Raw genomic sequence first — 44,729 nt, 5'->3', positions numbered from 1 at the left:
TCTTCTCATAAGGGCGGTTATCACTTGTTGCGATATCGTCGGTCTTTTTCCTTTTGGGAGACTTTTTGTTGTCGGATTGAGTTTTTTCCTGTAGGATTTTTTCTAGCAAGACACTAGCGGGCTCGTCATTTTCGTCTTGTGGAACGAGTTTTCCGTGAATGGCTAGGTCAAGAATTTTTTGACGGGTTTGCTTGATGTGGGTTTTAAGGAGTTCCTTATTCTTTTCAACGGTATCAATTTCGGCAAAGATTTCTTCAATTTTCGCAACAATGCGTTGTTGTTCCGCTAAAGGAGGAAGAGGAATTGGAGCCGTTAAAAATAAATCAAAATTAAGATTGTCGACCGTTGTCCCTGCTTTCTTATATTCATGCAACAGATGCTGTTCCATACCTTTGATAACAGAGTAAACAAATTCTACAACCCTATCATCTTTAAATACCAAAGCCTTCAAATCTTGATTTATAGTAGCACCTTTTTTCAAAATAGCAACTGGTAATGAATGTCTCAAGATTCCGCTTCGACCAACAATAATCATTGTTTTAGGGGGGTATAATTGCATAGAACTAGCCCCTAAATCACTTAAACAAATTTGCGTCGAATCAATATATTTTTGTTTTACATCCTTTGATGTAACCCAAAGAATATTTCCATTCCAGAATTCTTTTTGCGAAGTTGACGGGGTCTTTCCACTAGAAGCATTGCATAAATCTCCCAATCTCACACATTCCCAATTATCTGGGATTTCAAAGGGAGCTTCGCTTTTGTCGAGGGGTGTTATTTCTTTTTGTTGTGGATTGCTTCCCCTCTTTGAGGGGCGCAATGACGGAGATTCAGCAGCGATTTCTTTCAACAAGTCGGCGGCAGTGCCGTCGCTTTTGCGTTGGTCGGTAAGTTTTCCGCGGATAGCGAGATCAAGAATTTTCTGCCTCAAGAGTTTCGTGTTCATTCTTCGATTCCCTTGAGCATCCTGGAAAGATTTTCGGAATGCGTAGCAATTTCCTTAGCTTCCGTTTTGATATTCTCGAGAAGGTCTGCAAGCGTCACATCTTCGACATCGTCCTTATCCTTAATCCAGGTGATATCGAGGCTAGTCTTGTCACGAGCAAGGAGTTCCTTAACGCTGTATTTGCGCCAACGACCGTCGGGAGTTTCTTCACTCCAGGTTTCCTTACGCTTTTTAGCATTGTAACAAGAAACAAAATCATCAAGGTCGCTACGTTTCAAAGGCTTTGTTGCCTGCGTGTGCTTCACACCCGTTCGATAATCGTAGAACCAAGTTTCCTTAGTAGGAGAACCCTTTTCAAAGAACAATACGTTCGTTTTCACTCCATTCGCATAGAAAATACCCGTCGGGAGTCTAAGAATCGTATGCAGATTGAAATCGGTCAGTAACTTTTTACGGAGGACTTCACCAGCACCATCCGCAAAGAGGACGTTATCCGGCAGAACGACACCTGCACGTCCACCGTTCTTGAGCAAAAGCATTATATGCTGCAAAAAGTTCAACTGGTTGTTAGTCGTTGTTGCGTAAAAATCGGTGCGTTTGGTGCTAATATCGACACTTCCGGCCGGTCGCGTTCCAAAGGGCGGGTTTGCAAGAACCACATCCACAAGTTTTTCGGGTTCGTTCTCTAAAGAGTCTGCCTTGTGAATCGGTGTTGAATCGGTGCCGATTCCATGCAGATACATGTTCATTGACGCAAGCGTGACAACTAGAGATGTGTTGTCGTTTCCGGTCAGCAGTTCCGTATTCAATTTCTTGAGTTTTGCCTTTTCAGAACTCTGTGCAGCCATATAGTCGTGGGCAGCAAGTAAAAAACCGCCCGTTCCGCAAGCGGGGTCGCATACGGATTCGGTAATTTGCGGTTGGACGCAATCCACAATGGCCTGAATTAGTGGACGCGGGGTAAAATACTGCCCGGCACCACTCTTCTTGTCTTGTCCATTCTTTTCAAGAATACTTTCGTAAATAGCACCCTTTAGGTCGCCTTCCAATAGCCATTGTTCGTTGTCGACCATGGAAATGAGTTTGCTCAGATAAACAGGTGTGTTTACCTTATTTTGTGCATCTACGAAAATGGCTCCGATAAGACCTTGCTGTTTGCTCAATCTGTCCAAAATGGAATTGTATTTTTCGACAAGGTCCAATCCCTTCATTTGGACAGCTAGTAAATCTTTCCATTCGCAACCCTTAGGGAGGGCGCTTTCAACACCAATCATCTCGACTTTTTCGCTGTCCATTTTAAGGAACAGCAAATAAGTGAGTTGAGTGATATAATCCGTAAACCCCACACCGTTGGCGGCCAGCACATCGGCCATATTCCAAACTTTCTTGACTAGTGATTGTTCATTCTTGCCACTTTGCGTAGCGGGAGCAGTAGTTTTCTTGGGCATATTATGCTGCCTTTATCTGAAGTAGGAACTTGGAAAGGTATTCGAGTTCCGAGTCCGCTTTCTCACGGGTGTAAATCTGGATGGCCTGTATAGCCAGGTTTTGGTCAAAATCAAAAAGGTCCTTACGACTGGTGCAACCATTCTGGGCGATGTATTCCGCTACTTTACGAAGGATTTCAACTTGTGCGGGTGTAAAATTACGTGGAACATTACCCATCTGCTGTCCAAGATAAAGGCCGAAGCGCTTGGCTGCGGATCCTTGCATAGATTGCAAAGTATTGATGCGACCATAGGCGTAACGCACTAGTTGAATCAGGTTTGTGATTGACTCAATCTCGTTCTTGCCTTTCAGCGGAATCACGACCTTGTGATTTTCGGTTGCAGACACATGATAGAAATCCCACAGGAGTGGTACGCGGAACATCTTGTTTTCTGTAAGGAGCTTTAATTTTAAATCTTGCAGCATCGCGTTCGTGATACTTTTGGATTCGTCATGGTAAATAATGCGAAGTGCTTCGATTTCGTCACAGTGGTCATTTATGTATTTCTCAAAAGCAGAGGTGTACTTGAGTGCATCTTCTTCTTGGAATTCTGAATAAATAATGCGATCTTCACCTGGGTTCAGTATGGCTTGATAACCTGCATTGAGTTCGGCAAGTTTTTCGCGAGCGGAAAGATTGTCGATTAATGGAGAAACAATACGCTTGCGTTCTAGATTGGGATCGTTTATGTCAATATATTCGGGGAAGGCTCCCTTTTCAAAGGCATCGAAAATAGAAACCGAGAAGTCGTGTAGCGAAAACCCTGCAATTTCACGAAATTCTGTGTTATGCTCATCAACGGTCCGGTTATATATCGTTGCGCACTTTTCGGCAAGCCGTTCCAGATTTTCGTCGCTTACTTCGCCATGGGCAATATGCTCAATGAGTTCTCCCAATTTTAGAGGTTTGGGTTCTGTAGAGTCTTCCGTTGCTGTCGGGACTCTCTTTTCACTCTGCGTCACGCCAACTGCGTCAAGCAATACGAAATGTTCCTTAGTGTCGGCATTGGGAGTTACTGTGCGAAGTTTGTCATCGTTTATACTACGGCATCCGCGGCCGACCATTTGCGTATAAAGGGTTTCTGAGTGAATATCGCGCATAAATACGACGATTTCGAGCGGTTTTACGTCGGTACCGGTTGCCACAAGGGTTACGGTTACGGCAATTCTGAAATTCTTGTCGTTGTTAAACGCTTTTATGCGGTCGTCCGGCTTTTCTACGGAGCAGGTGATTTCCTGGACAAAACCATCAGGAACCTTTCCTTCGGGAAATTTTTCTGCGAAAACCCGTTCAATAGTTTCAATTATGTTCCGTGCGTGCTGGCGGTTCTTTGCAAAGAAAAGAGTCTTGGGAATATGGCGGAAATCGGGTTCACCATTTTCAGGAATACGATTTGGGAAGAGTCGTTCAAAAACGACATCACGAAATTCCGTTATCACTTTTTCTATTTGAGCTGGGTTTACCACACTGCGGTCGAGTTCCGTGTTTGTATATGCCGCAGAAAACGTTTGATTCTTCTTTTTCTTTTCGCCAGTTTTTCGTGTGACCTCGGTATACTTTTCGCCGGCGCCAATGACGCCGCCACCTTCGGTAACTTCGGTTTTGATACGGTATATGCGCGGAGGGACATTGACTCCATCCACATAGGACCGTTCCTTAGAATACCTATAAGTCGGCTTGTTCACATTGTTGAAAAACGCAAGGGCCTGCGGTGTGGGCGTTGCTGTAAGTCCTATGACTCGTGCTTTGTTGAAATATTCCAACACCTTGCGCCACCTTCCATAAATGGACCGGTGACATTCGTCCACGATGATGGTGTCAAAGAAATCCTTGGACAGTTTTAGGTCATCGCCCAATTCTACAGCAGGCTTTGTGTCCTCGTCGTCATTAAAGAAAGATTCTTCTTCCTGAGATTCGTCTAATTCATCATCATTGTCAGGCTCGCCTTTGAGAATTGAAAAGAGACGTTGGATAGTGCAGATGCAAACGCTAGCATCTGAAAGCTCGCGCATGTCATCTGCGTTATTAGCATCGAAATGACGAGGACGGAGAACAGAATAAATTTTGTTAAAGGGGTCTCCATTTTCAGTGAGACGGAAAGAACCAAATTCGCCTTCAGTCTGTTTTCCCAAATTAGTGCGGTCTACGAGATAGAGAATGCGATTTATCGGCATGTATGCCAATTCGCGGTAGCAAATCATACAGGCGGTGAAGGTCTTTCCTGCACCGGTAGCCATATCTAATAATGCCCGTCGTTCGCCATGCTTAAAGGAGACTTCTAAGGCGGTAATTGCTTCTCGCTGACAAAGACGCAATCCGTTCGGCCCTACAGTGGGGAGTGAGGGCAATGATGCAAATTCGCTATCAATTTTTATGCCGAATTCTCTTGCCAATTTTACCAATTGTTTTGGCGTGAGCATTTTCTTGATGGGTTCAAATTTGCCTGACTTGTCAAGCAGATTCTTGAACATCAGAACGTCTCCATTGCTCATGAAAAGAAATGGCAGTGGATTCGCCCAAGTTTGGTACCACGGAAGTGCACCTGCAGAATACTTTGCTGTTTGTTCTGCTACAACGTTGCCGAGCGAATTATCTTTCTTTTTTGCCTCAAGAACACCGATTGCTTTGCCATCCAGAAAAAGCAAGTAATCCGCTTCGTGGTTGCCTTTGGTCAAGGCTTCTTCTACGGCTAGGGCATTTTCTTGATTTGAAAATTGCGAACGAGTAATAACCGCCCAACCGGCTTCGGCGAGCTTTTCATCTATTAATACACGGGCCTGTTCTTCGGGTTTTAGGTCGGCCATATTTCTAAATGCTAAAATAGGATAATTTAAGGAGAAAAGGAAATAGTGAGATTAATTTGAGGCAAATTGAAGGCGAAATAAGGGATGTGGCGGATGGATTGATTCCCTTGAAGTGAAAAAATATACATTTGAAGTGACAATACAAGGATTCTGCATATGATATTTACATCGTCAGGTTCAGTTTACTCTAAGGTCCAATTCAAGACCGAGGAAGAGGTCGAGAAGGTTGTCGCCCGCAACTTCAAGCTTCTCTTTGGTGACTATTCCATCTTGCTGCCTAAAAACTTGATACGGACTTCTGGCGGCAAGGGGACTGTTCCCGATGGCATCATCGTGGATTTCAAGGGAAACCGATGGTTCATCTTGGAGGTGGAACGCGGCGACCACGAAACGTGGGGGCACATTGCTCCGCAAATCAGCAAGCAGCTTGTCGCGGTGATGAATCGTGAGACGAAGAACAAGATTACGGGACTTTGCATCGCCGAAATCGGAAAGCAGAAGGAGTTCTCGAAGCTTCTTGAATCCGACCTGAAAATCCAGCAAATTCATGTGCACGGTTTTGTCCAGAAGATTCTGGAAAAGGACCCGATTGTCTCTTTGCCGATAGACTATTCCCCGAGCGACCTTGAGGAATGGGCTTCGATGCAGAAGGTCGATGTGCAGATTCAGCATATCGAAAAATATATGAACGGCAAGGGCGAGGTTCTTTACGACTTCCCGGATTTGGAATTGACGCAGGAAAAGGAGTCCTTGAAGACGACGGACAAGAGCAACGCTTTCTACGAGATTGTGAAGGCGGGACTTTTGAACGTGGGCGACATCGTGCATTTCGATTATGGCCCGAAGGGCAAACCCAAGGCGCATTTCGAAGGAAAAATCTGTTCCGATGGAATCGAGGTGGACGGAATCGTTTCTTCGGCCAGCGTCTCTGCCTTGCGTTGCATTCAGCAAATCAGCCCGTCGCGTACAACGACGAACGGCTGGGTTACTTGGAAAACCGCAGACGGAAAGTTCCTCGAAGAAAAGTGGAACGCCCTGCTTAAAAAGAGTGACGACGCGGAACAACCATCGAGACCCAAAAAGCATAAAAAGAAATCTCGCAAGACATCGGCGGTGACGCATCCTGAAAATGGCGATAACGATATGTTGTATCACTTCGCGAAAGGCGGGGCGATTATCGCAAAAATCCGGCGTGTTGGCTCGCAGTTTGTTCTTCTTGCCGGCAGCAAACTTTCGCTGAAATATGACTTCCGTGGCTCGGGTTGGATGAACGTTAGAAAGAACGCTTCTGTTGGTGCTGATGGATCGCTCCGCGAGGACATCGAATGCGATTCCCCGTCAATGGCGGCTGCGTTCGTTGCCGGAGGTGCTAGAAACGGCCTAACCTTCTGGAAGAATAAAGATAGAAAGGAATTGAAAAGCCTCGGTAAATAGTTGCATTTTGTCACTTTGTGTCAAGTGGATGGAGTTATATTTAGGTAGAATAGGAATCCCATGGACTAGAGGAAAACAATGAAACTCTACACTGCACAAGAACTCTATAAACAGTTGTCCGAATCCGATGAATGCGTGTGGATTGAGGCCAAGGGCGAAAGTGATTCGGTTCAGTCGTTGATGGAGTCTGTCTGTTCGTTTAGCAACGAACCTGGGCTTGGCGGTGGGTATATTCTTTTAGGAATTGGTGAAGATACCAAGGCACTCGACAATCGTTTTTGGATTGAGGGTGTTGAAAATCCAGATAAGGCTCAGTTGGATATTTCTACGCGGTGCGCGAGTATGTTCAATTTGTCGGTGCGTCCGCGAATCGATGTGGAAAAGCTTGATGGCAAGAATGTGCTGAAAATTTTCGTGCCGGAACTCCCAAGTCAACAAAAACCTCTGTATTTCAAGAGCGTGGGTTTACCGCAAGGTGCATGGCGACGAATCGGGTCAAGCGACCAACGATGCACAGAAGAAGACTTGTATGCCTTTTATCAAGATAATACGAGCTTCGATTCTTCTGTTGTCAAGAATACAGGTTTTGATGATGTCGATTTGGATGCCGTCAAGTATTACCGCAGATGTCGCAAAGAGGTTAATCCCAAGGCGGAAGAACTCAACTATAGTGACAGGGAACTTTTGGAATCGTTGGAATGCTTGACGCAAGATGGTAACCTTACATTTGCGGGTGTAATGCTTTTTGGAACGAAGCGTGTTATTCGGCGGTTTTACCCGTTGATGCGGACGGACTATATTCGCGTACGCGGAAATGAGTGGGTTGAAAATGTCGATGAACGTTTTTCTGCGATTGAGTTCATGGGGCCGCTCATGCTCCAGATTGACAGGATGATTGATGCGGTCTTGTCGGATTTGCCTCAAAATTTTTCGTTGAAAGAAGGGCAGATACACGCGACGACAAAGCCCGATTTGCCGGAGCGGGTGATAAGAGAGGCTATAGTAAATGCCATTATGCATCGTTCGTATCGGCATAACCGTCCGACTCAAATTATTCGCTACAATAACCGCATTGAAATAATCAATTCAGGTTATTCCCTGAAGGCGCAAGAAGAAATTGGAACCGCTGGGAGCGATACGCGAAATCAGCTGATTGCCTCGATTCTCCACGAGACAAACCTTGCGGAATTCAAGGGAACGGGGATTCGTACCATGCGTCGTTTGATGACCGGGGCGGGACTTTCAATGCCCACGTTTGAGTCTGACAGAACAAAGGATACGTTCACTATTCGGCTGCTTTTGCACAAGTTCTTTGATGAAGGTGACGTGGCTTGGCTTAGCGGCTTTGGCGAAAATCTTACGCAGGGTCAGCGTTCTGCCTTGATTTTTGCCCGTGAAGTTGGTGCTGTTGATACGTTGACTTATATGCAGATTGTCGGTGAAAAACGGAAATTGGCTGATTCAAACCTTGATTTTCTTAAAAAAATGGGCGTTTTGAAGCAAAAGGGCAAAACGGTTGACTCGGTGTATTATGTGCTGAATTCGGATTTTGACGTGATCACCCCCCAAGTTACCCCCCAAGTTACCCCCCAAGTCACCCCCCAAGATGATATACAAACTAAATGCAATGAACTGGTCTTGTTCTGTAGAATCCCTCGGTCTAAAAAGGAGATGATGGCATTCTTGAAGTTGTCTGACCGAAAGAGTTTTGATAAATTGTACCTCAAGCCATTGCTTAACAAAAGAATACGTTATACTGTTCCGGATAAGCCGAATAGCCGGATCCAGAAATATGTGGCGATTGGTGAGAGTTAGATAAAACAGTCCCCAACGGAGCAAATAAAAACAGAACATATTCTTTGAAGACTTGATGCCGGGAATAACCATGCAACCCCTAAAACTTGAAGATCTCAACGCCCAGTTCGATAGCATCGTCCGCAGGTATCGCGACGGTGGGCTTATCGCTTACCGCGACGCGCACTATTTCATGAACGACATGCTGAATCTTTTCGAGCGAATCGAAAGGCTTCGCCTGCTTGTAAACAATGACGCTGCCAAGAAGGTCCTGGTCCATTTCACGAAAAAGCTCGGGAACCTGAACATTGACGACTCGAACGGCGAAATGTCGATTCTCCTGCCGGAATTAAAGAACCTTTGGATGGTTTTCCTGAATACGGCGTCGGCCGATGTCGTTACCGAATGCCGCAAGTGGATAGAAAACAACATCCTGAAAACGGAAATGTGGCTTGTGGAAGGCGAACTGTGGGACGTGTACAACGAGGCATTCAACAGTGTGGCCGACCTGAAGGCGAAACTCAAGTATTTCGACAAGATTATCGAAAGCGAAAAACAGAGTGACAGTATCCGCTCGTACCGCATTGGGGGCTGGGCCTGTTCACGCGCTACCGTAATGCGTAAGCTGAAAATGGACAATTCCGAAGTCAAGAAATATCTTGCCGACCACGCGACATTTACGGATTCCGCCTTTTTGCTGTTCGATATTTTGGTGGAAGAATCGAAATTCGAAGAAGCCGAGAATTGCCTAAAGCACTTGCTGGACGCCCATGAAAACTGGTCGGGGCTTGCTGAAAAGGTCCATGCAAAGTTGAAAGAAATGTACCGTGCGACTGGCCAAACAGAAAAGTTCGGCGACATGCTGAAAACGATGGTTGTTGCGCAATCCAGAATGGATTTTTACAAGGAGTACAAGGACTTTGTTCCAAAGCAACAGTGGAAAGTCGCTCTGGTTGAATTATTGAATTCGATTACCAAATGGGATTTTCGGATGGATGTCCTTGCGTACGAAAACATGACGGATGAACTCTATGCGTCTTTTTGCAGGGTGTTTTCGATTGGGCCGAGCTTTTTTTATTTCAAGCGTTACGGAAAGGCGCTTTGCCCCAAGTACAATGCAGAATTTGTCAAGATGTTCGTGGAATATCTGGATGGTGCGATGGAGCGTGCCAGCAATCGTAAGGAATACAGGAATGTTGTCCGCGACGCGGGCGAACTGCTCAAGTACGAAGGCGGCCTCCTGGAAGTCAACCGGCTGAAAATATCTTGGCTGTCGCGGTTCAAGAATCGCCCCGCCATGAGAGACGAACTGGAAAAAATTTAGTCTCGTTAGCTGTTCGGAATTTCCGAACAACTCAAATTGCGTGCTTGTCGCGTGGGTGACTTTTTCTCGCTCTCTGCATTTTTCTACATTATCCCCCGTAACAGTAAAGGATACGCTATATGAATATTCTCGTCGTTGGTAGCGGTGGTCGCGAACATGCCATCGCTCTTGCAATCAAGAAGTCGCCGCTGTGCGACACTCTCGTGTGCGCTCCGGGCAACCCGGGCATGGCTAACCTCGGCAAGTGTGTGCCGGTGGATGTGGCCGACCCGAAGGCTATTGCCGACCTCGCCGTGGCAGAGAAAATTGACCTCGCGGTCATCGGCCCCGAAATTCCGCTGGTCGCGGGCGTGGTGGATGAATTCCGCCGTCGCGGACTGCGCGCTTTCGGCCCGACTGCAGCTGCTGCCGCGCTCGAAGGCTCCAAGGCCTTCAGCAAGGATATCATGAAGAAGTATGGCGTGCCGACGGCAGCCTTCGAAACCTTCACCGATCTCGCCTCCGCCAAGAAGTTCCTTGCCGAACACCCGGCTCCGATCGTGGTGAAGGCGTCGGGCCTCGCTGCGGGCAAGGGCGCAATCGTCTGCATGACCGACAAGGAAGCGAACGACGCTGTCGAAGAAATGCTCGGCGACAAGGCGGTCTTCGGTGAATCCGGCAAGACGGTCGTGATCGAAGAATTCATGGACGGCGAAGAAGCCTCCATCTTCGTGGTTTGCGACGGCAAGGACTACGTGATTCTCTCTTCTGCACAGGACCACAAGCGCGTCTTTGACGACGACAAGGGCCCGAACACGGGCGGCATGGGCGCCTACAGCCCGGCTCCGGTGGTCACGGACGCTCTCCTCGACGAAGTGAAGAAGACGATTATCGAACCGACTCTCAAGGGCATGGCTGCCGAAGGCAAGCCCTACACGGGCGTGCTCTACGTGGGCATCATGGTGACTGCGAAGGGCCCGAAGGTCGTGGAATACAACTGCCGCCTCGGTGACCCCGAATGCCAGATTGTGCTCCCGCTCTATGACGGCGACGTGCTCGCCTTGTTCGACGCTGCCGAAAAGGGCGAACTCGCTAAGCTCGGTGCCCCGAAGGCTCCGAAGGGCAGCTCCGCTATCGTGGTGCTTGCAAGCGCGGGTTATCCGGGCTCTTACGAAAAGGGCAAGGTGGTGACGGGTATCGAAGAAGCCGAAAAGAACGGCGCCCAGGTGCTCCATGCCGGTACCAAGATGGTGGACGGCAAGCTGGTCACTAACGGTGGCCGCGTGTTCGGTGTGGTGGGCCATGGCGAAACGCTCCAGGCTGCTCTCGACATCGCTTACGAAGCCGCCGAAAAGGTTCAGTTCGAAGGCAAGTTCTACCGCAAGGACATCGGCAAGAAGGGCTTGGCCCGTCTCGCCAAGATGGCGAAATAAGAGGTAACAAAATGGATTTGAAAGAAAATGCAAAGGTCGGTATCGTTGCGGGTAGCAAGTCCGACCAGGAAACTGTAGATAAAATCACCGCCGTGCTCGACAGCTTCGGCATCGTGTGGGAATACAACATTCTCTCCGCACACCGCACCCCGAACGCCACCGCGAAGTATGCTCGCGAAGCCGCCGGGCGAGGCCTCCAGGTCCTCATCGGTGTTGCTGGCCTCGCTGCAGCCCTTCCGGGCGTGCTCGCAGGGCACACGATTCTTCCGGTCATTGGCCTGCCCTGCGCCGGCGGCCCGCTCAACGGCGTCGATGCCCTGCACTCTATCGTGCAGATGCCCCCGGGAATCCCGGTGGCCACGGTCGGCATCGGCAACGGCAAGAATGCCGGTTACCTCGCCGCCCACATCGTCGCCATCGCAGACCCTGCAGTTCGCGAAAAGCTCGTCGCCTACCGCAAGAGCCTCGGGGATATCGAAGGTTAGTCTGCGTGATGTTTAGGAGGAACGTCATGCCCTGTGCAAGGATTGTCGCACTTGCGATGTTCCTTGCCGTATTCTGTTTCTCCGGCGAACCGAACCTGCCGGAGGTCCAAGCCCCGTGGATGAAGGGCGAACGCTTGACCTTCAGTCTCGGTTGGGGCCCGATTACGGCCGGCACGGCGACCCTCGAGGTCAAGCCGCTCCTCGGAGGCAAGACGGAGTTTCTCTCGTTCGCGCAGGGCAACAGCACCATCACGCGCATCTACCCCGTGTACGACACGGTCTATACCCGCGTGCGCAACAAGGGACTCATGACAGAGGTCTTCCGCAAGAACCTCCACGAGGGCAAGTTCCACAACACTTCCGTCATTCGCTTTGACCGCAAGGGCGAGAAGGCGTGGCTCTCGGATACGGTGTTTACCGACATGAAGACTCGCAAGGTCAAGCGCTCCGCCGATACCGCGGTCGCTATCCAGGGTATGGAACACAGCATCATGTCGGCGTTCTACTACGTGCGGACGATCCCGCTTGCCGCCGGCGACACGACGCGTTTCTCTGCCGTGAGCGGCAAGAAGCGTTACGAACTGAAGGTGCTGGTCCACGGGCGCGAGTCGCTCAAGACATCCATCGGCACGGTGAACACGGTCAAGGTGGAACCCGTGCTCGACGGTGACGGCATCTTCAATTCCAATGGCCGCATCTTCATCTGGCTCACGGACGACGACCGCCGGATTCCGGTGCTCATGGAGTGCGAAATCGCCCTCGGGAGCATCAAGGCGAAGCTCATCAAGGCGGAATAGGGGCGTTTTTGGTCGATTTTCTGCAAGTTTAAGCAACTTTTACAAGGTTTGGCGTGAATAAAAACCGGATAATAAGTTATATTCCGAAAGAGATATATAAAGGGATTTTATATCCAGAGGCTTTGAATGTTTAAAAAAGTGCTTTTGACGCTGTGTCTGTCCAGCTTCCTTGCGTGGGCTGCGCAGGATGATGACGAATTTGACGATAGTGACTTCGAATCCGCTTCCGAGGCTCCGGCTGCCCGTGCTGCGACGTCTGATGACGATAGCGAGTTTGAAGAGGCCGATGGCGGAGGTTCCATTTCGTCTTCTCAACAGAAGGACCTTGAAGCCCGCAAGAAGTTCGAAGAAGAACAGCGCCTCGATGAATATGCAAACTCCGAACGCCGTCGTAACTGGCTCAAGGACCGTCTGATTTTCCAGATTGGTATGGGTTCCCGCTATCCGATCATGGGTGAAACCGGTATGGGCATGGGCTTCGGTATCGGTGCCGAATACATTACGCGTTGGGGTGTCGGCCTTTATGCCTCTGGCGGTATGCTCCCCAAGGGCGATGACAATGACTTCGAAGGTATCCAGCTGGAAGGTGGCTATGGTTACAAGGTGGGTATCAACTACTACCTGTTCCCGAAGAACCCGCTCCACTTGGGCGTGTCTGTGTCCTATGGCACGGTTTACTTCGACCACAACGTGGAACCGAACGAAGAGAACGTTCGTCCGCTTATCACGGTCAACGGTTATCAGTTCGACCTTCTCATCTCGTACATGACAAATGAGTGGTACTACCTGCAGTTCTCCGTGGGTATGTATTATGCGCCGGCTCTCGGCACGACGACTCCGGAAGAGAACCCGAGCCTTCGTTACCAGTCCGAGTTCAGCTCGAACGTCATTTCTTCCGTGGTTAACCCGGACGGCATGAGCAAGACTGGAATCGTGTTCGGTATTGCCATCGGCTACGCCCTCCCGGAATTCTTCCCGGACGATACCGAAAAGCGCCGTCGTCAGCGCGAAAAGGAACGCAACCGCTCCAAGTAATTGCGACTTGATTTTGATTATTTCGAAGGGCCTGCATTCGCGGCCCTTTTTTATTGCTAACTTTCTACTCACTATGGCTACAATCCCTACTCGTAAAGACAATCTCGTCATTGAAAACATCCGCCCCCAGATCGAAGGTGGGCGTTTTATGCTCAAGCGCGAACCGGGCGATACCGTCACGCTCACCGCGGACATCTTCCGCCACAGTCACGAAAAGTACGACGCCGCGATTTTCTACCGCCACGTGAGCAAAAAGAAGTGGGAGAAGGCTCCCATGCACTTCGTGGACAACGACCAGTGGGAAGGCTCCTTCACGGTCAACAACATCGGTTACTACGAATACAAGATTTGCGCGTGGACAATCGCCCCGAAGGACGTGCCGACCGAAAGCCCGGTGATGATGCTCCGCGTTGACCCGATCTACAGCCGCATTGGCACATGGTACGAGATGTGGCCCAAGAGCCAGGGCACCGACCCCAAGAAGAGCGCCACCTGGAAGGATTGCGAAAAGCAACTTGACTACATCGCCGACCTCGGGTTCGATACCGTTTACCTTGTTCCTATTCACCCGATTGGCGTCACGAACCGCAAGGGTGCGAACAACGCGCTGCACGCAAAGACCGACAAGAAGGGAAAGCCTCTCGAACCGGGATGCCCGTATGCCGTGGGTAACAAGAACGGCGGCCACTACGACGTGGACCCGGAACTCGGCAGCATGAAGGACTTTGAGCATTTTGCGAAGACCGCCCGCAGCAAGGGGCTGCGCCTCGCTCTCGACATCGCGCTCAACTGCAGCCCCGACCACCCGTACGTGAAGAGCCACCCGGAATGGTTCTACCACGAACCCGATGGCAGCATCAAGTTTGCGGAAAACCCGCCCAAGAAGTACGAGGACATCTACCCGTTCGACTACTACAACGACAACTACAAGGCGCTCTGGCAAGAAATCGAGAACATTATCTTGTTCTGGGCCGACAAGGGCGTCGAGATTTTCCGTATCGACAACCCGCACACCAAGCCGTTCCCGTTCTGGGAATGGCTCATCGCCGACGTGAAGGAAAAGCGCCCGGAACTCGTATTCCTCGCCGAGGCCTTTACCCGCCCGAAGATGATGCACCGCCTTGCAAAGTCGGGTTTCGACATGAGCTACACGTATTTCGCCTGGCGCTCTGCCAAGTGGGAATTCGAACAGTACCTGAAGGAACTCACGCAGAGCGACGCGAAGGAATACATGCGCGGAATCTTCTTCCCGACGACTCCGGATATTTTCCCGAAGTACCTCGCGTACAAGGGCCCGAACGCGTTCAAGCAGCGCTACTTCCTCGCGGGTACGCTTTCGAGCCTCACCGGCATGTACAACGGCTACGAGCTGTGCGAAAACATCCCCTCGCCGGTCAAGGAAGAACTTGCCGACAGCGAAAAGTACCAGTACAAGGTCCACAACTGGAAGGGCCCGGGCATCCAGGACTTTGTGCGCCGCGTGAACACCGCCCGCCAGGAACACGTTGCCCTGCAGGAATACGACAACCTGGACTTCCACTACTGCGCGAACGACCAGTTGATGGTCTATTCCAAGAAGACTGGCGACGACGTTATCTTGTGCGTATGCAACATGGACATGGACAACGCGCAGGAAGGCATGGTGGAACTCGACATGGCAAAGCTCGGGCTTTCGCAGGATTCGTTCTTCTTCTTGAAGGACCTGATTACCGACGAGAGCTTCGTATGGCGCGGCAACAGGAACTTCGTGCGTCTTGACCCCGCGAAGGCGCCCGGCCACCTGCTCGTGCTCAAGAAAATCTAGCTGGATTTTCGGAAACTAATTTATTAGGACTGCCCCGGCGGTCCCTTTTTTATTATATTGAAAGCATGATTGACATTTACGCACTTGCAAAGAATCCGCTGGTTTTCCAGAAACAGCGCACCATTACCTCGGCATACATCGACGTTTCGGGCAAGATGGGTATCGCGCAGACGGTGCTCATGGTGCAGGACAACTTCACCGAGAATTTTGGCGCCATCAAGCAGGACAACTTCTGTGTTCACGAGAAGGGCGCCTACTGGGTTATCTACAAGGCGAAATTCAAGTTCTTCCAGCGCCCGTTCTGGCGCGACAAGGTGGTTACCACCTCGTTCCCTGCCGACAATGCGCCTATCCGCACTTACGAGAATACGGCCATTACGACGTTGGAGGGCGAACCGATTATCCTCGCCGTGCAGGAGGCCTGCTGCCTTGATTTGCAGCGCCACCGCCCCGTGAAACTTTCTGCGGTCGACTTCCCGACGGAAGGCGCCCCGGAGCCGTTCATGGACAACAAGTTCACGAAGTTCCCGGTGGAACCCGCGGAATACGTGGAGGTATATCGCCAGAAGGTGCTGCCCCAGCATATCGACATGTCGCACCACATGAACAACATCGAGTACGTGAAACTTGCATTGAACGTGTTCTCTTCGGAAGACCTGGAACTCTGCATTCCCTCGATGCTCGAGGTGCACTTTATGGGCGAGACGCACGAGGGTCAGGAAGTGCGCATTTTCCGTGCCGACAAGATGGGCGCGACCTACATGAAGATCGAGGACGACGAAGGCCGCCAGGTCTTCGAGATGAAAATCAAGATGAAGTAATTGACTTGATGATATGAAAAAACTGCACGGCACAAACCATGCAGTTTTTTTGTTTTGTAGGAGCGACTCTAGAGCGAGAACGATTTTCCGAGCGATACCGCGAAGGAGGTGTTCGTGTTCGTGTAGACGGTGCCGTGGAATCCGCTCGGGTGGAAATACGAGATTCCGAGCGTCGAGTTCCATTCCTTCACCTTTTTCGCGAAGTTGATCCCGTATTCGATGGCGAGCGAGCCCGCGCTTTCGCCGAGACGCGGCCCGACCCACAGGGAGGCGGTGGGCCTCCAGCCGAATCGTTCGTCCATGTTTTCTACGAGATTTTGCTTTTCTAGGCGTTCACGTTTGCTTTCGTAGTCGCCGCCGCCCTGGTAGAACTGGAATCCGCCTGCGGTTCCGAGGAACAGGTGAGACCCGATGTTGAACTCGACGCCGCCGACAATGCGTTCCTGCAGGTTCCAGAATGTGTAGTCCTTGTCGCCATCCTTGGAAGCGAGCCAGACGTTGTAACCGTCATCGCTGCAGGGGAGGTCGTTGCACCCGAACTGGAGCGTACCCGCGATGCCCGCGACGCTCGCGTTCACGAACAGCGGGGAAATCGCCCCCGCGGGGTGGAATTCGAGGCTGAGCGCTCCGCCGCCCGCGTTCACCTGCTCCACGTTGAATCCGGAAGCCGCGAATGTTCCGTAGGCATCGGCAGACAGGGTAATCTGCTGTTCGCCATCCGGGGTGGTTTTCGGCTGGTGGTAAGCGGGAAGCGGCGCCGAACCCATCGATTGCATCTGGGGCGGAAGGCAACCGGTCAGTGCGAAGGCCGCGGCGATGCCTGCTGCGAGTTTGCCGGTCGCGCTGATAAACGACTTCTTAAATGTCTTGTTTGTTCTCATGGTAACATCCCTTGGCCGGGGTTTCCCCCGGCGTAGTACATATGTGTTTGCTAAAAGTTATGTTAATTGAGGATGTGTGTCAATAGCCGTTACTGGAGCGTAATTGAACGTATTTCGCAGGTCTCGTTTGCGCGCATCGCTTGCAAGGTCAAGCGTGACGCGGAATAGCCGTTGCTTGCGGTTACGGACGTATTGACTATTTGTGATAAGGGTAAAATTTTGCTTACAAATTCATTTTGCAAACTATTGTTGCTTCCGAGGTTTACTTTCCCCTTCGAGGCGGTCCCGAAGTAGATTTCGCTGTGCAGGCAGGTGCCGGCGCGGTATTCTACTTTCAGTTCGCTGTAGGCATCGAGGGAATATGTCCCGCCGAAGTCGAGGTGGATTCCGGAATAGCGTTCCGCGAAACTGAACGCGGCGGCCTTGTCGTTGTAGGTGATGGAGGTCGTCGGGCTCCATTTTACGATTCCGTAATTGGAGGGGAAAAGCGTCCTTGTCGCGATGGGGGATGGCTTTTCGAGATTTGCGACGGTCGAGGTGATGAGCCTCGGCTTGGTGAGGGTCATCGTCGCTCCGTTGGAGTTGAGTACGAGCCGGAACCAGCGGTAATTGGACATGGCGCCGGGAACGCTCGGCATCTGCCAGCGGAGAGTGTGGAACTGACCGTCCTGCGGGACATTCACTTCTTCGAGCTGGACCTGTGCGCCACCGTCCTTGCGCTTGGTCAGCAGGATTTCCGCCTTCATCCAGTTGCCCTTGGAATTTTCCGCCTTGATGCCTATTTCAAATACGGAGCCCTCGGGAACGTCGTTGGCGTTATCGACGGTTGCGACTTTTTGCCAACCGGAGGGAAGCGTGAATTTGACTTCATCGTCGCTTTCGGTTGCCTTGTCGTTGTAGTCGTAGCGGATGAACCCGAACTTCTTTGTCTGTAATGCGCCCGCGTTCTTGATGATTTCCGGCATTTTCGGAGCGTCCATGCAGCTTGTATGGGGTTGGAACATCCCGGTGAGTTTCATGTTTCTGAACTCGTGGTTTGCACTGTCGTAGTCTGCCTTGGCGACTTCGCAAAGCAAACGCCATACATCTGCCTGCATTCCCTCCAGCACGGCTCTGTCTATGCTGCCGTCCGAACGGACGGCGGGTTCGATGTGGCGGCCGCTGGTCGCCTCCTCGAACCGTGGATGCGTCGCATCCACGGCATAGACAGCTTTCGCCGTAGAGTTCTTTCCCGGATTCTCGAAGGGGAATCCCGAATACGACTTGCTGAATGCGCAGTCGGAACGCATGGCGAGGTCCCCGTTGCACTGCAAATCCATGGCGCTCGCTGTCGGGATGAACGTGCTGCTCCCTTGGTAGAGAGTGTCCGCTTCCCAGGAGTTCTTGAAGTTCAGGGTGTAGAGTGTAGCCCCGAACAGCTTTATGTCGTATTTCATGTCGTCGGGGATGGCGTCTTTCATGCCTTCGCGAAGCGACGTGTACATTGTCCTTGCGAAGGGATATGTGCTTCCCTGAACGAAATCGAATTTTGCGTTTCCTTTCGGTGTCGAGGTCTCGTCCTGCGACAGGAATTCGTAGACGTGGTTGTGCGAGAATGCGGAATCCTTGCTTTCGGAGGCCATCATGCGGCTGGAGGCGCGACCCCACGGCTCGCTGCCGCGTTTTGCCGAACGGTTCAGGGCGAAATAGGTTGTCGCGTGCTTAGGCGATTTTCCCTTCAGTTGCCCCTGCGCGATGAGAATGGCCGGGAATCCCTTGTAGTTTGCGGCCTTGCGGTATTCGCCGAAGAGGAAGCGCCCTGCGTCCGTCTTGGCTTCGTACGTGCCGTTCCCTGCCTCGGTGTCGTAGAGCAGCAAGTCCCGTGCTCCCGGCGAGGTGATGAGGTCGTTGAACGCTTCTGCCGATGCGACTCCCGCCTTGTTCGCCCAGAAGTCGATGGTCGAGATGAGCCCGCGCGGCATCACTGCTCCCTGGTGGGGCGAATCGAGCGATGCGTAGAGGCGGATGGGTGTATCGCCCGCCTTGCGCGAGGTGTCGTAGAGGTAGGATCCGTAGCGCCCGATAATACCTCCCTGGCTTATGCCGAGGACGATGAAGCCGTCTTCTTTCTTGTTCGGGAAGGAGATGGCCTTGTTATTTCCAAGGAACTTGAGCAGGGCGGCAAAGGTCTGCGAATTTTTCTGCAACGAGGTATGGACGGTCTGTGAGAACTGTACGAGGATAGGGGTGTAACCCAGTTCGGTAAGGATTTTAGGGATGCCGAACTGTTCCGTCTCTTCCTGAAGCTGGTCCAGGGTGCGTTCCTCGTCAACGCTCAGGTGGATTCCGTCGATGATGAGGAAGGGGCGGCTGAGCGCTTTCTTCAAAATCGCCGCGTCGTCGTCGATGCCACCGATAATGCGGATGCGGACATCGGCATCACGTGCGGTAAAGCTGAGTTTGCCCTGTGCTTCGATGCAGAAGCCGAAGCCGCCCGTCGGCATGGTCGAGATGCAATCCGTCTTTTCGTTGCCGGTGTTGATGAAGAAAGCGTCCAGGTGCGATGCGCTTGCACTTGCGAAAAGCGAGAGCGCAAGGGCCGAGGTGAATTTCAGCAGTCGATTCATGTTACTTGACCTCCAGCGTGAGAATCTGTTGCGTGGTTGTGTCTCCGGAACGGAGGTTTACGGTGACAGGCTGTGGCCCTGCCGAGTCGAATTCGAATTCGGCGACGGAACTCCGCTCGATGGATTGGCATTTGCCGCCAATGCAGATTTCAATGGACGGGAGCGCCCTGCGCGTTGTCGCGACGAAATAGGGGTCGTAGGCAATTTTTACCTTGGAACCCTTCACGTAGCTGGTCGGGAACCCGGCAAGCAGCAGATGGTGGTCTTCGAGGGAGGTCGTGGAAAAACTGGTGTCACTGTAGTATCTGACGGCACAGTCGATGTCGGCGACGAGCAGGGGAATGGTCCTGTTCCCGTTTGCCGCGGCGATATTCTGCGCTTCGACGAACAACGCCTTGGGATTCGCGATGACGCTGTCCCTGAGCCGGTTCCTGTCGACGAGGAAGAGACTCTTGTACCAGCCGTCGCGCGATTTCTCGGGCGAAAGGTCGCGTGCGTTCCTGTACGCCTCGATCTGGCGGTAATCCTGTTCGCCCAGTATGAACGGCTTGTTTGTCCGCTTCCTGTATTCGGAGCGGTTCTCCGCATCTATGGCCATGTGCGCTTCGCGGATTTGGACTTCGTTGTTGATGTGGGGGCGGAATGCAGTAAACGGATCCACGTCCCTGAAGTAGTATGCGGCGCTTGCCTGCGTGCCGTTGGTTGTTTCCTGGGAATTTGAGGATACAGAACCGTCTCCGGCGCAGGTGAACTCGATATTGTCTACGAACAGCGTAGTGTACTGGTTTGCGGGAACATCGAAAAGCCCGATGCCGATTTTATGCACGCGGGCATCCCTTTTGCCGAGCAGGTTCTCGATAGGGACGGCTAGTTCGTGAGTCCGGTTTGCATCGATGTTGTGGAAAGAGATGTTCCCGGCTCCTGCCGATTCTACGAGCCACACGCCGAATTTTGCGGCCTGCGTCGCACGGACGTCTATTTTGAGCGTTCCTCCGCGAACGTCTGCGGGAAGTCCCTCAAAGACGAGTGTCCCTGTCCAGTCCCCGCGCGAGTTCTTTATTCCCGAAAGGCGCATGTAGGGTGATTCCATCTTTTCGAAATTTCCCCAGTTCGCCCTCCATTCCGGAGCTTCCGGGAACGTGCGCCCGGAATCCTCCATTTTTCCGTTGTTCTTGGAACCGTCAAAGATGACGGTGCTGTTGCAAATTTGGGCATTGCCCGCGATGGCCAAGAAAAGCCCCGCGGCTACAATTCCCCTTAGACTCCTATGATTCATAGGAATTCCCCGTTGTGATTTTATCTAAAGAATAGCCCTCGAGGGCATCGCCTAGGCCCAGGATAATCCCGGACGTGTTCGGGGAAAGCTATATAAAAAAGCAACCCGTGTAAAGGGATGCTTTGAAAAAAAGTTTATCTGTAAGCTGCTTAAGGGGTGATTAATTACTGCTCAAAGGCGAATTCAGGGTGTTTATTTTTAGTGTCGCCTTGTAGACGTCGCCCTCGACGGAAGTCTTGTATTCGTAAGCCGACCTGTAGAGAAGTTCCAGACGCTTCTGGAACGTAGCGATTCCGAGCCCGCTCGAATTGGACTTGGACTTGCGCGGGAAATTCGAGTTCTCGGTTTGGATGGTGACGATTGTGCCCTCTTGCCGGATGAAAATGTGCGCGAAGCTTTTGCCGCTGGGGTTGACGCTGTGCTTGATGGCGTTTTCCACAAGGGGCATGGCGATGAGCGGTGCAATCTGGAAATTGCTGTCTTCGAGCTGGATGTCGAATTTCAGGTCGTAATCGCTGTTGAGCCTGAGTTTTTCCAAGTCCGCGTATTTTTGCAGGATGTCGATATCTTCCTGGATGGGGATGGTCTTGTCGGATGTCTGGTAGAGTGTGATGCGGAGCAGTTTCGAAAGCTTTGACATGGCTTCTTCGGCGCGTTTCGGGTCTATCGAGATGAGTGCCGAGATGTTGTTCAGGGTGTTGAATAGGAAATGCGGGCTGAGCTGGTTCTTGAGAAAATCCAGTTCGTATTGCAGGGCCATGCTTTTTTGTTCGCGTTGCAAAAAGCTTCGCAAAGTATGCCTTAGGACAACGTTATATAGAACGCTGATGATGCAGACGAATCCCACAAGGATAGAAAACAGGACGACGGTCAGGAAGGTAAAGTGGCCGCCCTTCATATTCGAAAAGCAGAACGAGGTAAAGAAGTAGGTTATGCCTTCGTCGGGACTCCGTTCCAGGAGGAAGAACGCGACTTCGCGGACAAACAGGGCTCCGATGACGAGCAGGGAGTTGTGTATAAAGAACGGGATGTAGTGTTTTTTGAAAATGCAGCTGGGAACCAGGAATTTCTGGTTGATGAAGAAAATGAGTGTTGTGGTAATCAGGGGAACGTAGAATCCGACGACGCCCCTCGCGTTGATCTTGGGCGAAGTGATGTTGGAGGGGTCGAGGTAGGTGGCGAGCGGGAACAGGAGAATGAAAAGCCAGATCAGGAGAAGCGGCACGAAGGGGGGGATGGGGTAGTTGAAGGACTTCTTTTCTTCGCGGAGGAGGTCGTTGATGATCTTCTCGCTACGCCGGAAACTTGCTTCCTGCATGCCTTCGAACGTCCCGCGCTTGGTCTCGATGAAGTTTGTAACGGCTTTTGCGGTTCTTTTTATGGTCATACGTCCAAAATTAAGTCAAAAAATGCGTTTTGGAAGGGTGCATGTGACATTTTCATGACGAAAATGCGGAAAAAAGCGACAAAAAACCAATTTAACTTTTGCGAACGGCTTTCCCGATAATGACACAGTAAAGGGAAACCGGAGGTAAATTTGTATACGTAAAGCAAATGACAACACGCAACAGCAGAGGTTTATCATGATTACGAATACACGCAATAGGGAAGAAAGGGATAGCTACTTTCAGTACCTGAACGAGATTTCGAAATATCCCCTGCTGACCAGGGCGCAGGAAACGCTGCTGCTCAAGAAGATCCGCCAGGGGAGCCGCGAGGCGATGGATATGCTGGTTAAATCCAACTTGCGCTTCGTGGTGAATATTGCGAATCTCTATAAGGGACAGGGCATCGAAGTGGGCGAACTCATCAGCGAAGGGAACCTCGGCCTTATGGAAGCCGCGCGCCGTTTCGACCCGGACCAGAAAATCAAGTTTATCAGTTACGCCGTGTGGTGGGTCCGCCAGAACATCACCCGCGCAATCGCCGAGAAGGGCCGCATGGTCCGCATCAGCGCCGAAAAGGAACTTGTGCTCCGCCGTTTCAACAAGAAGGGTGGCAAGCTCCGTCAGGTCGTGGGCGGCAGCTACGTGCTTGACCCGGAAAGCCTCGCCGGAGTGTCCAAGTACAAGGGCGACGCCATCGAGAAGATTCTCATGATGGGTTCCAAGACCACCTCTCTCGACACTCCCGTCGGAGAAGATGGCGATGTTACCCTCGGCGAGACGCTTGCTTCCGTGGATGCCGGCACCGACGCCCTTGCCGAACGCAAGAACTGCGGCGACATCTACGAAAGGGTGATGCGCGAGAACCTCACCAAGCAGGAACGCGACATCCTCAAGCTCTACTACGGTTTTTCTGTGGATTCCGACTTGAACCTCAAGGAAATCGCCCCGATGGTCGGGCTTTCCAAGGAAAGGGTTCGCCAGCTCAAGGAGTCCGCACTGGCCAAGCTCAAGACTGAACAAATTCATCGGATCTTGAACGAAGCCGCCTGATTTTTCTACTCTCTCTCCTTTTTTTTCAAAAACCGGTCCTTTTGGGCCGGTTTTTCCCGTTTTTGGCATGTTTCTTTAGCCTAGAAATTGTATTTTTCAGTCATGAATTTCAATTTTTCCCGAATCCCATTTGTGCTTGCCCTTTCGGCAATGACGTTCTCCTTTGCCGCGGGCGATACGAAGACGCCTCCCGGCGACTTTTACGATGAAGTATCCCGCCTCAACAAGGTGCTTTCCGAGGTGAACCGCAAGTACGTGGAGGACGTGAACCCCACGGAACTGACCGATGCCGCCCTGAACGGCATCCGCGACATCCTCGACCCGCATACGACGGTGTTTACCCCGAAGGACTACGAGGGCCTCAAGGTTTCGATGGAAGGCAAGTTCGGCGGCGTGGGCATCACCATCAGCCTGCGCGACAACATCTTGACCGTGATTTCCCCTCTTTCCGGGACTCCGGCATTCAGGCTCGGCATCCGCGCCGGCGACCGCATCCGAAAGATTGACGGCAAGGACACCAAGGGCCTCTCGCTCGACGACGCCGTGAGCAAGCTCCGTGGCAAGATCGGGACCGACGTGACGGTTTCCATCGAACGCGAAGGTGTCGCCGACTTGATGGAATTTACGATTACCCGTGCCGAAATCGTGGTGCATGCCGTTCCCTATTATGGAATGGTTTCGAAGGATATCGGCTACATCAAGCTCGCGACCTTCAGCGACAAGACGACGAGCGACGTGGAAAACGCCATCCGCGGCCTCAGGAAGCAGGGCATGAAGAAGCTCGTGCTCGACATGCGCTACAATCCGGGTGGCCTTTTGAACCAGGCTATCGAGATTAGCGAACTGTTCCTCAAGCAGGGCAACGTGATTGTCTCTACGCTCGGCCGCACGCAGCGGACCGAGAGCCGCGCCCGCCGCGACGGCATGCTTGCCCCCGATGTCCCGATGGTGGTGCTTGTGAACCAGGGCTCCGCGAGCGCTGCAGAAATCGTCTCCGGTGCGCTCCAGGACTGGGACCGCGCGCTTGTCATCGGCAAGACCTCGTTCGGCAAGGGCTCGGTGCAGACGATCTTCCCGCTCGACAACCAGGGGAACGCGCTCAAGCTTACGACGGCATTCTACTACCTGCCCTTCGGCCGCTGCATCAACAAGCCTGAAAACGGCATCAAGGGGCTCAAGCTCATGGAAGAGGAATCCGAGGACGATGGCGACAAGGCCGCTGCGGATTCCGCGAAGAAGGATACAGTCGCACGCGATACGTTCTACACGAACAACGGACGCATGATGTTCGGCGGTGGCGGCATCACTCCCGACGTGGATATCGAACTCTCTCCGATGCCGTGGGTGGTGCAGGTGCAGGAACGCATGGCTATGTACTTCAAGTTTGCCGTGAAGGTGCGCCCGCAGCTTGACAAGGCCGGAGTCAAGGTCGATGCCGACTGGGTGGTTCCGGATTCCCTCTATGCACAGTTCAAGGAATTCTGCATGAAGGATACGACTTTCATGAAGGTAAAGAGCAATGCCCTCGTGGGCGTGGACCAGCTCGAGAAGAGCATCGTGCGCGAACAGAACTACATGGGCGACAGCGCGAAGACGGTTTCCGATACGACTCTCGCCGCGCGTCTTTCGGATATGCGCAAGGCCCTCGAGGCAAAGCGAGATGCCCAGTTTGACGAGAACAAGGACTACATCAAGGACGGCATTAAGCGCGAACTCCTGACTGCGATGGTGAATGATTCCGTGAGCACGGCCTTCTCGCTCAAGCGCGACGAGCAGCTCAAGGAAGCTATCAAGTATCTCTCCGACGACGCCCTCTACAAGAAGACGATTTCGGGCCCGGGCAAGCGCCCTGCGAAGGCCGACTCTAAGAAATCCAAGAAAAAGAAGTAGGCTTCGCGCGTGAAGTTGATGAACGGCATTGCGGAGGCGCTCGGGCGGTTTGTTCGCAGGTTCCTGCGGACCGTGCTGAGCTACTTCAAGTTCGTGTGGGAACTCTTCAAGAATATTCCCGGTGCATTCTCTAATTTACACACGACGGTGGAACAGATGCACCGCGTTGGGGTGACCAGCATTCCCGTGGTGTTTGCGGCGTCGCTTGCTACCGGCGCCATCATGTCGTGGCAGCTTGCCTATCAGTTCGGTGACATGATCCCGATGATGTTCGTGGGCATGGCCGTGGGCAAGTCCGTGATGGTGGAACTTTGCCCCATCTTGACCGCGATGGTACTTGCTGGCCGCATTGGTGCCTCCATGTGTTCGGAACTTGGCACCATGGCGGTTACAGAACAGCTCGATGCCTACAAGGTTCTGGGGTTAAGCCCCTACAAGTTTCTGCTTGCACCGCGCCTTATCGCGACAGTCATCATGCTCCCGACGCTTACCGTGATAAGCATCTTCATCGGCATCGCGGGCGGCTACGAGGTGGCCCACCTGTACAAGGAAGTCTCGTGGTCGGTGTTCTTCTACGGCGTGCGCATGTTCTACCACAACTGGGACCTTGTCGTGGGCCTTATCAAGGCGACGCTCTACGGCTACTTTATCGCAAGCTACGCATGCTTTTTCGGGTTCTTCACCCATAGTGGCGCCGAGGGTGTGGGCAAGAGCACCAAGGCCACCGTGGTGGCTGGCATGACGAGCATCCTTATCGGCGGCTTCACGCTTTCCAAGCTGTTGCTCGTGTAGGTCAAATGCCACCGCTTATCCGTAGAAAAAAGGGTGTGACGGGAGAGGGCGCTGTCGATATCAGCGTGCTCATTGCGAAGGTTCTCGATAAGGCGCATGTCTCCGAAAGTATGGACTTCAAGACCCTTTCGGACCGCTTCGAGGAAGTGGTCGGGAAGGCTGTTTGCGCACACGTGCAACCCGTGAAATTGGACAAGCATACGCTTGTGCTGAAAGCGGCTTCTGCGGCCTGGAAAAGCGAACTTTTCATGCAAAAAAATGCTATTATTGACAGGTGCAATGCGCTGCTCGGAAAGCCTGTGGTTAAGGCGATTCGCTTCGTTTGAACCGGCTCCCGAGGCTCGCTCCTGTGAAATGTTTTTAGAGGAAATATGGCAGAAGAATCTGAAGAAATGAAGAAGGCCGAGGAAGATTACAGCGGTTCGAGCATTACCGTTCTTGAGGGCTTGGAGGCGGTACGTGTCCGCCCCGCCATGTACATCGGCTCGACCGACATCCGCGGGCTTCACCATCTGGTATGGGAAGTCGTCGACAACTCCGTGGACGAGGCTCTGGCCGGATTCTGCAACCACATCGAAATTTCCATCCTGCCGGGCAACGGCATCCGCGTGACCGATAACGGGCGCGGCATTCCGACCGACATTCACCCGAAGGAACACGTGGGCACCATCGAGGTGGTGATGACCAAGCTCCATGCGGGCGGCAAGTTCGACAGCAATTCGTACAAGGTTTCTGCCGGCTTGCACGGCGTGGGCGTGAGCTGTGTGAACGCGCTTTCGAACAAGCTTATCGTGACGGTGCGTCGCAACGGCCGCGTGGTGCGCCAGGAATTCTCGAAGGGCATTCCCTGCGGCCCGCAGGTGGATATCGGCGAGAGCGACGGCACGACCGGCACGAGCGTCGAGTTCTACCCCGACGATACGATTTTTACCGAGACCGTCTACGTGTACGACACGCTGGCTACGCGCTTTCGCGAACTTGCGTTCCTCATGAGCGGGCTCAGGCTCACGCTTACCGACGAGCGCGACTCCGAGAACCAACGCTCCGAGACGTTCTGCTACCCGGGTGGCGTTTCCGAGTTCGTGCGCTACGTGGACGAACACCGCACTCCGCTCTTTAACGAGCCCATCCACCTGGTGCTCCCTGATGGCCAGTACCCGCTCGAAGTCGCCATGTGGTACAACGACGGCTACCAGGAAAACTTCTTCAGCTTCGTGAACAACGTGAATACCTACGACGGCGGTACGCACGTTACGGGCTTCAAGACGGCACTTACCCGCGTCATCAACAAGTTCGCGGCGGAGATGCCCAAGGGCAAGAAGGATGCGCAGATTACGAGCGACGACATTCGCGAAGGCCTTACCGCGGTTATCGCCATCAAGGTTTCGCAGCCGCAGTTCGAAGGCCAGACCAAGCGCAAGCTCGGCAACTCCGAAATTGCAAGCTACGTGAATAGCGCATTCGGCGCAAAGCTCGAGGAATTCTTCCAGGAGAACCCGGCCGCCATCAAGGTGATTCTCGACAAGGTTTACAACGCGGCACTCGCCCGCGAGGCGGCTCACCGTGCCCGTAACCTCGCTCGCCGCAAGAACGTGCTCGAAAGCGGCGGACTCCCCGGCAAGCTCGCTGACTGCAGTAGCCGCGATCCGAAGCAGTGCGAAATGTTTATTGTCGAGGGTGATTCCGCTGGCGGTTCCGCGAAGAGCGGACGTAACCGCGAATTCCAGGCTATCCTCCCGTTGCGCGGTAAGATCCTGAACGTGGAAAAGGCAAGCCTTCATCGCGTGCTCGACACCGAAGAAATCCAGAACCTGGTGAATGCCATCGGTACGGGTATCGGCACCGAATTCAAGATGGAGAAGCTCCGTTACGACAAGATCATCATCATGACCGATGCCGATGTGGACGGCTCTCACATCCAGACGCTTTTGCTCACGTTCTTCTTCCGCTACATGCGCCCGCTTATCGATGCCGGACACATCTTCCTTGCTATGCCGCCCCTCTACAAGCTCAAGGTGGGCACGAAGGACCGCTACCTGTTCGACGAAAACGAGAAGGACAAGGTAATGGCCGAGATGGAAGACAAGAAGAATGTCACCATCACGCGATTCAAGGGCCTTGGCGAAATGTCCGCCGAACAGCTGAACGACACGACCATGGATCCGAAGACGCGCCTGCTCAAGCAGTGCTACGTGGAAGACGCCGTGCTCGCCGACCAGATTTTCAGCATGCTCATGGGCGAAGACGTGGAACCGCGCCGCAAGTTTATCGAAACGAACGCCTACAAGGTCCTGAACGACCTGGATGTCTAGTCTATGACTCCTTCGAAAGCCGATTTCCAGGCAGTTCTCGGACAGGCTCGTGACCTAGTCCGTAATCAGCTGGATTTGACCGAAAAGACAATCCTGCGTGTGGCAGAGACTGCTCCTGCCGGGATTGCAGATAGGCTTCAGACTCTTTTCGAGACGAAGGGCAAGCGCATCCGTTCGACTCTTCTTTGCCTCATATCCAACTGCGGGAATGTGGCGCCCGATGCGTCCCGTGTCGCGCATGCCTGCGCAAGCGTGGAACTGTTGCACCTTGCGAGTCTCGTGCACGACGATATCATCGACGGCACGGAACTCCGGCGCGGCAAGGCTACCGCCCACAAGAAATGGGGAACGCAGGTGGCCGTTCTCGTGGGCGACTACGTGCTTTCGCAGTCGATGCGTTGCGTGATTGACGAACGGGATCGTGAAGTGCCGGTGGTTATCTCGGACGCTGCGGACAAGCTCATCGTGGGCGAAATCATGGAACTCGACCACTGCGGTGAACTCGGGCTTTCCAGGGAAACCTACAACGAGATTATCGATGCGAAGACGGCCGCGCTTATCGAGGCTGCTTCCCGCATCGGCGGTATCATGGCCGGATTCGACAAACCCCTGATTGACGAATGTGCCAAGATGGGGGCGCACTTCGGGCTCGCGTTCCAGATTATCGATGACCTGCTCGATTACGGCTACGGCTCGAAGAATCTGGACAAGGCGAAGTTCACCGACCTCTCGAACGGGCTCATTACGCTCCCGCTTCTGTATTACTTCGAGGATTGCAACGCGGATGAACGTTCCGAAATGGAATCGCTTATCAAGAGGGTCGCGACCGACGATGTCGCCGGCGAGATCCTTGCGCGACTGAATGCAAAGAAGAGTTTCGACAAGGCGAAGGCCGAAGCCCAGGAACATCTGGAACAGGCGCTGCAGATTGCGGACAAGTTCCCGAAGAACAACTTTACCGGCGAGATTGTCGCCATGTTTTCGAGCATGAGCGACCGCGGGAATTAAAGACTACTCCTCCGCACATTGATGTGCTCGGGGCGATGCTTCGCATCGGGGAATTAAAGATATACTCCTCGCGCTACTTCCGCCGCATCCAGAAGGCGAGGAAGACGACCACTGACAGGATACAGACCGCGATGATGCCCCAGAAGGCTATGGGCGATCCTGTAGCGGCGTCGCCGTTCATGGCGAAGGGCAACTGCACGTTCATGCCGAACAAGCTTGCGAAGAACGTCGGGAGCGATATCGAAATCGTCACGATGGTCAAGTTCTTCATCAGCTGGTTCACGTTGTTGTTGATGACGCTTGCGCGGGCATCCATCATCGACGTCAAGATGTTTGCGTAGATGTTTGCCTGTTGCAGGCTCTGCCCGTTTTCGATCTGGATGTCTTCCAAAAGTTCGCGTTCGGCCTCGGTCCAGTTGAGGCTCCTGCCCAGCTGCAACTTGCGGAGCAAGGTGTCGTTGCTGTTGAGTGCGCTCACGTAGTAGATCAAGCCCTTGTTGAGGCTGAACATGGAAAGCAGGTACTTGTTTTCCATCGAGGTGTTGAGGCGCAGTTCGAGGTCATCGTTGATGCGGTTGATAATGCGCAGGTGTTCGTTGAAGTGCGATATCGCGTAGCTCAACACGCGGAGCACGAAGGTGTTCAGGCTGTCGATTTTCGAGAAGCGGCGTTCGTCCATCACGGGAATGTCGCTGTCGGTGAGGAGCAGGATCCAGTCCTTGAAGATGAAGATGCCGAAGGATTCTACGCGGAACTGGAAGTTGTCCGCGGCAGAATAGTTCTTGGGCTTCTTGAACACTATCGTGGTGAAGTCGTCGTCGTATTCGATACGGGAAAGCTCGTCGGAGTCGAATGCGGAGGCGATGGTATGCTCGGTTATTTCGTATTCCTTGACTAGGACGCTTCGCTGTTCCTGGCTGAGGGAGCCCATGATGACGATGTCAGCTGCGTCTTCGTTCGGGGCGACTGCAATGCGGCCCGATTCGATTTTGTAATACTTGAGCATGGAGCCCCCTTTGATCGAACGGGTTCAAATATAGAAAAGCCCCGGCATTTGCCGGGGCTCTTTTCAACATTTTAATTTGATTACACGCCCTTCTTGAAGCGGTTGGACCACCACAGAACAATCGGAGAGCAGATGCACACGGAGGAGTAGGTACCGATGAGGATACCAAAGCACTGCACGAGGCCGAAGTCGCGGATGGAGGAACCGCCCATCACGGCGAGAATCACGCACACGAACAAGGTCGTGAGGGAGGTCACCATGGTACGGCTGAAGCACTGGTTGATGGACTTGTTGATTGTTTCGCCGAAGTTCGCGGAACCGTAGATGGCCGTGTTTTCGCGGATGCGGTCGAAGTTCACGATCGTGTCGTTCACGGAGTAACCGATCATCGTGAGGAGCGAGGCAATCAGGGCGCCGTCGAAGGAAAGGCTGAATGCCGAGATGAAGCCGAGCGTGATGATGGTGTCGTGCACGAGGCCGAGCACGGCGGCGACACCGAAACCGAGACCGAACTTGCCGAACCGGAACCACACGTAGAGGAGGATGCCGATCCAGGCGAGGATTACGGACAAGATAGCGTTGAAGCGGAGTTCCTTGCCGATTGTCGGGCCGACGTTGTCCTTCGCGACAATGACGCATTCCTGACCGGCCTTCTTGAAGGCTTCGTTCATCTTGAGTTCGAACTGTGCGTCTTCGGAAGCGCGCATGCTAATCTGGTAGGAGTTGGCGGACGTTCCGCCGAGGGAGCGGACGCGCGTGCCATTGATGCCTGCAGCGGAGAGTGCCTTGTTGAGGTCGCTTTCGTGCTTCGCGTTATCCTGATACTGAACCGTGTAGACCTGGCCACCGGTGAAGTCGATGCTGAAGTCGAATCCCTTGACCACAATGCATGCGATGGAAGCGATGATGAGAATGGTCGAAATGAGACCGAAACGCTTGCGGTGCGGGATAATCTGGAGGTTCGCCTCGTTGATGGCCTTGATGCCACTACCGATGGAGAGCGTCGTCGTGTCGCGCTTGGCAAGCTTCCAGTCGAGGATGGCGCGGGTAAGCGTGATGGCGCAGAAGAGCGAGGTGAGGATACCGATAGTAAGCGTAAGACCGAAACCCTTCACGGAACCGGTACCGATCTTGTAGAGGATAAGGCCGGTAAGCACGGTCGTCAAGTTGGAGTCCAAGATGGCGCTGAAGGCTCGTTCGTAACCCTTGGCGACTGCCGCGCGGGCGGTGAGGCCGGCCTTGAGTTCTTCACGGATACGTTCGTAGATAATCACGTTCGCGTCGAGGGACATACCCACGACGAGGATGAAGCCCGCGATACCGGGGAGAGTGAGGGTCGCGTTGAACACGGACATCACGGCGGCGGTAACGAGGGTGTTGATGACCATGCCGAGGCTCGCGATAAGGCCGCCCAGACGGTAGTAAGCCACCATGAACACAAGGCAGAGAATGAGGCCGACAGCGCCGGAACCGAAGCCCTGGACGATGTTTTCTTCACCGAGGGTGGCACCCACGGTGCGGCTTTCGATAATCTTCATCGGGGCCTTGAGGGCGCCGGCGCGGAGCACGACGGCGAGGCGGTTTGCTTCGGCCATGTCGTCGAGGCCGGTAATCTGGGCGTCGCCGTTCGGGATGCGTTCGTTGATGCGCGGAGCGGAAATCACCTGGTTGTCGAGAACGATGGCCATCTGCTTGCCGACGTTCGCGGCGGTCACGGCGGAGAACTTCTTGGGACCGATGCCGCCGAACTTGAGGGTCACGGCGACTTCGCCTGCGCTCACGCCGTCAGCGAGACGGTGGGGCTGGGCGTTCACGATATCGTCACCGCCCATTTCGGCGCGGCGCTTGAGGAGGTAGAGGCGCTTGGCCTTGACCGGGGAATCGTTGCTGATCTTTTCGAGGCCGCTTCCGAACGCGAAGTTCAGGTCGCGCGGGATGAGCTTCTTGACACCGTCGAGCTCGAGGAGCTTCTTGACCTTTTCGATGTCTTCTTCGGCGATGAACCCACCGTTGGCAAAAGACATGTAGTAGGAGCTGAGGGCCTTTCCGACCTCCGTAGCCGGTGCGGCTTCTTCGGTGGCTGCCTTGGAGGAATCTTCGGCCTTCGGGGCTTCAGCTGCGGCGACCTTGCCGCCGAGGAGTTCTTCGTCGGAAAGCTGGGCCGTATCCTTTGCGGAATCCTTCGCTGCGACCGTGCTGTCCTTGGCTGCAGTGCTATCCGTCGCGGCGGAATCTGCAGTCACGTCGGAAGTCTGGCGCGTCAGGTACTGGTCGATGAGACCGACGACCTGGGGGAACCTGTCTGCTTCGGCAAGAATCTTGAATTCGAGCTTTGCGGTGGAACCCACGAGGGCCTTTGCGGTAGAGTCGTCCACGCCGGCAAGTTCGACCAGGATGCGGTCGTCGCCGGAAGGAGAAATCTGGGGTTCGGAAAGACCGTACTGGTCGACGCGGTTACGGATGATTTCCAGGGACTGGGCCTGGATGTCCTTGATGTCGTCGCCTTCCTTGAGTCCGGACTGGTCAATCTGGAGGGTGATGCTCGTACCACCCGCGAGGTCCAGACCGAAGTTGATGGACTTCGTGGCCATCTTCGGGTTTTCCTTGAGGAACGCCTTTTGTTCTTCGCCCTTCTTGGAGTGAACCTGGATGGAGGGCCATACGGTGTAGGCCGAGAGAGCAATAACAGCGAGAATGATGAATTCTCTTATGCCGAATTTATATTTGTTCATTTGTAATCCCTTAATAAGGCATTAATACGCATTTAGTTGCGGGTGCAAAGATAGAAAAAGGCGGGCGCCGCGTAAGGAAACTAGATGTAAATGTTGCCGTTTGCGTCGGCATTTTTCGTTACGGCGATGATTCCTTCAATAAGGCCTATTATGCCGGGAATGGTTGTCCAGCAGAACAGAATGTACAGAATCCCCATGCCTATCTTGCCGGCATAGAATTTATGTATGCCCAAGCCCCCCAAAAGGATGGCCAGGACTGCATAGGCGACCTGATTCACTTTGGTGCCAGCTCCTTCTGCCGGGATCTCTTGAATGCTGGTTCCGCATTTGTTGCAAAATGTGTCTGTGTTGGCAACTTCATTTCCGCATTTTGGACAAAAAGGCATAAAGCAGCTCCTTGTTGTTTACGTTTTTATTTAATTTCAAAAGATGGTTCGGGCGCATCCAGCGACACCGAAAGAGTCAAACAGTCATGGCCCGATGCGCGAACCACAGAAAAACCGGTCCCCGCAAAATGAATTTTCAGGCTCCCGTCGCGGAGTACGGGGTTTTCGTGGCGCATGCGGGTGAGTTCGCGGATAAACTTGTAGATGGGCAGCGCCTTGCGGGCCTTCAGCTGGTCCCACGGGAATGTTCGCCTGCAGTCGGGGTCCTTGCCGCCTTCCATGCCGATTTCGTCGCCGTAGTAGATGCAGGGGGCTCCGGGCATAAAGAACAGCAGGGCGAGCGCGAGCCTTATGCGTTCGGGGCTCGTGCGGGGTTGCGACGCGATGCGGGTGGTGTCGTGGCTCCCGAGCAGGTTCATCGGGGTACCGAAGCGGTTCTCGGGGAACGCGCTGCGCACCTTTTTGCAGAATTCGCCTGTAGAAACGGGGTTCTCGTCGAAGAGGTACTGCATTACCGCCTTGCGGAACGGGTAGTTCATGACTCCGTCGAACTGGTCGCCTTTGAGCCAGCGCTCGGGATTGTCCCAGATTTCGCCCACGATGTAGGCTTCGGGGTTTATCGCCTTCACGCGCCTGCGGAATTCCTGCCAAAAACTATCGTCGTTTATTTCGTTCGGCACGTCGAGCCGCCAGCCGTCAATGCCGCGCCTGGTCCAGTATTCGGCGACGCTGAACAGGTATTCGCGAACGTCCGCGCAGTCCGTATTGAACTTCGGTAGCGCGGGGTAGTTCCACCAGCATTCGTAATTCGGCTTGCCCGAGTAGGCGTGTATGGGCCAGCTGTGCACGTGGAACCAGTCGACGTAGGGGGAATCTTCCCCGAGTTCCATGAGGCTGTTGAACTGGAAGAATCCGCGCGAGCAGTGGTTAAAGACGCCGTCCAGAATGACGCGGAGCCCGAGGGCGTGCGCCTTCTTTACAAGGTTGTCGAAATCCTTGAGCGTGCCGAGCACCGGGTCAATCTCGAAGTAGTCCACCGTATGGTAGCGGTGGTTGGAATTGCTCTTGAAAATCGGGCACAGGTAAATCGCCGTCGCGCCGAGGTCCGCAATGTACTTTAGTTTGTCGGTAATGCCCGCGAGGTTCCCGCCGAACATGTTCGTGCGGGTGGGCTTGCTGTCCCATTGCACGAACTTGCCTACGGCACTGTATTTGGGGCTGCGGCAAAACCTATCAGGGAAAATCTGATAGAAGATGGCGTCCTTGACCCAGTCTGGCGCGAGTTTCGTTGAAGACCGGACCATGGTGCCTCTAGATGTTCCACATCGGGCGGCGCTTGCGCACGTCCACGAGCTTGCGGATTTCGGAATGGAGCGATGCGTTTGCCGTGAGTTCCTTGATGGTCACGGGAATCCTGTAGGTCCAGTTCTTGCCGCCGACCGTGCCGGGAATATTCACGCGTTCTTCTTCGGCCGGGATTTCGGAAAGGGTTGAGGAAAGCGCGAAGAAATCTTGCACAGGCAAGATGCAGAAGAGACTGTTCGACGAGAATACGTGTTCAAGGATGTTGCGCACGGCGGGCGGGGTAAGCGTCTGCGGCGCGGCACCGGATAGCTGGGCGTGTGTCCAGTAGAGGTCGCGGTCGAAATCGGGTTCTTCCCAGAGCCCGCGGAGGCTCGAGGTGTCGTGGCAACTCGTGGTGCACACGGAGAGTCTCGGGTATTCGGCCATGTCGTAGTAGGGGCTGTACGGGGCATCCCAGTTGCGGGCCCAGCGCTCGATGCGCAGCGAAAGGATATTGAGTTTCTTGAGCACGGTGGGGACGCAGTGCGGGACGGCTCCGAGGTCTTCGGCACATACCAGCATGTCGGTCTCTTTCGCGAGGACAGAGAGAAGCTTCGTCGCGTTCTGTTCCCAGAGCCCTTCCTGCGAGGCTTCGTTTTCGTGGATGATTTCCTTGAGCTTTTCCTGCTCGTTTTCGGGGAGTGTCCTGAGAACGGGCTGGTTGTACCAGTACCAGAACGGGTAGTAGTTGTTTTCGTCGCCTGCCGGGATGAAAATGCGATTCCAGTAGACCTTCAGGAGGGCATCCTTCACGTTCTGCGGTTCGTCGAGAGTCGTGATGGCGCGTTCGCTATAGAATTGCGGCTTGAGGACGAATCGCGAAGGCTCGTTGGGCAGGCTTTCGAAGTAGACGGAAACCATGTTCTCGGTCTCGTCGCCCAGGAATTCGCGAAGCTGGTCCACGGAGTAGTTCGGGCGGCGCAGGTACTCGAGCGTCTCGCGGATGAACCCGGCGGCATGCAGACGGTCCCAGGTAAGCGGGACGCAGGGATTGAAGCGTCCGAGGATGCCCGTCACTTCGTTTTCGGGGATGGACCAGATGCGGAAGAATCCGAGCACGTGGTCGATGCGGTAGGCGTGGTAGAACTTGCTCGCCTGAGCGAGGCGGTCTTTCCACCAACGGAATCCGTCCGCCTCGATGACATCCCAGCGGTAGGTGGGGAATCCCCAGTTCTGGCCGCTGTAGCTGAACATGTCGGGAGGTGCGCCCGCGCGGTCGGAAAGCGAGAAGTACTTGCGGTTCGCCCACACGTCGGCGCTGTCCTCGTTGATGAGGATGGGAATGTCTCCCTTGATGTGGATGCCGAGTTTCGAAACCTCGCTCACGGCGGCCGTGAACTGCATCTCGGCGACGTACTGCATCCAGGCCTGGAAAAGTATGTCCTTGTGGTACTTGGTCCAGAGCTTCTCGATATCGTCTGCCGTGGGATCCTTGAACTTTTTCCAGTCCTTCCAGCTCGACTCGGAATTCTGGGCCTTGAGTGTCGCGTAGGCGCAATAGGCTTTGGCCCATCCGTTCTTGTCGATCCAGTTCGAAAGGTCTTTGTCCTTCTTGAGCTCGTCGTAGCGGTTGTCGAAAATCTTGCGGAGAATGCCGCGCTTCCACGTGGATATCTTATAATAGTCGATGCGTTCTTCGCTTTCGAATCCTTCCTTGGCATCCTCGATTTCTTCCTCGAATTCGCTGGAGCCGCGGACTGACTGGATGTTGATGAACACCGGGTTCAGGGCGAATGCGCTCCGGGCGCTGTAGGGGCTCGCCTCGGCTCCGGTGTCGTTGACCGGCAAAAGCTGGATGATGTTGAAGTCGCAGAGCTTGCACCAGCCTGCGAAGGGAATGAGGTCGAGGAATTCGCCGATACCGATGTCAGCCTTGCTGCGGAGGCTGAAGAGGGGCACGGCTACGCCCGTCTGGAAGGAGGAAATATCACCGTAACGCATGCCCGAAATATAGATAAATCGGGAAAGAATATGCTATTATTCCTTGCATGAGCTGGGAATGTAGGTATTTGAGAGAGACTTTCTGTGACAAGCGGAAGCAGGAATGCTGCCCGGGTGCAAAGGGGTGCGTGCTGGAAGGCCGGTTCGCGTTCCCCCTTCGAGAAAACAAGGAAAAAGTGAAAAAAACCTCGTCCAAATGAAATCTGGACGAGGTTCGCAAACTTGTTTTGCCCGAACTTTATATTAAACGCAGAATCTCTTGCGTGGTCTGCTCGGCGAAGACGTTATCTTGTACTAGACGGCGGACCTCGGTCGGGTTGATGCGCGCGTACTCGGAAAGTGCGCGGCCGATGCCGTTACGTATATAATAGTCGTCTTCCTTGGCGCAGGTGAGGCAGAACTGGCGCAGCAGCGGCCAGTCGGTACGGTCCTTGTACTGGATCTGGAAGATGATGGCGCTGCGGCGGACCCAGATGTTCGGATCGCGGATCCAGGAGGCAATCTTGCTGCGGAGCGCGGGGAGGCGGAGCGCGAGGTCTCCTAAAATGCAGGCGGCGAGCGTGTCGACCGTATCGCGCCAGGCACGGGTCTTGATAAGTTTCTTCAAGAAATTGAGATGCTGCCCCCCGAGCATTTCCTTGTGGCGGAAGAGGTAGTCGCATGCGGCGTACTGGATTTCGCGGTAGGGCTGCGACCACATGTCCTCGACCCGGGCTACCAGCTCGGCGTCGTCTTTCGGCGGGTTCTTGTCGAATATGGGGTAGGTAACTTCGCGCCTTGGGACAAGACGGATCCCCAGGAAGTCAAACTGTTCGCGTGCCTTCTTGGACATCTCGTGAGATTCTTCTTCGTTAGCGATAGCGCGGAGCGCAAGTAGGATATCTTGAGTGAACCTTAACATGACGACACAAAAATAGTCCAGAAAGAATTTATTTTCTAGACCTTGACAAGCATTTTTTTTAAATTTTTTTCAGTTTTTTGAAATTTTTTGCAAAAAAAAGACAAAAAATACTCTTGACAAATCGTTTTTTTAAGTTTTTTGGGATTATGAGCGTGAATGAAGCCGTTTATGAGCGTGCGGTAATCGAGGTTCCCCCGGAACTCCGAGGCCCGTCCAATGAGGAAATATTGCAGAGGGAGGCGAGGGAGGACACGGCCAAGCGTCGCCGTTCGGCTACTAGGCCATCCAAGCGCGAACGCCTGAGGATGAAACAGGAAAAGGGGAGGGCGGACATGCTCAGGGTGGCGCGCTCGGTTTCGGAATCTTTCGCGAGGGGCTCCGTTGCAAGGCCCGGCTTTTCGGCAAAGGTCGAACCGGCCCCGGTTCTGGATGCGGAAAGGCCGATGTCGGGGGCCCGCCGGAAGTTGGACTCGCTGTTTTCCGCGCCGCGTCCGGCAGTGGAGAAACCCGTTGTTCCAGAAACGGCTAAGGTTGTGACGGCTCCTCCACCGGTACCCTCTTCGGGGCGTGTGCTCAAGGGCTCTTTCGGAGCAAAGCCGAGCGACGCGGCCAAGGCCAAGGTCTATTCGGCGGCAGAACTCGAACGCCAGCGCATGGAAGAGCGTGCGAAGAAGATTCGTGCGGCGCTGGCTGCGAAAAACAAGGCCGCGGCCCCGGCTGTCGGTCCCGACGGACTGCCCGTGAAGCGTCCGCGTGGCCGCCCGCGCAAGAACCCGCTACTGTAGAAAACCGTATAAAAAAACCGCCTTCTTTCGAAAGCGGTTTTTTTGAGAGGCAACGATCAGACTCGAACTGATGAATAAGGCTTTTGCAGAGCCGCCCCTTACCAACTTGGGTACGTCGCCAATGTGAGCGGCAATATAGGTAAATAAACTGCTTTTGCCAAGGGGGAATGGCTAAAAAAACTAATTTTTGCCCATGTTCGGTCGATTCAAGGGCTGGCTCCTAGCTTTCGCTTGCATGTTGTGGGTCAAAAGCCTGAGGGTAAAACTCAGGTTGCCCGAGGGGTATGCCCCCGGCGTGGTCGGAATTTGGCATCAGGACCTGCTTGCCAGTTGTGCCGCTTTCCGCGGGTCGGGAATGCATATCCTCGTCTCGGAATCTTCGGACGGGGACCTTTTTGCCCGCGTGGCGCGGCGCCTGGGGTACAGGGTGACTCGCGGTTCCGATAGCCACGGCGCATTGAACGTGCGTCACCTGGTGCGGACTTTGCGGGAAGGAGGACTCGTGGGAATGGCGCTGGACGGGCCTCGCGGTCCGGCACTGCAGGTCAAGCCTGGTTCGCTGTGGCTTGCCGAAAAGGCCGAAAGGCCGTTGTGGCTTGTCGAAGCCCGCTATGGCCGCCACGTGCGCCTCAAAAGCTGGGATAACTTTGTTGTTCCGTTCCCGATGACATCTATTGACATCGAAATTAAGTATTTTTGCAAAGAAAAAAGGTCCGACACCAGTCGGGAAAAGGAGTAGACATGATCGCATTGCCGCCGAAATTTGTTGCGTTTGACCTCGAAACGACAGGCCTTGTCAATACGAAGGATGAAATTGTCGAAATAGGAGCCGTGAAGTTCACCGTCGAGACGGACCCGAAAGGCAGGGTCGTCCCCAAGCTTATTTCGGAGTTCAACACGCTGGTGAACCCCAACATGATGATTCCCGAGGAGGCTTCGCGCGTGAACCATATTACCGACGCCATGGTAAAGGACGCCCCGCCGGTAGGTGAATGCCTCAAGAAGTTTACGGCCTTCTGCGGACAGGGATCCATCTTGCTTGCGCATAACGCGAACTTTGACGCGAGCTTCTTGCGCGTGGCCTACTCCAAGAACCCGCAGTTTATCCCGGGAAATCCCGTCATCGACAGCCTGGTCGTCGCCCGTACGATTTTGCCCGAACTCGAGAACCACAAGCTGGGCTACATGGCGGGCCTCTTCATGAAGCGCGGGGAATTTACGATGAAGATCGACCCCGCGAAGATGCACCGCGCCGTCTACGACTGTGAAATGCTCATGGAAGTGTTTGTCGCGCTCCTCCGCCGCCGGTTAAAGGAGAAGGACTGGGAAATGGGCAACATCATGGCGGGCATGGCCAAGTACAAGGGCGTGCCGCAGTTCATCAACAAGTAGGCGCCCGCCTTTCCCGTTTCCGGGTAAAAAGAAGGGGCCGCCAAGTGCGGCCCGGAAACACAAAATACCGCCAAAGTGTCCTTTGACGGTTTTTTAGTCTCTTTATTCGAGAATTAGATGCCGAGTTCGCGGGCGACAGCCTGGATACCGCACTTGTTGATCGTGCGGAGGCCGGCGGCGCTCACGCGGAGCGTGACCCAGCGGTCTTCTTCGGGAATGTAGAAGCGCTTCTTCTGGAGGTTGGGAAGCTGCTTCATCAACTTCTTGCGGTTGGAGTGGGAAACCATGTTGCCCACGAGGCCGGCCTTGCCGGTAACTTCACAAATGCGGCTCATAATGAAACTCCGTTGTTTTTCGGACACCAATTTTAGATAAAAATGGTCGAACTGTCAAGGCTAAAGTTAGTCTTGGAGCTCTTTGGGGAGGTTAAATTTGGTCGATTCCACCAATTTTATGAAATTTTCGATGGAAATCGGCTCAAAATGGGACTTTAGCCATTCCACGACCTCCTGGACCAGCACTTCGGGTGCGGATGCCCCGCTGGATACCCCGACGGATTCGATCCCCTCGAACCACGAGAGGTCGAGGTCGTTCACGTCGGCGATGAGATGGCTCTTGATTCCCTGTTCGAGGCCGAGTTCCATGAGTCGGCTCGAATTCGAGGAATTCTTGGCGCCGACCACGAGGAGCATGTCGACCTGCTTGCAGAGGTCGAGGACGGCCGCCTGGCGGTTGCCGGTCGCGTAGCAGAGGTCGCCCGCGTTCGGGCCGATGATGTTCGGGAAACGCTTCTTCAGGGCCTCGATAATCTTGTGGGTCTCGGCAACGGAGAGCGTCGTCTGGGTGATGTAGGCGAGTTCCTTGCCTTCGGGAACGTTGACAGTGGAGACGTCCTCTTCGTTCCGGATGAGGGTGATGGCGCCTTCGGGGAGCTGCCCGAGCGTGCCTTCGACTTCGGCGTGCCCCGCATGCCCGATGAGGATGATGTGGCGCCCCGCATTGAAGTGGCGCTTCGCACTGTAGTGGACCTTGAGCACCAGCGGGCAACTTGCATCGAGCACCTTGAGGTGGCGCGCCTCGGCATCGGCGTAGATGTGTTCCGCGACCCCGTGCGCGGAGAAGATGACGACCGAGCCTTCCGGGACCTCGCTCACCTCGTCGACGAAGATGACGCCCTTTTCCCTGAGGGTGTCGACTACGAATTTGTTATGAACGATCTCGTGACGTACGTAGATGGGCGTGCCGAATTTTTCGAGGGCCTTCTCGACGATATGGATGGCGCGGTCGACTCCGGCGCAGAATCCGCGCGGTGTGGCAAGGACAATCTTTTTCATTACGTGTTTCCGTCTTGGAATTCCGGCAGGCCCCGCAGGAATTCGAGGAGCTGCCGGTAGGAATCTTGAATCTTGTTGCGTTCGTGGGCGAGGAAGGTTCCGACGAGTTTTGAATCGGGGAGCATGCGTCTCGGATAGTCGGCGGTGGTGTGCAACTGTGCGATGACACCTTCGCGGACGAGTGCCGCCGCATTTTCCTTTTGCCCTGCGGTGAAAGGCCCGATGCTGGTGGCTACACCTGCTTGTAGCGGTTCCCAGAAGTTATGGACTCCGAGTCCCCGTGCGAACGAACCTCCGACGACTGCCGTTTTCGAGATGGAAAGGACGTCGCTCGTGATGCCGAACTGGCTTACGATGGAGATGGCTCCCTTCTGCACGAGTGGCCAGTCGACAACCGTGTATTCTTCCTCGATGAGCGCCTTGCGGAATGTTTCGGCTTCTTCGGGACGCCGCGGAATCAGGACGACAGATTCCTGACGTTTGATGGAGGATTCCACCATGCGTTCGAGGCTGGTCCATTCGGAAAGGTGCATGGAGAGGAAGGCAACATCGACAGTCGGGTTTTCGACTGGCTTGAGCGGCTCGTTCTTGCGGACCCAGGGGAGGAGTTTCCAGTCGCCGCCGATGGCCGTTTTCGGGATGCGGAATTTCGAGGCCGCGTTCAGGAATCGCGAGAGGTCGTCGCCGGTCTGCATGCTTGCAAATGCAACGGGAGAAAAGTCGATCCCCGGCATGGACGCCCGGTAGCGGCCCGAGACGATGGCAACGGATGGCTTGATGTTCAGACGTCGCATGGTAGAAAGGTAGCCCGGCCAGAGCTCGTTCTCGCCGAGGATAAGCGCGATAGGCTTTACCTTCTTGGCAAAAAGACTCATGGTCGTCTGCGTGTCGGCGGGGGCGATGGAAACATCGATGCGCGACTCCGGGGCTTGCGACAGTGTCTTCTTGATGAACTCGACCACCTCCACCTTCTGCGTGGTGATGAGGATCCTGGGCATGTTCGCAATGTCCTCTTGCAGGAACTTCGCGAGGTTCAGGAGCATCTTGCATTCCCCGAGGCTTGCCCCGTGCATCCACAGGAAGGGGCCTTCGGGCCAGGGACCGTTCAGGCGGTCGCCGATATGGAACCGTGTATTTACGGCAGGGACCTTAGCGACTGCCTTGGCGGCAGTGCCAATGGCGAATCGTGCAAAATCAATCGCGTTAAACATGTTTATCTCAGGCCGTGTAGATTTTGAGTAGAACCATTATCAAATTAAAAAATCCAAACCAGAACCACGTGGAGGCGTCGGCGCGGAATGCCTGTAAAACGGTGCGCGCGGGGCTGTCGCCGGAGTTGCGGCAGAAAAGCGCCTCGATATTCGCGGAACTCATCGGTGTTCTTTGGGCCCAGGCGCGCCAGGTGTCGCCGAACTTTTCTTCGAGGAAACGGTCTTCGGCGCGGGCGAGCGCGTATTCGAAGAGGGCAAGCGCAATAATGAAGACGTGGAAGAGCCCGCTCACGCCGAGGTGGAAAAAGATTGCGCCCAGCGCGATGTAGGTGTTCGACGTGTACAGCGGGTGGCGCATGTGCGCGTAGGGTCCGTCGGTGACGAGTTCGGCCGCCTCATGTGTGTTGCCGCGGGTGTGCTGGCCTATAAACTGGCGGGCCCTGATGCGGAGGGCAATGCCCAGAACGTAAAAGAGGAGCGTGCCGATGTAGGGGCCGACTTCCGCCATGCGGGAGTAATTTTGCGGGAACGGCGCTGCGGGGCAGGCGAGGAGTGCCACGGCGAAAAGCGCGAGAATATAACCGCGGAAGCGGTAGAGGATTTCGCTAGCCTTTCGCACGTTCCATCTCCACTACGTTGAAACGGGACTGCGCCGTAGCGCTGAACGGGTCGTGGCTCGCCATGATGACCCACTTGCCGAGAGCGGCTGCGGTATCGAGGAATGCTAGCAATATGCGCTCGCGGTCGTCGAGCGCGATGGCGGCCATCGGTTCGTCGAGGAGGACGGTGGGCGAGTCGCTTGCGAGTGCCCACAGGAGGGCGATGCGGGAGCGTTCCCCGCCCGAAAGGCCTTGCTTTTCGAGCAGGCGGTCGGTACCTGCCACTTTGGCAAATTCCCCGATAAGGCGTGCGGTTTCGCCCTCGCGGCTGGCGAGCAGGTCAACAAGCAGGCGGCGTGGCGGAAGTTCAAGGTCCTGCGGGATAAAGAATACGTTTTCGGGTTGACCGCTTCCTTCGGGCAATGACTGCGCGGGCGTATCGCGGGTCGCGGCGTCCCATTCCTCGAGGCCCGCGAGCAGGCGCAGCAGGGTCGATTTCCCGATGCCGTTCTGCCCGCGTAAAAGAACGGGCTTCTCTCTGGACAAAGTAATCCCGAAGTCGCGATAGACCGGCGTATCGCTCCCCTCGTAAGTGAAGTTCCCGTGCGCGATTTCAAGGCTGTCGTCATTGCGAGCCTCGGAGAGGCGTGGCAATCTCGAACCCGCCTCCAGACTGCGCGCCTCCTGTTCACACGCCGCCCGCATCGGCAACCCCTCGAATTCCTCCAGCACGTCGCAGGCGCTCGCGGCGGCCCGGAACTGCGGCACGGCGCGGGCACATTCCTTCACCGGTTTGTAGCAGAGCAACAGCGCCGAGCAGAACAGCACGAGCCCCGTGCCGTCCATCCACCCGCGGGCGATAAGCATCGCGCAGAATGCGAGAACCGCGACCATCGCCACCACCGAGAGCGTCTCCATCGCGATGGAAAGCGCGTTCTTGCGGATGCTCGCGTCGAGCCCCTTGCGGTTGAGCGTGCCAGCCTCTTCCGAAACCTCGCGGGCGAGGTGCTCGATTTCGGCATTGCCGCTCCAGTTGCGGTATAGCCTGCGGGCGGTATTCAGCGAAAGCCTAAAGTTCGACCGCGCGTACAGGAGCGATTCTTCTTGCGGGCCGAGCGCGTGGAGCCTGCGCTGCATCCAGGCGACAAACGGCACCACCGCCGCAAACAGGAACAGCGTGAGCGGCCACGAGATGTACAGGAGCACCGGCAAGAAGATGGCGAGTTGCAATAACGCCTGCACCAGTTGGAAATACGCCCCGGCGTTGCTCTGGAGCGAGAGCGTCGCCTCGTAGGCGGCCTCGACCTTCGCATCGCCCGAACCGTCGTGGAAAAGCCGGGGCGAAAGCATGCGGATGCGCCCGAGGAACCACTCGGTGACGCTTTTCCCGGTATTGAACAGGAATGTCTCGGAATTGCGGGCCTTCGCGAACATGAACACCAGGCGGAGCGCGGCGAGAAGGGCCATCAGGCCTGCCCATTCCCAGAGGGTAAACGGCGAACTGCCCTCGAGCAGCCCCATGAACGAGCGGATGCCCCACAGGAGCCCCGCGTCGGCGAGGCTTGCCATGAGAGCGAGCGGCAAATATTGCAAAATCCCGCGCAAAAGGGACTTTTTTAGCCTTTTTTTGATGTTCACCGGAAAAAAATACAAAAAATGTCGCTCGGCCCCCTTTACAAAATCGCCCGATTAACTATATTTGGCCCTACATAAGACGCCCCTATCGTCTAGTGGCCCAGGACTCGGGATT

The 44,729-nt window shown here is 54.2% G+C and carries 36 protein-coding genes and 1 tRNA gene; 18 read left to right on the top strand and 19 right to left on the bottom strand.

The window, feature by feature from the left end:
- The 3 genes from B4B27_RS06055 to B4B27_RS06045 form a co-directional block, all read right to left on the bottom strand.
- Positions 1-946, bottom strand: a 946-nt coding sequence (locus B4B27_RS06055; protein WP_290724672.1) for a restriction endonuclease subunit S, incomplete at its 3' end; no start/stop codon positions are given.
- Positions 943-2,394: a type I restriction-modification system subunit M gene (locus tag B4B27_RS06050; protein ID WP_290724670.1), complete on the bottom strand. Its 1,452-nt coding sequence runs from the start codon at positions 2,392-2,394 to the stop codon at positions 943-945. The genes B4B27_RS06050 and B4B27_RS06055, both read right to left, overlap by 4 nt.
- Position 2,395: 1 nt before the next feature.
- Positions 2,396-5,239 (bottom strand): type I restriction endonuclease subunit R, encoded by a 2,844-nt coding sequence (locus B4B27_RS06045; RefSeq protein WP_290724667.1) that lies wholly within the window; start codon positions 5,237-5,239, stop codon positions 2,396-2,398.
- A 156-nt stretch (positions 5,240-5,395) separates the two neighbouring features.
- Here B4B27_RS06045 and B4B27_RS06040 point away from each other — a divergent pair, with 156 nt between their 5' ends.
- From B4B27_RS06040 to B4B27_RS06000, 9 genes are all read left to right on the top strand, one after another.
- A complete protein-coding gene (locus B4B27_RS06040; protein ID WP_290724666.1) occupies positions 5,396-6,673 on the top strand; it encodes a DUF4357 domain-containing protein in 1,278 nt (425 codons plus the stop codon).
- A 78-nt stretch (positions 6,674-6,751) separates the two neighbouring features.
- On the top strand, positions 6,752-8,488 hold the full coding sequence (locus B4B27_RS06035) for an ATP-binding protein (protein ID WP_290724664.1): 1,737 nt from the start codon (positions 6,752-6,754) through the stop codon (positions 8,486-8,488).
- Between the two features lie 70 nt (positions 8,489-8,558).
- Entirely contained in the window at positions 8,559-9,791 is a 1,233-nt protein-coding gene (locus B4B27_RS06030; RefSeq protein WP_290724662.1) for a hypothetical protein, read from the top strand.
- A 119-nt stretch (positions 9,792-9,910) separates the two neighbouring features.
- The gene (purD, locus tag B4B27_RS06025; protein WP_290724661.1) at positions 9,911-11,203 is read left to right on the top strand and encodes a phosphoribosylamine--glycine ligase; all 1,293 of its coding nucleotides are present in this window, start codon (positions 9,911-9,913) and stop codon (positions 11,201-11,203) included.
- An 11-nt stretch (positions 11,204-11,214) separates the two neighbouring features.
- Complete coding sequence (gene purE, locus B4B27_RS06020; protein WP_088636641.1) at positions 11,215-11,688, top strand: 5-(carboxyamino)imidazole ribonucleotide mutase; 474 nt, start codon at positions 11,215-11,217, stop codon at positions 11,686-11,688.
- Between the two features lie 26 nt (positions 11,689-11,714).
- The gene (locus B4B27_RS06015) at positions 11,715-12,485 is read left to right on the top strand and encodes a DUF3108 domain-containing protein (protein WP_290724657.1); all 771 of its coding nucleotides are present in this window, start codon (positions 11,715-11,717) and stop codon (positions 12,483-12,485) included.
- Positions 12,486-12,611: 126 nt separating this feature from the next.
- Positions 12,612-13,520, top strand: coding sequence for a hypothetical protein (locus B4B27_RS06010; protein ID WP_290724655.1), 909 nt, complete (start codon positions 12,612-12,614; stop codon positions 13,518-13,520).
- A gap of 73 nt (positions 13,521-13,593) precedes the next feature.
- Positions 13,594-15,324: a maltotransferase domain-containing protein gene (locus tag B4B27_RS06005; RefSeq protein ID WP_290724653.1), complete on the top strand. Its 1,731-nt coding sequence runs from the start codon at positions 13,594-13,596 to the stop codon at positions 15,322-15,324.
- A 65-nt stretch (positions 15,325-15,389) separates the two neighbouring features.
- Positions 15,390-16,145, top strand: a complete 756-nt coding sequence (locus B4B27_RS06000) for an acyl-[acyl-carrier-protein] thioesterase (protein WP_173381403.1) — start codon at positions 15,390-15,392, stop codon at positions 16,143-16,145.
- A 68-nt stretch (positions 16,146-16,213) separates the two neighbouring features.
- Here B4B27_RS06000 and B4B27_RS05995 read toward each other — a convergent pair whose 3' ends face one another.
- From B4B27_RS05995 to B4B27_RS05980, 4 genes are all read right to left on the bottom strand, one after another.
- Positions 16,214-17,026, bottom strand: coding sequence for a hypothetical protein (locus B4B27_RS05995; RefSeq protein WP_290724650.1), 813 nt, complete (start codon positions 17,024-17,026; stop codon positions 16,214-16,216).
- A gap of 89 nt (positions 17,027-17,115) precedes the next feature.
- Complete coding sequence (locus B4B27_RS05990; RefSeq protein ID WP_290724647.1) at positions 17,116-19,632, bottom strand: hypothetical protein; 2,517 nt, start codon at positions 19,630-19,632, stop codon at positions 17,116-17,118.
- Position 19,633: 1 nt separating this feature from the next.
- Positions 19,634-20,908: a hypothetical protein gene (locus B4B27_RS05985; protein ID WP_290724645.1), complete on the bottom strand. Its 1,275-nt coding sequence runs from the start codon at positions 20,906-20,908 to the stop codon at positions 19,634-19,636.
- Positions 20,909-21,068: 160 nt separating this feature from the next.
- Positions 21,069-22,295 (bottom strand): sensor histidine kinase, encoded by a 1,227-nt coding sequence (locus tag B4B27_RS05980; RefSeq protein ID WP_290724643.1) that lies wholly within the window; start codon positions 22,293-22,295, stop codon positions 21,069-21,071.
- Positions 22,296-22,491: 196 nt separating this feature from the next.
- On the opposite strand from B4B27_RS05980, the gene B4B27_RS05975 reads away from it, so the two are divergent.
- From B4B27_RS05975 to B4B27_RS05950, 6 genes are all read left to right on the top strand, one after another.
- Positions 22,492-23,346, top strand: coding sequence for a sigma-70 family RNA polymerase sigma factor (locus B4B27_RS05975; protein WP_173365682.1), 855 nt, complete (start codon positions 22,492-22,494; stop codon positions 23,344-23,346).
- Positions 23,347-23,448: 102 nt separating this feature from the next.
- Entirely contained in the window at positions 23,449-25,236 is a 1,788-nt protein-coding gene (locus B4B27_RS05970) for a S41 family peptidase (protein WP_173381408.1), read from the top strand.
- A gap of 18 nt (positions 25,237-25,254) precedes the next feature.
- Positions 25,255-26,028: an MlaE family ABC transporter permease gene (locus B4B27_RS05965; RefSeq protein ID WP_173381421.1), complete on the top strand. Its 774-nt coding sequence runs from the start codon at positions 25,255-25,257 to the stop codon at positions 26,026-26,028.
- Positions 26,029-26,033: 5 nt separating this feature from the next.
- Positions 26,034-26,354 (top strand): DUF721 domain-containing protein, encoded by a 321-nt coding sequence (locus tag B4B27_RS05960; RefSeq protein WP_173381409.1) that lies wholly within the window; start codon positions 26,034-26,036, stop codon positions 26,352-26,354.
- A 45-nt stretch (positions 26,355-26,399) separates the two neighbouring features.
- Positions 26,400-28,340 (top strand): DNA topoisomerase (ATP-hydrolyzing) subunit B, encoded by a 1,941-nt coding sequence (gyrB, locus tag B4B27_RS05955; RefSeq protein WP_290724640.1) that lies wholly within the window; start codon positions 26,400-26,402, stop codon positions 28,338-28,340.
- A gap of 3 nt (positions 28,341-28,343) precedes the next feature.
- Positions 28,344-29,348 (top strand): polyprenyl synthetase family protein, encoded by a 1,005-nt coding sequence (locus B4B27_RS05950; protein ID WP_290724638.1) that lies wholly within the window; start codon positions 28,344-28,346, stop codon positions 29,346-29,348.
- Between the two features lie 73 nt (positions 29,349-29,421).
- Here B4B27_RS05950 and B4B27_RS05945 read toward each other — a convergent pair whose 3' ends face one another.
- The 6 genes from B4B27_RS05945 to B4B27_RS05920 all read right to left on the bottom strand — a co-directional run bounded on the left by B4B27_RS05945 (position 29,422) and on the right by B4B27_RS05920 (position 37,658).
- A complete protein-coding gene (locus B4B27_RS05945; RefSeq protein WP_173365677.1) occupies positions 29,422-30,354 on the bottom strand; it encodes a magnesium transporter CorA family protein in 933 nt (310 codons plus the stop codon).
- Positions 30,355-30,434: 80 nt separating this feature from the next.
- On the bottom strand, positions 30,435-33,086 hold the full coding sequence (gene secD, locus B4B27_RS05940) for a protein translocase subunit SecD (protein WP_290724636.1): 2,652 nt from the start codon (positions 33,084-33,086) through the stop codon (positions 30,435-30,437).
- 80 nt (positions 33,087-33,166) lie between these two features.
- Positions 33,167-33,472 (bottom strand): TM2 domain-containing protein, encoded by a 306-nt coding sequence (locus tag B4B27_RS05935; RefSeq protein ID WP_290724634.1) that lies wholly within the window; start codon positions 33,470-33,472, stop codon positions 33,167-33,169.
- Between the two features lie 26 nt (positions 33,473-33,498).
- Complete coding sequence (locus B4B27_RS05930) at positions 33,499-34,776, bottom strand: glycoside hydrolase family 13 protein (protein ID WP_290724632.1); 1,278 nt, start codon at positions 34,774-34,776, stop codon at positions 33,499-33,501.
- 7 nt (positions 34,777-34,783) lie between these two features.
- Entirely contained in the window at positions 34,784-36,757 is a 1,974-nt protein-coding gene (locus B4B27_RS05925; RefSeq protein ID WP_290724630.1) for a 4-alpha-glucanotransferase, read from the bottom strand.
- A 238-nt stretch (positions 36,758-36,995) separates the two neighbouring features.
- The gene (locus tag B4B27_RS05920) at positions 36,996-37,658 is read right to left on the bottom strand and encodes a DNA alkylation repair protein (RefSeq protein WP_173365672.1); all 663 of its coding nucleotides are present in this window, start codon (positions 37,656-37,658) and stop codon (positions 36,996-36,998) included.
- Between the two features lie 146 nt (positions 37,659-37,804).
- On the opposite strand from B4B27_RS05920, the gene B4B27_RS05915 reads away from it, so the two are divergent.
- Positions 37,805-38,443: a hypothetical protein gene (locus B4B27_RS05915; protein WP_290724628.1), complete on the top strand. Its 639-nt coding sequence runs from the start codon at positions 37,805-37,807 to the stop codon at positions 38,441-38,443.
- A gap of 47 nt (positions 38,444-38,490) precedes the next feature.
- Here B4B27_RS05915 and B4B27_RS05910 read toward each other — a convergent pair.
- Positions 38,491-38,563: transfer RNA gene (locus B4B27_RS05910), tRNA-Cys, on the bottom strand.
- Positions 38,564-38,678: 115 nt separating this feature from the next.
- Here B4B27_RS05910 and B4B27_RS05905 point away from each other — a divergent pair.
- Together B4B27_RS05905 and B4B27_RS05900 are read left to right on the top strand one after the other, a co-directional pair.
- Entirely contained in the window at positions 38,679-39,182 is a 504-nt protein-coding gene (locus B4B27_RS05905) for a lysophospholipid acyltransferase family protein (protein ID WP_290724627.1), read from the top strand.
- 2 nt (positions 39,183-39,184) lie between these two features.
- Complete coding sequence (locus tag B4B27_RS05900) at positions 39,185-39,835, top strand: 3'-5' exonuclease (protein ID WP_173365669.1); 651 nt, start codon at positions 39,185-39,187, stop codon at positions 39,833-39,835.
- Between the two features lie 113 nt (positions 39,836-39,948).
- Here the strand turns inward: B4B27_RS05900 and rpmB are convergent, their stop codons facing one another.
- The 5 genes from rpmB to B4B27_RS05875 form a co-directional block, all read right to left on the bottom strand.
- A complete protein-coding gene (gene rpmB, locus B4B27_RS05895) occupies positions 39,949-40,170 on the bottom strand; it encodes a 50S ribosomal protein L28 (RefSeq protein WP_173318737.1) in 222 nt (73 codons plus the stop codon).
- Between the two features lie 66 nt (positions 40,171-40,236).
- Positions 40,237-41,169 carry a 4-hydroxy-3-methylbut-2-enyl diphosphate reductase gene (gene ispH, locus B4B27_RS05890; protein ID WP_173365667.1) on the bottom strand — a complete coding sequence of 311 codons (933 nt, stop codon included), beginning with the start codon at positions 41,167-41,169 and terminating at the stop codon, positions 40,237-40,239.
- Positions 41,169-42,380, bottom strand: a complete 1,212-nt coding sequence (locus B4B27_RS05885) for a 3-deoxy-D-manno-octulosonic acid transferase (RefSeq protein ID WP_290724621.1) — start codon at positions 42,378-42,380, stop codon at positions 41,169-41,171. The genes ispH and B4B27_RS05885 overlap by 1 nt, the downstream gene beginning before the upstream one ends.
- Positions 42,381-42,387: 7 nt before the next feature.
- On the bottom strand, positions 42,388-42,999 hold the full coding sequence (locus B4B27_RS05880; RefSeq protein WP_290724619.1) for a methyltransferase family protein: 612 nt from the start codon (positions 42,997-42,999) through the stop codon (positions 42,388-42,390).
- Complete coding sequence (locus tag B4B27_RS05875; protein WP_290724617.1) at positions 42,986-44,563, bottom strand: ABC transporter ATP-binding protein; 1,578 nt, start codon at positions 44,561-44,563, stop codon at positions 42,986-42,988. Before B4B27_RS05875 ends, B4B27_RS05880 begins: the two co-directional genes overlap by 14 nt.
- Between the last annotated feature and the right edge of the window lie 166 nt (positions 44,564-44,729).

Origin of the sequence: Fibrobacter sp. UBA2449 (assembly GCF_002342555.1) — a bacterium.
Lineage (GTDB): Bacteria > Fibrobacterota > Fibrobacteria > Fibrobacterales > Fibrobacteraceae > Fibrobacter.
This window is presented reverse-complemented; position numbering and strand designations above follow the sequence as displayed.

Coding starts and splice junctions, on each gene's coding strand:
- B4B27_RS06050 (WP_290724670.1), bottom strand. CDS start 2,394: ATGCCCAAGAAAACTACTGCTCCCGCTACGCAAAGTGGCAAGAATGAA.
- B4B27_RS06045 (WP_290724667.1), bottom strand. CDS start 5,239: ATGGCCGACCTAAAACCCGAAGAACAGGCCCGTGTATTAATAGATGAA.
- B4B27_RS06040 (WP_290724666.1), top strand. CDS start 5,396: ATGATATTTACATCGTCAGGTTCAGTTTACTCTAAGGTCCAATTCAAG.
- B4B27_RS06035 (WP_290724664.1), top strand. CDS start 6,752: ATGAAACTCTACACTGCACAAGAACTCTATAAACAGTTGTCCGAATCC.
- B4B27_RS06030 (WP_290724662.1), top strand. CDS start 8,559: ATGCAACCCCTAAAACTTGAAGATCTCAACGCCCAGTTCGATAGCATC.
- purD (WP_290724661.1), top strand. CDS start 9,911: ATGAATATTCTCGTCGTTGGTAGCGGTGGTCGCGAACATGCCATCGCT.
- purE (WP_088636641.1), top strand. CDS start 11,215: ATGGATTTGAAAGAAAATGCAAAGGTCGGTATCGTTGCGGGTAGCAAG.
- B4B27_RS06015 (WP_290724657.1), top strand. CDS start 11,715: ATGCCCTGTGCAAGGATTGTCGCACTTGCGATGTTCCTTGCCGTATTC.
- B4B27_RS06010 (WP_290724655.1), top strand. CDS start 12,612: ATGTTTAAAAAAGTGCTTTTGACGCTGTGTCTGTCCAGCTTCCTTGCG.
- B4B27_RS06005 (WP_290724653.1), top strand. CDS start 13,594: ATGGCTACAATCCCTACTCGTAAAGACAATCTCGTCATTGAAAACATC.
- B4B27_RS06000 (WP_173381403.1), top strand. CDS start 15,390: ATGATTGACATTTACGCACTTGCAAAGAATCCGCTGGTTTTCCAGAAA.
- B4B27_RS05995 (WP_290724650.1), bottom strand. CDS start 17,026: ATGAGAACAAACAAGACATTTAAGAAGTCGTTTATCAGCGCGACCGGC.
- B4B27_RS05990 (WP_290724647.1), bottom strand. CDS start 19,632: ATGAATCGACTGCTGAAATTCACCTCGGCCCTTGCGCTCTCGCTTTTC.
- B4B27_RS05985 (WP_290724645.1), bottom strand. CDS start 20,908: ATGAATCATAGGAGTCTAAGGGGAATTGTAGCCGCGGGGCTTTTCTTG.
- B4B27_RS05980 (WP_290724643.1), bottom strand. CDS start 22,295: ATGACCATAAAAAGAACCGCAAAAGCCGTTACAAACTTCATCGAGACC.
- B4B27_RS05975 (WP_173365682.1), top strand. CDS start 22,492: ATGATTACGAATACACGCAATAGGGAAGAAAGGGATAGCTACTTTCAG.
- B4B27_RS05970 (WP_173381408.1), top strand. CDS start 23,449: ATGAATTTCAATTTTTCCCGAATCCCATTTGTGCTTGCCCTTTCGGCA.
- B4B27_RS05965 (WP_173381421.1), top strand. CDS start 25,255: ATGAACGGCATTGCGGAGGCGCTCGGGCGGTTTGTTCGCAGGTTCCTG.
- B4B27_RS05960 (WP_173381409.1), top strand. CDS start 26,034: ATGCCACCGCTTATCCGTAGAAAAAAGGGTGTGACGGGAGAGGGCGCT.
- gyrB (WP_290724640.1), top strand. CDS start 26,400: ATGGCAGAAGAATCTGAAGAAATGAAGAAGGCCGAGGAAGATTACAGC.
- B4B27_RS05950 (WP_290724638.1), top strand. CDS start 28,344: ATGACTCCTTCGAAAGCCGATTTCCAGGCAGTTCTCGGACAGGCTCGT.
- B4B27_RS05945 (WP_173365677.1), bottom strand. CDS start 30,354: ATGCTCAAGTATTACAAAATCGAATCGGGCCGCATTGCAGTCGCCCCG.
- secD (WP_290724636.1), bottom strand. CDS start 33,086: ATGAACAAATATAAATTCGGCATAAGAGAATTCATCATTCTCGCTGTT.
- B4B27_RS05935 (WP_290724634.1), bottom strand. CDS start 33,472: ATGCCTTTTTGTCCAAAATGCGGAAATGAAGTTGCCAACACAGACACA.
- B4B27_RS05930 (WP_290724632.1), bottom strand. CDS start 34,776: ATGGTCCGGTCTTCAACGAAACTCGCGCCAGACTGGGTCAAGGACGCC.
- B4B27_RS05925 (WP_290724630.1), bottom strand. CDS start 36,757: ATGCGTTACGGTGATATTTCCTCCTTCCAGACGGGCGTAGCCGTGCCC.
- B4B27_RS05920 (WP_173365672.1), bottom strand. CDS start 37,658: ATGTTAAGGTTCACTCAAGATATCCTACTTGCGCTCCGCGCTATCGCT.
- B4B27_RS05915 (WP_290724628.1), top strand. CDS start 37,805: ATGAGCGTGAATGAAGCCGTTTATGAGCGTGCGGTAATCGAGGTTCCC.
- B4B27_RS05905 (WP_290724627.1), top strand. CDS start 38,679: ATGTTGTGGGTCAAAAGCCTGAGGGTAAAACTCAGGTTGCCCGAGGGG.
- B4B27_RS05900 (WP_173365669.1), top strand. CDS start 39,185: ATGATCGCATTGCCGCCGAAATTTGTTGCGTTTGACCTCGAAACGACA.
- rpmB (WP_173318737.1), bottom strand. CDS start 40,170: ATGAGCCGCATTTGTGAAGTTACCGGCAAGGCCGGCCTCGTGGGCAAC.
- ispH (WP_173365667.1), bottom strand. CDS start 41,169: ATGAAAAAGATTGTCCTTGCCACACCGCGCGGATTCTGCGCCGGAGTC.
- B4B27_RS05885 (WP_290724621.1), bottom strand. CDS start 42,380: ATGTTTAACGCGATTGATTTTGCACGATTCGCCATTGGCACTGCCGCC.